General features: G+C 58.0%; 40 protein-coding genes, 1 tRNA gene and 1 other RNA gene (1 of these 42 cut by a window edge). 16 read left to right on the forward strand and 26 right to left on the reverse strand.

Going from position 1 to position 42,618, the window contains the following annotated elements; translation table 11 throughout:
- The 3 genes from rsgA to NWQ23_RS06695 all read right to left on the reverse strand — a co-directional run.
- Positions 1-660 carry the 5' portion of a ribosome small subunit-dependent GTPase A gene (rsgA, locus tag NWQ23_RS06685; RefSeq protein WP_306165522.1) on the reverse strand. The gene continues 363 nt to the left of window position 1, outside the view, so 660 of the gene's 1,023 nt are visible here — the first part of the coding sequence; it begins with the start codon at positions 658-660; its stop codon lies off the left edge, out of view.
- Positions 661-898: 238 nt separating this feature from the next.
- Positions 899-996: signal recognition particle sRNA small type (gene ffs, locus NWQ23_RS06690), an RNA gene on the reverse strand.
- Between the two features lie 39 nt (positions 997-1,035).
- Positions 1,036-2,895: a bifunctional 2',3'-cyclic-nucleotide 2'-phosphodiesterase/3'-nucleotidase gene (locus NWQ23_RS06695; RefSeq protein ID WP_306165481.1), complete on the reverse strand. Its 1,860-nt coding sequence runs from the start codon at positions 2,893-2,895 to the stop codon at positions 1,036-1,038.
- Between the two features lie 90 nt (positions 2,896-2,985).
- Between NWQ23_RS06695 and nudC the strand changes: the two genes are divergently transcribed.
- Both nudC and NWQ23_RS06705 read left to right on the forward strand, forming a co-directional pair.
- Positions 2,986-3,933, forward strand: a complete 948-nt coding sequence (nudC, locus tag NWQ23_RS06700) for an NAD(+) diphosphatase (protein ID WP_306165482.1) — start codon at positions 2,986-2,988, stop codon at positions 3,931-3,933.
- Between the two features lie 24 nt (positions 3,934-3,957).
- Positions 3,958-4,422, forward strand: coding sequence for an SRPBCC family protein (locus NWQ23_RS06705; RefSeq protein WP_306165483.1), 465 nt, complete (start codon positions 3,958-3,960; stop codon positions 4,420-4,422).
- Positions 4,423-4,424: 2 nt separating this feature from the next.
- Here NWQ23_RS06705 and NWQ23_RS06710 read toward each other — a convergent pair whose 3' ends face one another.
- Positions 4,425-5,273, reverse strand: a complete 849-nt coding sequence (locus NWQ23_RS06710) for a prephenate dehydratase (RefSeq protein WP_306165484.1) — start codon at positions 5,271-5,273, stop codon at positions 4,425-4,427.
- Positions 5,274-5,394: 121 nt separating this feature from the next.
- Here NWQ23_RS06710 and NWQ23_RS06715 point away from each other — a divergent pair, with 121 nt between their 5' ends.
- The 5 genes from NWQ23_RS06715 (at position 5,395) to NWQ23_RS06735 (ending at position 11,873) form a co-directional block, all read left to right on the forward strand.
- Positions 5,395-5,913, forward strand: coding sequence for a cytochrome c family protein (locus tag NWQ23_RS06715; protein WP_306165485.1), 519 nt, complete (start codon positions 5,395-5,397; stop codon positions 5,911-5,913).
- A gap of 163 nt (positions 5,914-6,076) precedes the next feature.
- Positions 6,077-7,993 (forward strand): extracellular solute-binding protein, encoded by a 1,917-nt coding sequence (locus tag NWQ23_RS06720; RefSeq protein ID WP_306165486.1) that lies wholly within the window; start codon positions 6,077-6,079, stop codon positions 7,991-7,993.
- 9 nt (positions 7,994-8,002) lie between these two features.
- Positions 8,003-9,082: a microcin C ABC transporter permease YejB gene (locus tag NWQ23_RS06725; protein ID WP_306165487.1), complete on the forward strand. Its 1,080-nt coding sequence runs from the start codon at positions 8,003-8,005 to the stop codon at positions 9,080-9,082.
- Positions 9,082-10,278, forward strand: coding sequence for an ABC transporter permease (locus tag NWQ23_RS06730; protein ID WP_306165488.1), 1,197 nt, complete (start codon positions 9,082-9,084; stop codon positions 10,276-10,278). The genes NWQ23_RS06725 and NWQ23_RS06730 overlap by 1 nt, the downstream gene beginning before the upstream one ends.
- Entirely contained in the window at positions 10,275-11,873 is a 1,599-nt protein-coding gene (locus tag NWQ23_RS06735; RefSeq protein WP_306165490.1) for an ABC transporter ATP-binding protein, read from the forward strand. Before NWQ23_RS06730 ends, NWQ23_RS06735 begins: the two co-directional genes overlap by 4 nt.
- Before the next feature lie 3 nt (positions 11,874-11,876).
- Here the strand turns inward: NWQ23_RS06735 and NWQ23_RS06740 are convergent, their stop codons facing one another.
- A complete protein-coding gene (locus NWQ23_RS06740; RefSeq protein ID WP_306165523.1) occupies positions 11,877-13,244 on the reverse strand; it encodes a D-alanyl-D-alanine carboxypeptidase family protein in 1,368 nt (455 codons plus the stop codon).
- A 388-nt stretch (positions 13,245-13,632) separates the two neighbouring features.
- On the opposite strand from NWQ23_RS06740, the gene clpS reads away from it, so the two are divergent.
- Genes clpS through NWQ23_RS06755 form a run of 3 tightly spaced genes read left to right on the forward strand, consistent with a single transcriptional unit; the run spans position 13,633 to position 15,795 of the window.
- Complete coding sequence (clpS, locus tag NWQ23_RS06745; RefSeq protein ID WP_306165491.1) at positions 13,633-13,974, forward strand: ATP-dependent Clp protease adapter ClpS; 342 nt, start codon at positions 13,633-13,635, stop codon at positions 13,972-13,974.
- Between the two features lie 24 nt (positions 13,975-13,998).
- A complete protein-coding gene (locus tag NWQ23_RS06750) occupies positions 13,999-14,970 on the forward strand; it encodes a class I SAM-dependent methyltransferase (RefSeq protein ID WP_306165492.1) in 972 nt (323 codons plus the stop codon).
- Between the two features lie 21 nt (positions 14,971-14,991).
- A complete protein-coding gene (locus tag NWQ23_RS06755) occupies positions 14,992-15,795 on the forward strand; it encodes an SDR family NAD(P)-dependent oxidoreductase (RefSeq protein ID WP_306165493.1) in 804 nt (267 codons plus the stop codon).
- Here NWQ23_RS06755 and NWQ23_RS06760 read toward each other — a convergent pair whose 3' ends face one another.
- Positions 15,796-16,182, reverse strand: a complete 387-nt coding sequence (locus tag NWQ23_RS06760; protein ID WP_306165494.1) for a hypothetical protein — start codon at positions 16,180-16,182, stop codon at positions 15,796-15,798. It abuts the gene before it with no gap.
- A gap of 100 nt (positions 16,183-16,282) precedes the next feature.
- Between NWQ23_RS06760 and hemF the strand changes: the two genes are divergently transcribed.
- Positions 16,283-17,161, forward strand: coding sequence for an oxygen-dependent coproporphyrinogen oxidase (gene hemF / locus NWQ23_RS06765; protein WP_306165495.1), 879 nt, complete (start codon positions 16,283-16,285; stop codon positions 17,159-17,161).
- A gap of 1 nt (position 17,162) precedes the next feature.
- On the opposite strand, the gene NWQ23_RS06770 is transcribed toward hemF, so the two are convergent.
- Entirely contained in the window at positions 17,163-17,549 is a 387-nt protein-coding gene (locus NWQ23_RS06770; RefSeq protein WP_306165496.1) for a hypothetical protein, read from the reverse strand.
- A 226-nt stretch (positions 17,550-17,775) separates the two neighbouring features.
- Here NWQ23_RS06770 and NWQ23_RS06775 point away from each other — a divergent pair, with 226 nt between their 5' ends.
- The gene (locus NWQ23_RS06775) at positions 17,776-19,251 is read left to right on the forward strand and encodes an MFS transporter (RefSeq protein WP_306165497.1); all 1,476 of its coding nucleotides are present in this window, start codon (positions 17,776-17,778) and stop codon (positions 19,249-19,251) included.
- Here NWQ23_RS06775 and hemE read toward each other — a convergent pair.
- Positions 19,248-20,282: a uroporphyrinogen decarboxylase gene (gene hemE, locus NWQ23_RS06780; protein WP_306165498.1), complete on the reverse strand. Its 1,035-nt coding sequence runs from the start codon at positions 20,280-20,282 to the stop codon at positions 19,248-19,250. The genes NWQ23_RS06775 and hemE overlap by 4 nt on opposite strands.
- Positions 20,283-20,376: 94 nt before the next feature.
- Here hemE and hemC point away from each other — a divergent pair, with 94 nt between their 5' ends.
- Positions 20,377-21,312, forward strand: coding sequence for a hydroxymethylbilane synthase (hemC, locus tag NWQ23_RS06785; RefSeq protein ID WP_306165499.1), 936 nt, complete (start codon positions 20,377-20,379; stop codon positions 21,310-21,312).
- A gap of 67 nt (positions 21,313-21,379) precedes the next feature.
- On the opposite strand, the gene NWQ23_RS06790 is transcribed toward hemC, so the two are convergent.
- From NWQ23_RS06790 to NWQ23_RS06810, 5 genes are all read right to left on the reverse strand, one after another.
- Positions 21,380-22,792: an FAD-binding oxidoreductase gene (locus tag NWQ23_RS06790; protein WP_306165500.1), complete on the reverse strand. Its 1,413-nt coding sequence runs from the start codon at positions 22,790-22,792 to the stop codon at positions 21,380-21,382.
- 28 nt (positions 22,793-22,820) lie between these two features.
- Positions 22,821-23,390, reverse strand: coding sequence for a GNAT family N-acetyltransferase (locus NWQ23_RS06795; RefSeq protein WP_306165501.1), 570 nt, complete (start codon positions 23,388-23,390; stop codon positions 22,821-22,823).
- A 321-nt stretch (positions 23,391-23,711) separates the two neighbouring features.
- Positions 23,712-23,788 (reverse strand) — tRNA-Met (locus NWQ23_RS06800).
- Between the two features lie 129 nt (positions 23,789-23,917).
- Positions 23,918-24,928 (reverse strand): cytochrome d ubiquinol oxidase subunit II, encoded by a 1,011-nt coding sequence (locus NWQ23_RS06805; protein ID WP_306165502.1) that lies wholly within the window; start codon positions 24,926-24,928, stop codon positions 23,918-23,920.
- A 5-nt stretch (positions 24,929-24,933) separates the two neighbouring features.
- A complete protein-coding gene (locus tag NWQ23_RS06810) occupies positions 24,934-26,328 on the reverse strand; it encodes a cytochrome ubiquinol oxidase subunit I (protein WP_306165503.1) in 1,395 nt (464 codons plus the stop codon).
- Positions 26,329-26,524: 196 nt separating this feature from the next.
- Between NWQ23_RS06810 and uraH the strand changes: the two genes are divergently transcribed.
- Positions 26,525-26,869, forward strand: coding sequence for a hydroxyisourate hydrolase (gene uraH, locus NWQ23_RS06815; protein ID WP_306165504.1), 345 nt, complete (start codon positions 26,525-26,527; stop codon positions 26,867-26,869).
- Here uraH and NWQ23_RS06820 read toward each other — a convergent pair.
- From NWQ23_RS06820 to NWQ23_RS06865, 10 genes are all read right to left on the reverse strand, one after another.
- Positions 26,866-27,831, reverse strand: a complete 966-nt coding sequence (locus NWQ23_RS06820) for an aldose epimerase family protein (RefSeq protein WP_306165505.1) — start codon at positions 27,829-27,831, stop codon at positions 26,866-26,868. The genes uraH and NWQ23_RS06820 overlap by 4 nt on opposite strands.
- Positions 27,828-29,732, reverse strand: a complete 1,905-nt coding sequence (locus NWQ23_RS06825) for a beta-galactosidase (RefSeq protein WP_306165506.1) — start codon at positions 29,730-29,732, stop codon at positions 27,828-27,830. Before NWQ23_RS06825 ends, NWQ23_RS06820 begins: the two co-directional genes overlap by 4 nt.
- 13 nt (positions 29,733-29,745) lie before the next feature.
- Positions 29,746-30,579, reverse strand: coding sequence for an SMP-30/gluconolactonase/LRE family protein (locus NWQ23_RS06830; protein ID WP_306165507.1), 834 nt, complete (start codon positions 30,577-30,579; stop codon positions 29,746-29,748).
- On the reverse strand, positions 30,576-31,181 hold the full coding sequence (locus tag NWQ23_RS06835; protein ID WP_306165508.1) for a 2-dehydro-3-deoxy-6-phosphogalactonate aldolase: 606 nt from the start codon (positions 31,179-31,181) through the stop codon (positions 30,576-30,578). The genes NWQ23_RS06830 and NWQ23_RS06835 overlap by 4 nt, the downstream gene beginning before the upstream one ends.
- Before the next feature lie 3 nt (positions 31,182-31,184).
- Positions 31,185-32,090, reverse strand: a complete 906-nt coding sequence (locus NWQ23_RS06840) for a 2-dehydro-3-deoxygalactonokinase (RefSeq protein ID WP_306165509.1) — start codon at positions 32,088-32,090, stop codon at positions 31,185-31,187.
- Entirely contained in the window at positions 32,087-32,845 is a 759-nt protein-coding gene (locus NWQ23_RS06845) for an SDR family NAD(P)-dependent oxidoreductase (RefSeq protein WP_306165510.1), read from the reverse strand. The genes NWQ23_RS06840 and NWQ23_RS06845 overlap by 4 nt, the downstream gene beginning before the upstream one ends.
- On the reverse strand, positions 32,842-34,926 hold the full coding sequence (locus NWQ23_RS06850) for an alpha-galactosidase (RefSeq protein WP_306165511.1): 2,085 nt from the start codon (positions 34,924-34,926) through the stop codon (positions 32,842-32,844). Before NWQ23_RS06850 ends, NWQ23_RS06845 begins: the two co-directional genes overlap by 4 nt.
- 6 nt (positions 34,927-34,932) lie before the next feature.
- A complete protein-coding gene (locus NWQ23_RS06855) occupies positions 34,933-35,781 on the reverse strand; it encodes a carbohydrate ABC transporter permease (protein ID WP_306165512.1) in 849 nt (282 codons plus the stop codon).
- A 1-nt stretch (position 35,782) separates the two neighbouring features.
- A complete protein-coding gene (locus NWQ23_RS06860; RefSeq protein WP_306165513.1) occupies positions 35,783-36,739 on the reverse strand; it encodes a carbohydrate ABC transporter permease in 957 nt (318 codons plus the stop codon).
- A 108-nt stretch (positions 36,740-36,847) separates the two neighbouring features.
- A complete protein-coding gene (locus tag NWQ23_RS06865) occupies positions 36,848-38,107 on the reverse strand; it encodes an ABC transporter substrate-binding protein (protein ID WP_306165514.1) in 1,260 nt (419 codons plus the stop codon).
- A 186-nt stretch (positions 38,108-38,293) separates the two neighbouring features.
- Between NWQ23_RS06865 and NWQ23_RS06870 the strand changes: the two genes are divergently transcribed.
- Together NWQ23_RS06870 and NWQ23_RS06875 are read left to right on the forward strand one after the other, a co-directional pair.
- Positions 38,294-39,097, forward strand: a complete 804-nt coding sequence (locus NWQ23_RS06870; protein WP_306165515.1) for an IclR family transcriptional regulator — start codon at positions 38,294-38,296, stop codon at positions 39,095-39,097.
- Positions 39,098-39,100: 3 nt separating this feature from the next.
- The gene (locus NWQ23_RS06875; RefSeq protein WP_306165516.1) at positions 39,101-40,171 is read left to right on the forward strand and encodes an ABC transporter ATP-binding protein; all 1,071 of its coding nucleotides are present in this window, start codon (positions 39,101-39,103) and stop codon (positions 40,169-40,171) included.
- Between the two features lie 12 nt (positions 40,172-40,183).
- Here NWQ23_RS06875 and NWQ23_RS06880 read toward each other — a convergent pair whose 3' ends face one another.
- The 3 genes from NWQ23_RS06880 to NWQ23_RS06890 all read right to left on the reverse strand — a co-directional run bounded on the left by NWQ23_RS06880 (position 40,184) and on the right by NWQ23_RS06890 (position 42,478).
- Positions 40,184-41,059, reverse strand: coding sequence for a DmsC/YnfH family molybdoenzyme membrane anchor subunit (locus tag NWQ23_RS06880; protein ID WP_306165517.1), 876 nt, complete (start codon positions 41,057-41,059; stop codon positions 40,184-40,186).
- Positions 41,059-41,820 carry a 4Fe-4S dicluster domain-containing protein gene (locus NWQ23_RS06885; protein ID WP_306165518.1) on the reverse strand — a complete coding sequence of 254 codons (762 nt, stop codon included), beginning with the start codon at positions 41,818-41,820 and terminating at the stop codon, positions 41,059-41,061. Before NWQ23_RS06885 ends, NWQ23_RS06880 begins: the two co-directional genes overlap by 1 nt.
- 208 nt (positions 41,821-42,028) lie before the next feature.
- Entirely contained in the window at positions 42,029-42,478 is a 450-nt protein-coding gene (locus NWQ23_RS06890; RefSeq protein WP_306165519.1) for a hypothetical protein, read from the reverse strand.
- Between the last annotated feature and the right edge of the window lie 140 nt (positions 42,479-42,618).

Genomic DNA, 42,618 nt, shown 5'->3' on the forward strand with positions numbered 1-42,618 from the left:
GCGTGCATCGTCTTCGCGGATATCGCGTGTCAGCGCATTTCCACCGGTCAGTGCATTTGCGATTGTGGTCTTACCAACGCCCGATGATCCTGCAAGCGCGACGGTCTGCCCCTTGCCGCACCAAGGTTCCAGAAGGCCAGCCACGTCACCGGTCTTGGCATCGAGTGCGACGACTTCAAGATTGCGTCCCAAGACGCGGGCCTGATCGATATAGCTGTCAGGATCATCGCATTGATCGGCCTTGGTCAAAAGAATGACCGGCGTGATTCCCGCGTCATGGGCCAATGCCAGATAGCGTTCCAACCGCGCGGGGTTGAAGTCGTTATTGCAGGACGAGGTGATAAACAGCGTATCAAGGTTCGCCGCAATCAGTTGCTTTTCGCCGGTGTGGTATTCGGTCCCGCGCGTCAGTTCTGTTTGCCTGTCCAAAACACGGATCAACCGGTGTTGTTCAGGCGCGCAAAGCACCCAATCGCCCACGCCAACGGCGGCAGTTGTCAGACCGGGCTCCAGCGTCAGTTCCAGCGGGCCAATTTCGGAAAAGCCCACAACCCGATCGCGGTGGACTGTGGCAATGCGGGCAGGGGTCAGTGTCTCAAGCTCTTCGATTTCAAGCTGGGACATGAAGAAAGGCGACCATCCAAGGTCGGCGCGAGTCATATCTGTCAAGGGTCTGTCCTCGTCAAAGTCATCAAGGGGGCTGACTGTCTGAAACAATCAGCAAGAACCGGACGAGGGGACGGAAATTGCTTCAGCGCACCCGGACCGGGAGGGATGTTCTTGCGACACTCATAAACATCCTCCTTTTCTGGATGTGGCTTCGAATTCACCAGACTCCGCGAGATTGCTGTGCAATTTCACTCTGTCGGGCGTCGCGTTTGCCTGCGGCAAAACGCTTGGGTGAGAGGCTGACAACGACCCAAGCGGGGCTCGTTATGGCTGCTTCCTTCCGGACCTGACCAGGTTGGCGAGGCGCTCGCCCGCGCCAACCTCTCGATGGGTGATATAAGGTGAGTCCGCCGTCATCGCAAGGTGTCAGAAGCTGATCTGATATGTATCAAACCCGTCAGCCCCTGCGCCGATGTATGTGATCGGACCGGCGAGGTGCGCTTGCGCCGCCGGTGCGCTTTGAAAGGTCGCAGCCGTCTGCGGTATCTTGCAGAACGACCATGTGGGCTGGCCGGGTCCCTTGACCTCTGCGCTGTCTCTCAAATGCGCGACAAGCATTTCGCGGATCGGTTGATGCATCACATGCAAGATATCGGAGTGGGGCAGAGCGGGGAAACCGCCGCCGCCTTTGCAGCGATAGCTCGTTGTCGCGATGACAAAGGTGTCAGTGTCTGCAACCGGCTTATCGTGATAAGACAGATTATGGATACGACGGGATCTTGGATTGATTTCGGAACCATCCATGTCAAAGCGCGCAGGCTGGGTCAGGTCGATTTCGTAGGACAGACCGAAGATGGTATCGCAGTTATAGCCGGGGTTCAGCGGGTTGAGCAGCGGTTGATCTCTTTGACCGGCAGTGATCTGGTAGTAGTATGAGGCGGCTCTTTCCAGCCAGGTCGCCAGTTGCGCGCCTGTCCGACGCACGCCGCAAACCGTATCGGCAAAAGGAAAGATCGCGGCGGCATCACGCAAAGTGATCGGTCCGGGGGCGATGTCGATGTAATGCCCCATGCCACCGCGCCCACCCGAACGAAAAGGAGATGTCGCGGCAAGCACAGGCAGGTCCGCCTCTGGCGTGCCGTCAATCGCTGCGGCGAGAGTATCCTGCATTGCCAGCGCAAGCAGTTCTTGGCTCAGATCGGGTTGCACGGTTGCAAAATAGCTGTGGATCGGGACTGCCGTATGCGCAATCGGTGCACTCATCTTTGCCAAGGTGGCGGTATGCGCGGCAGCGATAAGGCTGCGCAATTGCTGCCCAACCGGGCTTTGCGTATTCGGTGTGACGACTGCTGGCTCAAGGCGAACGCGATGACCGCAAACAGCCCATCCTTTTTCATTCCAAGACAAATCGAGATCAATGACACCCAGCGTCTTGCCACTGAACGTGGCCATCACAGCGGGCTTGCCGTGCAATGTGCCTGCCAAGGGGTCGATTTCTTTGGTAGCGGCTTGGGTCAAGTTCGGAAACGCTTCATGGGTGTGCCCCGCCAGAATGACATCAATCCCGTCGACCGAGGCCAAAGGGACAGCGGCATTTTCCATCCGCGGTGTTGGCGCAGCGGCGCCGATCCCCGAATGGCAAAGCGCGATGATCAAATCGGCACCTGCGTCGCGGATCTGCGGCACAATGCGGTTCGCTGCTTCGATAATGTCCCCTGCCAGTATGCCACCCTTGCCCGTCTTGTCGCCCCAATCTTGGGACTGCGGCGGTCCAAAGCCCGTGACCCCGATCCTGATGGGGCGTGATAGGCCATCATCGCAGACAATCTGCCGCTCTATGATTGCATAGGGCAGGCAAAGTGCAGGCCCTTCAACCGCACTGAGATTGGCACTGACGACGGGAAACCTGGCCGTGCGCAGTGCGTTGCGCAGCACATCAAGGCCAAAGTCAAAATCGTGATTGCCAATCGTCATTGCATCATAGCCCAGAAGGTTCAGCGCCTGTAGCATTGGATGCGGCGCACCTGCGCTCAGGTGTTTTGCAAGATAGTCGGCCAGCGGGCTCCCTTGAATCAGGTCGCCGTTGTCACAAAGAATCGTTGTCGTCTTGTCCGATTTCAGCGCCATGATCTGATCAGCCAAGCTGACCAGGCCAGTCGCCGGGTCAATCCGTTGCGAAAAATAGTCGAACGGCAAGAGTTGCATATGAAGGTCGGTCGTTTGCAGAATCCGCAGTTGCCCCGTGACTGGCGCGTCCATTGGTGGGGATTGCGTAAGACTGCTCATGAGGCAACAGTAATGAACTTGGTTCGCGCTTGCCAACACAGACAGTCAGAAGAAATTGAACTTCACCCAGGTCCGTGTCATCTGAGCCGAATGAGAATTGCAGAGACAGTCACATTCGGTGGATCAGGGCTTGATCGTGCAGCAGAGTTGCGCGGCAAGACAGAGGCATTGAAAGCGCAAGATGATGCGCAAACCATCCTTCTTTGGCAGGGCAAGCCGATGATCGCAGGCGATACGCTGGTGCGTGTTGCGATGGATCATCCTGTGATGGCGGATGCGGGCGCTGATCTTGTCTTTCTGGGACGTGAAAACGCCGCACCTGTTTTTGCCGCAGACTTGTCGGGCTGGACCCCGGAAAACCTTGAGACCGCGACGCTCGACAGTTTTCTGGACCCTTCCGAGCAGCGTCACCCAGCCATGCCAGAGGCAGTTTTTGCAGAGTTGCGGGCGATCATGAATCGCCTGACAGCACGTGACGCTGAACTGGCGGCAACGGCCAAGGCCATCATGGGCTGGCACCGTTCGCATCGGTTCTGCGCGCGTTGCGGCACTGAAAGCACAATCGCTATGGGCGGTTGGCAGCGCGACTGCGCGGCTTGCGGCGGGCATCACTTTCCGCGCACTGATCCGGTGGTCATCATGTTGATCACGCATCAGAACGCTGTGCTGTTAGGTCGCTCTCCTGGATGGCCGGAGGGCATGTATTCGTTGCTTGCCGGATTTGTGGAACCCGGAGAGACAATCGAAGCTGCCGTGCGTCGCGAGGTGTTTGAGGAGGCGGGCGTCCGCGTGGGTCAGGTGTCGTACCTGGCAAGCCAGCCTTGGCCGTTTCCGTCATCATTGATGTTCGGGTGTGCGGGCGAGGCCTTGAGCACGGAACTGACCATTGATCCCAATGAAATCGAAGATGCCATTTGGGTGACACGCGAGGAGCTGGCGCTGGCGTTCAGCGGCAATCATCCCAAGCTATTGCCCGCGCGAAAAGGAGCCATAGCGCATTTTTTGCTTGAGGCATGGCTCGCTGATCGGCTTGATTGAACGAAGACTGAAGGACTGAAGTAAATGAAGCTGAGCACGCGCGAGGATATCGAGGCCCCGATCGACTATGTATTCGGCCGGGTCAGTGACTTTGCAGCCTTCGAGCGGCGGGCTTTGCGCCAAGGTATTACCGTCTCGCGCAGGCAAGAAGGCGAGGCCTGTGTGGGGACGCTTTGGGACATCGCCTTTCGGTTTCGTGACCGAGAACGCAGGGTCGTGGCGGAACTGACAAAGCTGGACAGGCCGGAAATGATCGAAATCGTCAGCCAATCTGACGGTCTGTCGGCAAATACGCAGGTCGAACTCGTCGCGCTGTCCCAGTCGCGGACCCGCGTCTTGGTTGCATTCGAGCTGAGCGCAAAGACACTGACGGCGCGCCTTTTGCTGCAATCTTTGAAACTTGCCAAATCCAAACTGACCAAACGCTTCAAGGCGCGTGTTTCGGACTATGCCGAAGCGCTCGAGGACGATTTCCGCCGCGGGCAATAGGCCTATTCGATCTTGCCTTCATGTCTGCGTGCTGCTGACGGGTAGACACCCATCACCAGCAAATGGTCTGTGAAATAGCCCAGCTCTTCCAGCGCTAGTTGCACGTTGGCGTCGTCCGGGTGGCCTTCGATCTCGGCGTAGAACTGGGTGGCGGTAAAATCGCCGCCAACCATGTAGCTTTCCAGTTTCGTCATGTTCACGCCATTGGTCGCGAAACCGCCCATCGCTTTGTAAAGCGCTGCAGGAATGTTGCGCACGCGGAAGACGAAACTGGTCATCATCCCGTAATCGCCCCTGCGCGTATAATCCGGCTCTCGGGACATGATCAAAAAGCGGGTCGTGTTCCGCGCATTGTCTTCGATGTGGCGCGCCAGAACCTTGAGACCATAAATGCCCGCGGCCAATTCCGATGCGAGTGCGGCAACGGTCACATCTCCGCCGGCCGCCACTTCGCGGGCTGCACGGGCATTGTCGGAACTTGTCACGCCGGTGATGCTGTTTGTGCGCAGGAACTGGCTGCATTGGGGCAAGATGACCGGATGGCCGTGGGCCTCCTTGATGTCTGCCAGTTGCGCCTCGGGCTTACCCAGCAGGTTGATATGCACACGCACAAAGGTTTCATCCACAATATGCAGCCCGCTTTGTGGCAAGAGCGAATGCACATCGGCGACCCTTCCGTAGGTCGAGTTTTCGACAGCGATCATTCCAAGCTCGGCCTTGCCGGTCCTCACAGCCTCGATCGCGGCCTCAAAAGTACTGCATGGCAGCGGGTCAAAGTCAGGGCGGGCGGTCACACAGGCCTCGTGACCATAGGCGCCCAATTCCCCTTGAAAGGCGATTCTTGGTGACATGAATGTGACCTCCTTGCTCTGCCCCGCGAAAAATGGGCATTTCGTCGCGCCAGTATACCTTGCAACCCGGTGTTGGAAGCGGTTAGACACCGACAAAACTTTGAACGAAATGGAACGCGACATGTTCGACACAATGACAATGACCAAATTGATTGGTGGTCTTTGCAGCACCTTCCTTGTTTTCTTGCTCGGCGCTTGGCTCGCAGAAGAGATATACCACGGTGGCGGACACGGTGATGGCGAGCAAGCCTACGTGATCGAAGTTGCCGGGGCCGAAGTTGCGGATGCAGAAGTCGTCGAAGAAGTGCCATTCTCTGTCGTCTTTGCATCAGCAAGTGCGACAGACGGCGAGGCGTTGTGGCGCGGTTGCCGGTCTTGTCACGCACTTGAGTCGGGCAATCACGGCACAGGTCCAGCACTTTATGGCATCGTGAACCGCCCTGTGCAGTTCTACGGCGATTTCAACTATTCGGGTGCTTTGGCCGAGGTGGTCGACGTCTGGACGCCTGAACACTTGAATTCTTTCCTTGAGAACCCGCGCGGCTATGCGCCGGGAACGGCGATGAGCTATAATGGTATGCGTAGCGTCGAGGATCGTGCAAACCTGATTGCTTATCTTGCGACGATCGGCGGTCAGTAAGGATCGCCTCGAAAAGCTGCAAGGCCGTCCATTTGGGCGGCCTTTTTTGTTGATTGTTACGCTTTGCTCACTGGAAGTTCACGTAAACTCAACTTGAAAGTTTGCCAAACTGTCCTTTTACTTCATTTAGTCATGCGTAGACGTCTTTATCCAGGAGAGAATGATGCAAAATCGCCCCCAGTCTGGTGCTCTTGCTGCCAAACGTGACCGCCGCGAAATGGCTCTCAAACAATGGGTTGTCGGTTCGGTGATTGGTGTTGCTGCACTCTGGGCCGGGTCAGAGGTTTTTGCTGACAGTCATGAGGTCGTCATCGAAAGCCACGGCTACAACGACTATGGCGATCTGAAGTACGGCCCCGATGCGCCGTATCTTGACTATGTGAACCCCAATGCGCCCCTTGGCGGAGAGATCAGCCTTTCTGCGGATGGCACCTTTGACAGCATGAATCCCTTTGCCACCCTTTCCGGTACACCGGGGGCATTGTCGTCGTCCATTTTCGAGCGGCTCATGGTTACAACCTCGGATGAGGTGGGGTCTTATTATTGTCTGCTCTGCACGACGATCGAATATCCAGAAGACCGGTCTTGGGTGATCTTCAATCTGCGTGACGATATCACCTTCTCTGACGGTACACCGATGACGGCGCAGGATGTGGTCTTCACCCATGAACTGTTGCGCGAGCAAGCCACACCTTCCTACGCGTCCTATATCAAGGAACTTGTTCCTTCTTACGAGGCCATCGACGACTACACCGTTCGCTTTGATTTCGCAGAAGATTTTCCTACCCGTGGTCGTGTTACGCAGATGGGAAGCTCGCTTGTCATGTCAAAGGCATGGTTTGAAGAGACCGGGGCGCGTCTTGATGAAGCACGCATCGAGACATCACCGGGGACAGCGGAATACGTGATTTCCTCGGTCGATCCGGGCCGCCAGATCATCTACACGCGCAACCCCGACTACTGGGGCGTGGATCATCCGATGCAGATCGGGCGCGGCAACTATGATTCGATCCGGATCGAATATTTCGCCGATTCATCTGCCGCCTTTGAGGGTTTCAAAGCAGGCGAATTTACATTCCGGCGCGAGACCAGTTCGATCAACTGGGCGACCTCTTATGATTTTCCCGCGATCGAGGCCGGTTGGGTCAAGAAGGAAGAACTGGAAGACGGCACATTGCCCGCCGCGTCAGGCTTTGTTTTCAACCTGCGACGTGAAAAGTTTCAAGACCGCAATGTGCGCCGTGCCTTGGGCCTGATGTATAACTTCACTTGGACCAACGAAACCTTGCAGTACGGCCTGTTCCAGCAACGCGAAAGCTTCTGGGAAAACGATCGCCTCAAGGCGGCGGGTCTGCCCGAAGGCCGCGAATTGGAAATGCTGGAAACGGTGCGCGACATGCTGCCGCCGGAAATCTTTACCGAAGAGGCATTGCTGCCGCATCAAAGCGGCGACCGCCCGCTTGATCGCGCCAACCTGCGCGCCGCGCTTGCGCTGATGGAAGAGGCCGGTTTCACATCTGGCGAAGATGGTCTTCTGCGCGACGCGGATGGCAATACACTTGATGTCGAGTTTCTTGAGACCCGCCAAAGCTTTGACCGGATCATCAACCCCTACATCGAGAACCTCGAGCGTTTGGGCGTGAATATTACCTACAACCGCGTTGATCCGTCACAATTTCAGGCGCGCACCCAGTCGAACGACTTTGATATGATTTTCGACAGCTACAACAACGGCCTGCAAGAAGGGTCCGGCCTTGGCCAAAAATATGGCTGCGAAGACCGCGATGATGTCTTCAACCCTGCCGGTTTTTGTTCAGAAGCCGTTGATGCGTTGACCGATCTGGTGCGTGATGCCGCTGATTATGATGAAATGGCAGCGGGTGTGCGCGCTATCGACCGGATCATGCGGTATGAATACTACATGGTGCCGACATGGTACGCTGGTCGTAACTGGGTCGCCTATTACGACTTCTACGAATACCCTGAAAACCTGCCAGAGTTTGGTTTGGGCCACCTTGATTACTGGTGGTTCAATCAAGAGAAATTCGACACGCTCGCCGCGGCAGGCGCGTTCCAGTAAGCACAGAAAATGGGCGCCTATATCCTCCGACGCTTGTTGCTTGTGATTCCTACTTTGTTGGGGATCATGATCATCAACTTTAGTCTGACCCAATTCGTTCCGGGTGGCCCGATCGAACAGATTCTGGCCAATCTTGAAGGTCAGGGGAATGTGTTCGAAGGAATCTCCGGCGGGGCAGGGGATGCGGACATCGGTCAACAAACAGAAAGCGACTATATCGGGGCACGTGGTCTGCCACCTGAGTTTATCGCCCAGCTCGAACGCGAATTCGGCTTTGACAAGCCACCGCTTGAACGGTTCCTGAATATGATGTGGAATTACATGCGGTTCGATTTCGGGGAAAGTTACTTCCGCTCGATCAGCGTCTTTGATCTGGTGATTGAAAAGATGCCGGTGTCCATCACGCTGGGGCTCTGGTCCACTTTGATCGCCTATCTGATCTCCATTCCGCTGGGCATCAAAAAGGCCGTGCGCGATGGCACTCCTTTTGACACATGGACATCGGGTGCGATTATCGTGGGCTACGCGATCCCGGGGTTCTTGTTCGCGATCCTGCTGATCGTGCTTTTCGCGGGCGGGTCCTATTGGCGGATTTTCCCGTTGCGGGGCCTGACATCATCCAACTTCGAGGACTTGACCCTGATCGGCAAGATCCTCGACTATTTCTGGCACATCACCCTGCCTGTGCTGGCCTCGACCATTTCGGCATTCGCGACCCTGACCCTGCTGACCAAAAACAGTTTTCTGGACGAGATCAAAAAGCAGTATGTGATCACCGCCCGCGCCAAGGGCCTGTCCGAAAGCCGCGTGCTTTATGGCCATGTCTTTCGCAATGGCATGCTGATCGTGATCTCGGGCTTTCCCGCCTTGTTCATCGGCGTGTTTTTTGGGGGCTCGCTGATTATCGAAACACTCTTCTCGCTTGATGGCCTGGGCCGGCTCGGGTTCGAGGCGGCTGTTGCGCGCGATTACCCAGTGGTTTTTGGGACGCTTTTTGCCTTTTCCCTGATCGGCCTTGTCGTGGGTATTCTGACCGATCTGACCTATGTGTTGATCGACCCGCGTATTGATTTCGAGGCGCGGAACTGATGGCCAAAACACCCTTCCTTTCCCCACTGAACCAGCGCCGCTGGCGGAATTTCAAACGAAACCGCCGGGCCACGTGGTCTCTTATCATTTTCGGTGTGCTCTTTGGTCTGTCCCTATTCGCTGAGTTCATCGCAAACGATAAACCCATCGCTGTCAGCTATCGCGGCGAAATCCGTATGCCGATCTTCAGCTTTTATTCCGAGCGTGACTTTGGCGGGGATTTCCCCACCGAGGCAGGCTATGGCGAGGTCGAAGTGGATTGTCTGATCCTCACCGGCGGTCTGGAAGACTGTTTTGACGCGCCAGAGGAGTTGATCGCAGCGGTCAAGGCGGGCGAGGTGCTGGACGGTGATTTCCAGAAAGGCTGGATGATCTGGCCGATCATCCCCTATTCCTACAATACGATTGTCGATGTGGGTGGCGTGGCCCCCGCACCGCCAAGCCCACAAAACTGGCTGGGCACCGATGACACCAAGCGCGATGTTGTGGCCCGCGTAATTTATGGTTTCCGATTGTCGGTGACGTTTGCCCTGACTGTCACTGTCGCAGCGTCGATCATCGGGATCATGGCGGGTGCGGTGCAGGGGTATTTTGGCGGGTGGACCGATTTGATTTTCCAACGCTTCATTGAAATCTGGACAGGAATGCCGTCGCTTTACGTCATCATCATTGTGTTTGCGATATTGGGGCGAAGTTACTGGCTCCTTGTGTTTTTGACAGTGCTGTTCGGCTGGCCTGCCCTTGTCGGGGTGGTCAGGGCTGAATTCCTGCGCGCGCGCAATCTGGAATATGTGCGTGCGGCCAAAGCACTGGGTGTGCGCGACAGGACGATCATGTTCCGCCACATGCTGCCCAATGCGATGGTGGCCACGGTCACGATGCTGCCGTTTCTGGTGACAGGCGCGATTGGCGGTTTGGCTTCGCTTGATTTTCTAGGCTTCGGTCTGCCGTCCTCCGCGCCATCCCTGGGCGAGATGACCTTGCAGGCCAAACAGAACCTGCAAGCGCCGTGGCTTGGCTTTACGGCCTTCATCACCTTTGCGGTTATGCTCTCGCTATTGGTCTTTATCTTTGAAGGGGTCCGCGATGCCTTTGATCCGCGCAAGACTTTTGTGGCGGATGGCAATGTGACCGTTGATGAGGCGACTTTTGGCCAAGAGCCTGACCTTGCCAAGACCGGAACCGACAGCAGATGAATAACACCGTTCTTGAAGTCCAGAACCTGCGCGTGGCTTTCCGGCAGGATGGTGACACCACCCATGCGGTCAGGGGCGTCTCGTTCAAGGTTCACAAGGGTGAAACGGTCGCGATTGTGGGTGAAAGCGGATCGGGGAAATCGGTCACAGCTTTGTCCACCGTGCAGCTTTTGGGCGACAGCGCGGTCATGGCGGGGTCGATCAAATATGATGGCGTCGAAATGGTCGGTGCGGATGAAACCGCGCTGCGCCGCGTGCGCGGCAACGACATCAGTTTCATTTTTCAGGAACCGATGACATCGCTTAACCCGCTGCACACGATTGAAAAGCAATTGGCCGAAAGCATCGAATTGCATCAGGGCCTGCGGGGTGCTGCGGTGCGCAATCGCATCGTGCAACTGCTTCACCGTGTGGGCATCCGCGAGGCTGAAAGCCGCCTTGGGGCCTATCCCCATCAGCTCTCTGGCGGGCAACGCCAGCGGGTGATGATCGCGATGGCGCTGGCCAACGGGCCTGAACTGCTGATTGCGGATGAGCCGACAACGGCGCTGGATGTGACTATTCAGGCGCAAATCCTGGACTTGCTGGCTGATCTGAAGCGCGATGAAGGCATGTCGATGCTGTTCATCACCCATGACCTGACAATCGTGCGCAAGATCGCCGACCGCGTTTGCGTGATGAAAGACGGAGAAATTGTCGAAACAGGGCCGACCGCAGAACTTTTCGCCAACCCGCAGCACCCCTATACGCAAATGCTGTTGGCCGCGGAGTCGACCGGCGTGCCGGCACCAGTGTCCGCCGATGCGCCTGTTGTCTTGCAGACCGAAAAGCTAAAGATCTGGTTTCCGATCCAGCGCGGCCTTCTCAAGCGCACAGTGGGCTACATCAAGGCCGTAAACGAAGCGACACTGACCCTGCGTGCGGGCGAAACATTGGGGATAGTCGGCGAGAGCGGGTCCGGAAAGACGACGTTGGCCTTGGCTGTGATGCGGCTGATCCGGTCGGAAGGGCTGATCTCGTTTCAGGGCACCGATATTCACCACCTGTCGCAACGCCAGATGCGTCCCCTGCGCAGCGAGATGCAGATCGTGTTCCAAGACCCTTACGGGTCACTGTCCCCGCGCATGACCGTGGCCGAGATCATCTCGGAAGGCCTAGGTGTGCATGGGGTCGATCCCGGTCGTGATCGCCGCGACATGGTAGCCGAGATCATGGGCGAGGTCGGTCTCGACCCCGTGTTGATGGATCGCTATCCGCATGAATTTTCCGGCGGGCAACGGCAGCGCATTGCGATTGCGCGCGCAATGATCCTGCGACCCAAATTGCTGATCCTGGACGAGCCGACCAGCGCCCTGGACATGACGGTGCAGGTCCAGATTGTCCAACTTTTGCGCGAGTTGCAGCAAAAGAACGGGCTGGCCTATTTGTTCATCAGCCACGACCTCAAGGTCGTGCGGGCCTTATCGCACAAGGTCATGGTGATGAAGCAGGGCGATGTGGTCGAAGCAGGGGATGCGGACGCGATCTTTGATGCGCCGCAGTCCGCATATACGCGCTCTCTGATGGCGGCAGCCTTCGAGGGTGCGGTGGTCTAAGCCCTAGCCGTCCGAACCGATCATAAAGCAGGTTGTGCCGCGTGCCTGCAGCCGCCGACAGGCCAGATCAGCCCCTTCACGGGTCAACCCCATAAAGTTCGCATCGAACCCCCCAGAGCGTTGTGTGACACGGCGCAAGGACCCATCCAACGTGCTCATCTCGCTTAGCGCAACTTGCAGCAAAACCCGTTCTGCGTCATGGCGCGTGTTATAGCGCCCGACGTTTACACCCCAGTGCCGTCCGCCTGATGTGGAAATGCGGGTGACGACTTCAGGCTCGCTGTTGAAAACCTCCGGCGGCTCAAGTGCGGCAACAACGGTTTCTGCGGGCTCTGCTGGCCGCACTGTCGGGGTGACAACCGCTGCAGACGCTGCCTGAACCACAACCGGTTCAACGGCCACATCTGCCAAGGCTTCGGCAAGGGCGGCATTCACGGAATCGGCAATGACCGCGTTGATGATATCCGCATCAACCGCCGCCATAAGAACCTCTTCTGGTGGGGCCGTTGTGGTCAAAGGTCGTGCGATCGGGCGTATACTTGTCGTCACCACGCCGCTGACTCGGATCGTTTTGCCGGCATTGCCCAGTTGCGGATTGCCGGTCGCGCTCGACAGCATTGCAGCCGGTGCGTTTGGCGGCCGGATCGTTGCCTGCGCCGGCGCACGGTTAAAGCCCATGTCCATGAGTTCTGTAATGCGTGCATTCCGCGCCGCAGTGGATGATCCACCAAAGACTGTCGCGATGATCCGTTCCTGCCCGCGTTGCGCAGAGGCAACAAGGTTGAAGCCAGCAGCGTTTGTATAACCGGTCTTGATGCCATCTGCCCCTTCGTAGCTGTCCAGCCAGCGGCGGTTGGTATGGCGCACTGTTGCGATTCCAGCATCCGCAGAACGGCGTGAAAAGAGATTATAGTATTGGGGGAAATCATAGATCACATGACGCCCAAGCACCGTCATATCGCGGGCCGTAGAAAGGTGACCTGACTGGGTGAGGCCATGCGCATTGCGAAAATTGGTGTTGCGCATACCCATTGCGCGTGCTGTCCGGTTCATGCGGGTTGCAAAGGCGTCCTCTGAACCTGAAATCGCTTCTGCAATCGCTGTTGCTGCGTCATTGGCTGACTTGACCGCCGCTGCGCGCAACAAGAAGCGCAGGCGGATTGTTTGGCCTTCACGCAGACCAAGTCGCGAGGGAGGTTCTGAAGCAGCAAGGCGGCTGATTGTAACAGGCGTATCGAGTGTGATCTCGCCGCGCTCAATGGCCTGGAATGCCACGTAAAGCGTCATCATCTTTGTTAGCGACGCAGGGTGCAGTTGCGTATCTGCGTTGCGGGAATGAAGCACCTCACCTGTGCGGGCGTCCATCACCATTGCCGCATAGGGTGCCGCGACCGCGCGCAAGGGCGCCAGCAGTACACATACCGTCAATACACATAAAAACAGCCCACGGAGGGCCCGCTGTCCCGGACGACTTGTCACGTCGGTTGCCTCATTTACTGCCTCTGGCCCCGAATTTTTCCGGTGGCCTTATTATTATTTTTCGACGCTAGCATAAGTCGCGTTTTCAGAAAATACCCTAATTTCAAAGACTTTTGTGCTGATCATCACGCAGTTTGTCCATATGTAGTAAGGAACGTAGTTGAAACCGCAAGATCAATGATTTTCTGTTGCTCTTCACGGAAAATGCATTGTGAAAAGGATGGGGTTTTCATGTGCACTGTGTGCCTTATATATAACGCCAACCAACCAAGGCGGATCAATGCTGGCAAAGTTTTACATGATGGCAGACAAGAAGGACGGTGACGACAATGATGTCGGCGTCGTGCTTCAGACCAAGCCAAAGACAAAACGCCCGCCAATGTATAAGGTGTTGATCCTGAACGATGATTTTACGCCTATGGAATTCGTGGTACATGTCCTCGAACGCTTTTTTGGTCTATCGCATGCTCAAGCGTTCGAGCTTATGCTGACCGTCCATAAGAAAGGCGTCGCGGTTGTCGGCGTCTTCAGCCACGAGATCGCAGAGACGAAGGTGGCACAGGTCATGGATTTTGCCCAACGTCACCAGCACCCGCTGCAATGCACGATGGAGAAAGAATAGCGGTCCGCCGTTGTTCGCCCGAATATGTCCCAGTCCCGCCTAAGCACCGCCATTGAAGACGGCCTTTTGGTCCTGCCTGCGGGCAAGATTGCCCTGATGCGCCCGTCCGACACCTATGATGTTGCGGCCCTGCCGCGCGATACAGTGCAAATCGTCCACGGTTTTTATCCCGATGTGGCTGCATGGCAATCAGCTGGGTACCCCGTCACACAAGACCTTGGGGTGGTTTCCGTGGCAGTGGTTGTGGTGCCCCGCGCCAAAGCGCTGGCGCGCGCGATGGTCGCCGATGCTTGCGCGCACGCCGATCTGGTCGTTGTGGATGGCCAAAAGACAGACGGCGTGGATAGCCTCTTCAAGGCGTGTCGCGCCAAACTGGACACGCTGCCGTCTATCACCAAGGGACATGGCCGCATTTTCTGGTTTGCCGCGACAGACGCTTTTGCGGATTGGGCCGCACCGCCACCCGCCAAAGGGCCCCATGGGTTCTTTACGACCGCCGGTGTGTTTTCGGATGGCGCTATTGATGCAGGCTCGGCTCTGCTGGCCGAAGCGCTGCCCGCCAAACTGCCTGCGCGCATGGCTGATTTGGGGGCGGGCTGGGGCTATCTAGCAGCACCGGTGCTGGCGCGTGACGGCGTGAAGTCTCTGGACCTGATCGAGGCCGAGGCGCTTTCTCTTGCCTGTGCCAAGCTGAATGTAACCGATCCACGCGTCATCTTTCATTGGGCGGATGCCACCCGTTTCGAGGGTGCAGGCGGATACGACGGTATCGTCATGAACCCGCCCTTCCATGCGGGTCGCGCATCTGATCCCAGCCTTGGCCGCACTTTTATCCAAGCTGCCGCCCGCTTGCTGGCGCCGCATGGCAAGCTTTGGATGGTTGCGAACCGTCATTTGCCGTATGAATCCACTTTGACGGAGTGTTTCCGCAATGTGGACATGATTGGCGGCAATGGTGCATTCAAGATATTCCACGCCAACCGCCCCATGCGCTGATCGGGTCAAGGGAGAGCCATCATGTCATTTTCCATCGCCGGCAAGACTGCGATTGTCACGGGGGCCGCAAACGGTGTTGGCCTTGCGATTGGCCGCCATTTTGTCGAAATGGGCGCGAATGTCGTCTTTGCCGATATGGACGAAAAGGCGTTGAACCACGAGGTCGGGGAGGATGCGGAGGGCGAAGAGAATATCCGGATTTTTGCCGGTGATCTGCGCAAGAAGCTGACGATAGCTAATCTGCTATCCGCGACGATTGATGCCTTCGAGCGGATTGATATCTTGGTCAACGCTTCTCGTCAGGTCATGTTGACAGATCCTCTGGACCCCGATGACAATTCGGTCGAAGAGCTTTTGCAACAGAACACGCTTACCGCGCTGCGGGTCAGTCAAGCGGTGGCGCGCAAGATGATCAAGCAGGCTGATAACGGTGCAAATGGTCCGGTTGGTGCGATTGTAAACATCAGTTCGATTGCCGCCCGTCGCACCCATCCGGATTTGCTGGCCTATTCTGTCAGCTCGGCGGCTTTGGACCAGATGACCCGTTCGCTTGCCGTGTCACTGGCCCCACATGGAATCCGCGTCAATGCCGTGGCTTTTGGCAGTGTCATGAGCGCCAGCCTGAAAGGTTCGCTGAAAGATCACGACACCATCCGCGAAGCGATTGTTGAAAGCACTCCCTTGCACCGGATCGCAAGCGCGGGCGAAGTATCGGATGCCGTGCAGTATCTTGCCTCCGATGCGTCGGCCTTTGTTACGGGGCAGATCATCACCGTTGATGGTGGCCGGACTTTGATCGATCCCGCCGCTGTCTCGGCGCATTAATTATTCAGGATAAACCGCGATGCACTGCGCAACGGCCTGATTGGAGGCCGCCTGGCTTTGCGCGAAACGCTCTTCAAGCGAAGTCAGCTTGGCCTGTTCTACATTCAGATCAATCGCCACAGGCACTCTTGTCGTAAACGTCTGAGTGTCGTTGCAAGGATAGGTGAAAGTCGATCCGTCCTCGTTGGTCCGACGACAGGTGCGGGTCACAGTGCGCACATCCTGCCGTTCCTCCAATGCAAAGCCCCGTGCGAGATTGCCCCGCGTTTCTGCGATCAGACTGCTGAGCACCTGTGTGTTCCGCGTGGCGTTGCTGATGCATTGCTCGCGTGGCGTTGCACAGGCGGCGAGGGCCACAAGAGGAAGAATGATGAAGGCGCGGCGCATGGCTCTCTCCGGTTTTGATCTGGATCATCGGTGTGTGATCGGTATTGTGAAAAAAGACTAACACAGAACGATATACAATAGCAGGGGACAAGGGTCACTCATGTCAGACGAGTTTGAGGCCGAAAAGAACAAAGCATCAGGATGGTTTCGCACACTGCGCGACGAAATCGTAGCCGCATTTGAAGGGTTGGAAGACAGCCAGGAAAGTGATGCGCCAGCAGGCCGCTTTGAAGTGACAGAAACGACGCGACACTCTGATGACGGGACCGACGCAGGCGGTGGTCTGATGTCCGTGATGCGCGGTGGTCGCGTCTTTGAAAAAGTGGGCGTAAATATCTCGACGGTATATGGCGAATTGGGTGCGGCAGCCCAAAAGGCGATGGCTGCGCGCGGCGTGCCGGGGATGGCGGATGATCCGCGTTTTTGGGCTTCGGGTATTTCTTTGGTGGCCCACATGCAAAACCCGCATGCCCCCGCTGTGCACATGAACACCCGCATGTTCTGGACCCCGCATGCATGGTGGTTCGGCGGCGGGTCTGACCTGAACCCCTGCATTGAATACGAAGAAGACACAGCGCATTTTCATGCGACACAGAAGGCCCATCTTGATCCACATGGCGCGGATCACTATCCCAAGCTGAAGGCTTGGGCGGACGAGTATTTCTATATTCCACACCGCAACCGCGCCCGCGGCGTCGGCGGTATCTTCATGGATGACTATTGCACCGGCGACTGGGAGGCTGATCTGGCCCTGACGCAGGACATCGGGCGCGCCTTCCTGCCCGCCTATGTGCCGCTGATCGAGAAGCGCCGCAACACAGAGTGGACCGATGCGGACAAGGACACCCAACTTATCCACCGCGGCCTCTATGCGGAATATAATCTGGTCTATGATCGGGGAACAAAATTCGGTCTGACCACAGGTCATGACGCAAATGCTGTCCTGATGAGCCTGCCGCCTTTGGCGAAATGGGTCTGATCTAGTCGACCTGGATAAAGCGCGGCCCTTCGATGTCGCGCGATGTCTCGAATTCAGGGGCGATCGGTTCTTGCGACGATGTCGGCGGGACATAACCCGCCGCCAACTGGTTGATGCCGATCTGCACCAGCACAGGCGACATGTTGGGGCCAATCATGGTGGCAATCAGGTCATAGGCGCGCTGTGGCGCGACGGCGACGACAACGCGGGCAGTGCGCATGATCCGCAATCCTTCAGGGTATTGTGTGCCTTCCCGCGCGCCCAGTGCTGTGACTTCGTTGGCATTGGCTGGAATAAAGATGATCCAAGCCAGCATCAACACAAACCCCGCACGGACAATCGCGCGGAACGAGTGGTAGATCAAACGCAATGTGAACGGCATTTGCATGACGCGCCTCGATGCTTTTGATGCAGATATCGCATCAATGCAGCCAATGTTGAACGTCTGCGCTGTCATGAACAAGAGGCAATGTCTTATCTTCGGCACTGTTCAGGCGGCCTTACTCACCTTTGAAAGGTTTCTCGCGTATTTGCGCTCGGGGGGTTGGTCATGTACCCAGTCATGCTATTTGGTAATGCGTGGCTAATTGTCGCCGCTGACAAAGGCAAATCTCATGACCGCAGAACCATCGACTGTCCCGAGCGTCACAGACGCGTCTGCTTTTGCAGGACCCAAGGAACGCTGGATCGCGATGGCAGTTCTTCTGGTTGCGAGCTTTATGAACCTGATGGATGTCACGATCGTCAATGTCGCCCTGCCAAGCATGGAGGCAGCATTTGACGCAACCCCCTCGCAGATCGAATGGGTGGTTGCTGTCTATATTCTGGTCTTTGCCCTGTGCTTACTGCCCGGCGGTCGGTCGGGCGATATCTTGGGGCGCAGACGTGTCTTCATGATCGGTGTTACAATTTTTACGGTCGGATCCGCGCTGTGCGGGCTGGCCCCAAGCATCAATGCGCTGGTGGGGTCGCGGATTGTGCAGGGGATTGGCGGCGCGATGATGATCCCGCAGACGCTGGCGCTGGTGCCCGCGTTGTTCCCGCCCGAGGAACGTGGCGCCGCCTTCGCTTTGTTTGGCCTTTCGGCAGGCCTTGCCTCGGTCGCGGGGCCACTTTTGGGTGGCGTGCTCATCGGGGCCGATATCTGGGGCTTGGGCTGGCGTCCGATTTTTCTGGTCAATATCCCGGTCGGGCTGGGCGCGCTTTTTCTGGCGATGCGCTTTCTGCCAAAGGTGCCACGGCGTGAAGGCATGGGAATTGATCTGATCGGGGTTGGCTTGGCCGGACTGGCGCTCTTGCTGGTGATTTTCCCACTGATCGAAGGACGGCAACTTGGCTGGCCGCTTTGGACCTTTGCGATGATGGTCTCCGCAGCCCCTGCGGCTTGGCTGTTCGTACTTTGGCAGCGCAGGCAAGCGGCTGCGAGCGCGCCGCAATTGCTGCCGGCCGAGTTGCTGTCCAATCGTAGTTATGTGCTCGGTGTGTTTCTGACTGCGATCCTGTTTTCCGGTATTCCCGGATTCTTTCTGATCATGGCGTTATTTCTTCAAAACGGGTTTGGGCTGACGCCACTCCAGTCGGGTTTGACAACACTCCCTTTTTCCGTCGGTGTCCTGATCGCATCGGCCATGGCCGGACGGCTGGGCAATCGGCTGCTGCGGCAGCGGATCACTGCCGGTGCGGGGATGCTGTCACTTGGCATGATGTCACTCTGGTTCGTGGTCGGGTCGTTGGGCGATACGCTGGTCAGCTGGTATTTCATCCCGTCACTGCTTGTCTGCGGCATTGGACTGGGGACGGCCATTTCGCCGCTGTTCAATACCGTACTTGCCTCTGTTAAGGGTGCGGACTCCGGCTCTGCTTCGGGTGCGCTTCAGGCCTTTCAGCAAGTTGGCGGTGCGCTTGGTGTGGCGATTGTCGGGCAGATTTTCTTTTCAAGGCTCTTGGGCGTCGAACAACAGGCCAGCTCGGTGGCACATGATGCCTACGTCCGTGCATTCACTTTGGGGACAGCCTATCCGGCAGCGGCATTTGCGGCACTGGCCTGTCTTGTGTGGTTCCTGCCAAAGCCCGAGACAGCGGCCCGCTAGCCGCCGCGCACCGTGTCAATCATCAGTTGCACGTTTGCGGGGTCCGCATCGGGCGTGATGCCGTGGCCCAGATTGAAAATATGGGGGCCGCCCGAGAGAGCATCGCAGATGCGGCGGGTTTCGTTGACCAGTGTCTCGCCCCCCGTCACCATATGACTTGATTTCAGGTTGCCCTGAACGCAGCCGTCGATCTGGACGTGCTTTGCCACCCAAGCCGCATCAACACCATCATCGACAGCCACGCAATCCGCACCGGTCGCCGCATGGACGCCAGCATATTTCGTCCCTGCGCCACGCGGGAAGGCGATAACCGGAATACCGGGGTGTTTTTCTTTGAGTGCAGCCGTGATTCGCTGCATCGGTTTGATCGAATAGTTGGTAAAGTCATCCCCTTCGAGCGAGCCTGCCCAGCTATCGAACAGCTTGACGCATTCGGCACCTGCTTCGATCTGCTTGGACAAATAGGCGATCGTCCCTTCGGTCAACCGGTCGATGATCCCTTCGAACACGGGTTTGTTCTCGGCTTTCAGCGCATGCGCGGGCCCTTGATCCGGCGTGCCTTGGCCTGCAATCATATAGGTGGCGACGGTCCATGGTGCGCCCGCAAAGCCGATCAGCGTGGTTTCCTTGGGCAGTTCGCGCGACAGGATTTTCACGGTCTCATAAACCGGGTTCAACGTGTCATGAATCGCCTCGGTCGGGAGCAGCTTTGCCAGTTCATCCGCAGTTGTGATCGTCGAAAGGCGTGGCCCTTCGCCGGTCACAAACCACAGGTCCGCGCCCAGAGCTTGCGGCAAAAGCAGGATATCGGCAAAAAGAATCGCCGCATCAAAGCCGTAGCGGCGGATTGGTTGCAGCGTGACCTCGGCGGCCAGTTCGGGGTTATAGCAAAGCGATAAAAAGTCACCGGCCTGTGCGCGCGTGGCCTTATATTCAGGCAGATAGCGCCCCGCTTGGCGCATCATCCAGATCGGAGGCGTGGGAAGAGTTTCGCCCGCGAGGGCCCGGAGGATGGTTTTTTGCTGCGCCATGAGATGTCCTTTTTCGTCTTCCCTGTGGTCCCAATTGCAGAAGATGTTGTCAAGGGAGTTGTCAGGCTAGGTTGACACGTCTAACAATCCAAACATGACACTGAAATTGCCCACACCCGCCTCGCCCTTCAACATCGGAACCCGTGGTTCACCGCTTGCTTTGGCGCAGGCGCATGAGACGCGGTCGCGCCTGATGGCGGCCTTTGATCTGCCGGAAGACGCTTTCGCGATCTGCATCATCAAAGTGATGGGCGACGCGATTCAGGACCGCCCGCTCAAAGAGATCGGCGGGAAGGGCCTGTTCACACGTGAGATCGAAGAGGCGCTGCTGGACGGGTCCATCGATATCGCGGTACATTCGATGAAGGATATGCCGGTGGAACAACCTGGCGGGCTGTTGCTGGATACCTATCTGCCGCGCGAAGATGTGCGTGACGCATTTGTCTCGCTGCACGCCAAAGGGCTGGATGATCTGGCGAAAGGGGCGACCGTGGGCACATCATCGCTGCGGCGTCGGTCGCAATTGTTGGCCAAGCGCCCTGACCTGAACATTGTGGAATTCCGTGGCAATGTGCAGACCCGCCTGAAAAAGCTGGGTGATGGCGTGGCGGAGGCGACTTTTCTGGCGATGGCCGGGCTGAACCGCCTGAATATGACCGATGTGCCACGCACGGCGGTACCGACAGAGGACATGCTGCCCGCTGTCGCCCAAGGAGCAATCGGGATCGAGCGGCGCGGCGATGATGGCCGAGCGGCCGAAATGCTGGCGGCCATCCATGACGGCCCGACAGGGCAGCGCCTGGCCGCAGAGCGGACATTCCTCGCGCATCTGGATGGGTCCTGCGAAACGCCTATCGGCGGTTTGGCTGAGTTGGATGGCGGTACCCTCCGGCTGCGTGGAGAAATCCTGCGCACCGATGGCACCGAGGTCTACGCGGACGATATGAGCGGTGCGATCGAAGATGGCGCAGAGATGGGCCGTGCGATGGCGCTGAAGCTGTTACAGCAAGCTGGCCCCGACTTCTTTTGAGGCGCAAAGGAATTTCGCGAAATTCCTTTTTTCATCACAAGAAAATTCGGCGAATTTTCTTGTGTCCTCACCGATCCGGAATCACCTTGCCCGGATTGAGGATGCCGTTGGGATCAAGGGCGGCCTTGATCGCGCGCATTGCATCCAGCGCGACAGGGTCCTTGCGCCGCTTCATGGTATCAAGCTTCGATACCCCGATCCCGTGTTCGGCGCTAAACGACCCACCCAATTCCTGCACGACGTCTTCGACCGCTTCGACCAAGGCATGCATCACGGCGGGGTCATTGCGGCTGACATAGCTGGTGTGGTGAATATTGCCGTCCCCAAGGTGGGCGACGATCACCTCGCTCGCGTCAGGATCAATCGCCTTGATACGTGGCGTGAGTAGCCTTTCAAAAGTGGCGATCTTGTCCAAGGGCAGGGCCACATCCGTATTGACGAAAATACCCCCGAAGAAGGCCACTTCGCCCGCATCTTCACGCCGTTTCCAGATCGCGCGCCGCTGGGTTTCGTTCTGTGCGATCACGGCATCCAAGACCGTGCCGGCCTCGAGCATCTGGCCCAATATGTTTTCCAACGTGCTGACAACGGGCAGGCTGCCGTCGGCATTGGGCAGCGCATCACGGGCCATGGTGGCTGCGACTTCGATCATTATGTTGATGTCATAGTCCGTTTCGAACGGTGCAGGCGCATCCGGAAACAGGGCGCGGTGCTTTTCGATATAGCTGCGTGGCATATACTCGAAAGCTTCAACGCCCTCGCCGGTTTCGGCTTGTAGCTGGTAGAGCAGTTTGAGAGCGTCATCGAGGGTGGCGACAGCGACCATGGCGGTCGCATAGGCGCGCGGCTTAGGGCGCAGTTTGAGAACAGCAGCCGTGATAATCCCCAGCGTGCCCTCTGCCCCGATGACCAGGTTGCGCAGATCAAGGCCGGAGTTGTCTTTATGCAGCGCGCTCATCAGGTTCATGATCCGACCGTCGGCCATCACAACCTCAAGCCCGAGACAGAGCCCGCGCGTGCTGCCATAACGCACGACATTGGAGCCGCCCGCATTGGTGGACAAGAGCCCGCCGATCATCGCCGACCCCCGCGCCCCGAGGGTGAGCGGGAAAATCAGATCGTGCGCGGCTGCGGCGTCGTGAAGATGCGACAGGATCACACCTGCGCCGACGGTTGCCGTCCGGCCCGCGACGTTGATTTCGGAGATCGTATTGAGCCGTTCGACCGAGAGCATCAAAGCATCTTGGGCAAGGGTTGCGCCGGTCAGCCCTGTGCGCCCGGAGGCTGGAACAACGGGTGTTCCGGTCGCATTGGCGATCTTGAGGATGGCAGAGACTTCGGCAGTATTTGCTGGACGCAAAACCGCGAGCGGCGTCGATGTATAGGCTCCGGTCCAGTCTGTCCCGTAGGGCGCTGCGTCTTTGCCAGTCAGGATGCGGTCTGCGCCGATCGCAGCGGCGATTTGGTCGAGCACAGACATGGTTCCCTCCTTGGTCTTTGCGCGCACGCTAGCGGGAAAGAAGTTCGGGTGGAAGATGTGATGAGGCCAGATCACCCCCATGCAGAACGTAGGTGGTGCAACTATGATCGTAGTGTGTTTCGATCCCCCGATACTGCATGCCGATGCGTTGCATGACGCGCAGCGATGCTGTGTTTTCGGGAAGTGCCATCGCAATGACATGATCGATGCCGACAGCATCAAACGCAAAGCGCGCGGCAGCCTTGCCTGCCTCGGTTGCGTAGCCTTTGCCTGTCGATGCCGTAGCAAGGCGCCATGCAATTTCGATCTCGTTTGAAGGATCGCGTGCGACGTGCTGTACACAAGTAGAACCGACGATCTTCCCGGTCGCCTGTTCGATGATGCTCCACCAGCTATAGCCGCGCGTTTCCCACGCCAGACGAGTCCGCTCTATTGCGGCGTTTGTTTCTGCGATGGTTGGCGGTACCGTGTAGGCAAGGAACCGCATCACGGCAGGTTCAGTGTCGATGGCGTTCAAGGCCATCGCGTGCTCAGGCGCGAATGGGACCAGCCGAAGGCGCGACGTTGTGATGACAAAACTGGAAAAGATATCAGACATGGGAATAATCTTTGCATCCGCGAAGGTAAGTCAAAAGCACAAATTGCGGGCTATCAGCTTGGACAACTCATCAAGTTGTCTGGGGTAATGGTGGTGGCGTGGGGGAGATTTGAACTCCCGTACTCAGGGTGGCTTGCGCAGCAAACGCCCGTCAGTCGGGCTATCGACTTTAGAAAGACCATCTGACTGGCGTTACGGGGTAATGGTGGTGGCGTGGGGGAGATTTGAACTCCCGTACTCAGGGTGGCTTGCGCAGCAAACGCCCGTCAGTCGGGCTATCGACTTTAGAAAGACCATCTGACTGGCGTTACGGGGTAATGGTGGTGGCGTGGGGGAGATTTGAACTCCCGACCTAACGATTATGAGTCGTTCGCTCTAACCAACTGAGCTACCGCGCCTCACCACGACCGTCCGATTACGCAATGGGGGCAGGGGTGTCAAACCGTTTCTGGGGGTAAGGTGGGTTAAACCCCACCTTACTTGCGGCACCGGTTCATTGCGTCAGGTGGGTCTTGACCCACCAACCCCTAATCGTAGCGCAGTTCCGTCGCTTTCCCGCGGAAAATGGTATAGGAAAGGACCGTATAGGCCATGATTGTCGGTAGGACGATGCATGTCCCGATCAGGATAATAAACAGGCTTTCCGGGGCACTCGCGGCTTCATAGATCGTAATCTGATCCGGCACGACAAAGGGGTAGAAGCTATAGGCCATCCCGGCGAATGCCATCACCCACAATGCCGTGGCGGCAGCAAAGGGGAGCCAGGACCGTTTGTCGCCTGCAAATGGCATCTTGCGCAGCATCGACCAGAGCCAAAACACCAGCAATGCCGACAAAATCGGCAACGGTGAAAGATAAAGCGCCTCTGGCCAGCTGAACCATTTGTCAAAGATGCGCGTGCTGACGAAGGGTGTGGCCAGTGAAATCGCCCCAATCCCCAGAACCAGCCCCCAGATTCCGCCTTTGGCCCAATCGACCGCTTTGCGCTGAAGCCCCTCGTCTGTTTTATGGATCACCCATGTGGCCCCGATAAAGCTATAGCCGACCGTCAGGAACACTGCTGTCAGCATACCGAAGGCGGCATGGGCCAAGGTCCATTCCAGGCCCATCACATACATGCCCAGCATGAACCCTTGGCTCAGCGAGGTCATCAGAGAGCCCGCAAAGAACGCATTGTTCCAAAGGTGTTTATGCGGCGCAGGGGCCTTGGCCCGAAATTCAAAGGCGACACCGCGCAGGATCAAGCCGATCAGCATGATCGCAACGGGCAGATAAAGGGCGGTCAGGATCGCCCCATGCGCCGAAGGAAAGGCCACAAGCAGCAGACCCACCGCCAGCACCAGCCAGGTTTCGTTGGCGTCCCAGAACGGGCCGATCGATGCAATCATCCGGTCTTTTTCTTCATCATCAGCGAAGGGAAACAGCACACCTACACCCAGATCAAACCCGTCCAACACGACGTAGATCAGGATCGACACCCCCATCAATCCGGCAAAGACGAATGGCAGCCAGATTGTCGGATCACCAAAATAGTTCATGACTGTTACTCCGCCGGTACGGCCTTGGGGCCGGCATTCGGTGTGGGTGCGATCCGAGTTCCGATCTCTTCGCCGCGGGATACCTTGCGCGCCAGATAGAAGATCACGTAGATATAGGCCCCGAGCAATAGCGCATAGACCACAAGGTACGCGATCAGGGTCGACAACACCATTGGTGCGGGCACATCGGCCACGGCTTGTTTGGTGGTCATCACACCTTGTACCAGCCAAGGCTGACGCCCGATTTCGGTGGTGTACCAGCCGGCAAGTGTCGCCAGCCAGCCGCTAAAGCTCATGCCTACCAGCGCATAAAGCATCGGCTTGGGTAGTCCCTCGACCCCACGCTTGCGGCGCAGGATCATATAGGACGCGGTCCAACTGATCAGCAGCATCAACAGGCCAGTTCCCACCATCACGCGGAAGGACCAGAAAACAGGAGCAACGCGGGGGTGCAAGACTTCCCCGTCTTCGGTCACAAATTCGTTCAGCCCTTTGATCTCGCCATCCCATGTATGGGTCAGGATGAAAGAGGCCAGGTTCGGAATCCCGATCTCAAAGCGGTTCTCACGGGCCTCGTCGTCAGGCAGCGCAAAAAGGATCAGGGGCACATTGCCGCTGGTTTCCCAATGTCCTTCCATGGCGGCGACTTTCGCGGGCTGATATTCCTTTGTATTCAGACCGTGCATATCCCCCAGAACGATTTGCACAGGGATGAGCACCGCAGCCGCGAAGACCGCAGTCCGCAAAGCGACCCGTACCCCTTCGGTGCGTCCTCCGATCAACCAGCGGAATGCGCTGACCCCCGCAATCAGGAAGCTGACCGTCAAGAAGCTGGCCAGAACCATATGCGCAAAGCGGTATGGCATGGACGGGTTAAAGATGATCGCTGACCAATCTGTGGCATAGGCCACACCGTCGATCATTTCGAACCCTTGGGGCGTGTGCATCCACGAGTTCAGGACAATGATCCAGAAGGCCGACATCATCGTGCCAAAGGCGACAAGAAACGTCGCCATCGTATGCACCCAGTTCGGCACGCGGCTGAAGCCAAAGAGCATGATTCCAAGGAATACGGCCTCGAGGAAGAAGGCTGTCATGATCTCGTAGGCCAGAAGCGGCCCTGCGATATTACCCACCGTCTCCATAAAGCCAGGCCAGTTGGTCCCGAACTGGAACGACATGGTAATCCCAGAGACAACGCCCATCGCAAAGGATAGCGCGAAAATCTTGACCCAGAACCGATAGGCTTCCATCCACCGTTCTTCGCCCGTGCGGTTGTAACGCAGTTTGAAGAACAAAAGGACCCAGCCCAAGGCGATGGTGATCGTTGGGAACAGGATGTGGAATGAAATATTCGCAGCAAACTGGATCCGCGAGAGGAGGAGAGTTTCCAATTCCATGATATAAACTGCCTTTCCGGGCACTAATTTCGCTATGATGCTCATATAGCCGCATTGCAGCAATGGTCATGGGGGGTGCGACAGCAAAGCGCGGTCGTTCAGGCAAACTGTCAGTCACACGACATGATCGAAAACCTGCGTGACATCAGGCGCAATTTCCGGAATGTTTGCGAAGAAAAAATTAAAGGGCGATACGATGAGCGGGTTTCTGACCACACATGTCTTGGATACGGGGTCAGGTGTGCCCGCCGCTGGCATGCAGATCGACCTTTACAGGCTGGAGGGCGTCGCCCGTACCCACATCGTTGGTATGGTCACAAATGCAGACGGGCGGACGAACAGCCCGATCCTGCCCGCGACGGATTTTGCCGTTGGCCGCTACGAACTGGTCTTTCAGGCAGGTGCCTACTTTGGCCGCGCGGAAACGCCCAGCTTTCTCGATGAGATCCCCTTGCGGTTTGGCATCAATGACGCCAGCGCACACTATCACGTCCCGCTTTTGGTCTCGCCTTTCAGCTATTCGACCTATCGGGGCAGCTAGGCTTCAAACGTCCAGCGTGTCGTTTGATGATAGGTCGCATCCGGCAGAACACGGATGGATGGGAAATGGGGGTTGTTGGGCGCATCGGGCCATCTTTGCGGCTCGATCACCACCCCTTCATAAAAGCCACGGCCCGGTCTGCCTGAACCGCTGGCGTCATGGACTTGAACGCCGGGTTCGGTCGTGGCCATGGACATTGACACGCCTGACTGCCCCCTGAGCCACAAGACATCGCGCAGCGCCGTCGGCGCATCTGACAGGCAAAAGTTGTGATCAAGGGCAGGGTCCCCGATTTTCATGGCACGCTCTTGCCGGAAATCCATCGGCGTGCCCGTCACATTGGCGACCTCTCCGGTCGGACAGACTGTCTCATCTACAGGAGTATAGTGGTCGGCGGCCAAGCGCAGGCTGTGCCCTTCCCAAGTCGGCGTCCCGTCAAGGTTCCAATAGATGTGACTGGCAAAGTTCATCACGGTTGTGGCGTCGGTCGTGCCGCTGATCTCTAGGGTCAAGGTCGCTGGTGCAGTCACTTGATAGGTCACGCTGATCTGGCGGTGGCCAGGCAGGCCAGCCATGCCGTCAGGCATCGTCAGCGTCAGCGTGACGCTGCTTTGTGTTTGTGCGACGATCGTCCAGATTTGCGCGTGACTGCCTTCAGCGCCCGAATGCAGGTGGGTGCGCCCTTTTTCATTGCGCTCAAGTTCGTACATCATACCGTCAAGCCGCACGCGGGAATTGCTGATCCGGTTCGCGATTGGGCCGACGATGGCACCGAAGTACTTCATCCCCGCTTCATAGTCCGCCACCTTGTCTGACCCCAAGGCCAGACCGTATGCGACACCTGCAAGCCGGACGTCCTGTACGATGGCCCCCAAGGTCAGGATTTTGACTGCAATATCACCTGCGGACAGAGTAACGCAGTCGATGTCTTTGCCGCCTTTCGTGGTGCCGAAATGCGTCATGCCAGTGGCTCCCAATAGACGCCCGCCGCAGGGATGACGGTGCCATTCCACTTTTGTGGTTTCGGGGCATAGTTAAAGATGAAACGATGCGTGGCCGTGTCGCGCAGGCGCAACCCTTCGGGCAGGCGGTAGCTGGGCAGGTCCAGCACATCACACAAGCCCCCGATGATGCTGTCGAATGTCGCATCATCCGGCCAGCCCGCAAGATAGCGCAGGCTATCGCCGCCCATGATGGCAGGCTGTCCGGCCTTCGTGCTCAGGTGGACGGGGGCCGTGCCTTCCAGATGCTCGAACCAATGCACAAAGCGGCCACCGCCTTGCAGTTTGATCTTGTCGTTGGGCGGCATGCTTTCGGTCAGCGCGATGGTCACATCCGTATCGGGCAGATGCGGACCCAACGGGTTCGGAATGGCCAGCTCATCGGTTTTGGTATCGGTCCGTGGCCCGATCAGGGCGATACCGTCAAAGCGCGCCAATGCCGCGCGCAGAGGGTCCGAAAGGGTCATCAGGCCGGGTGCGAGCACAAGCTTGTAGGCAGAAAGGTCTGCCGTGTCGGGGGGCAGAATATCGATATTCAGCCCCGCCCGCCGCAACGCGCGGTAAGCGGCGAAAGCCAGACGGAACATCTCGAAATCTGCGCCCTGTGGCTGGACATCCCAGGCCCAGGCGCTTTCGTAGTCAAAGACCAGCGCGGCTTGGGCTTGGGCGGTGCCGACCTCGCCCAGACCTTCGATCTCGTCCGCGACCTGACGGGCCTCGGCCAAACCCGGTGCAGGAGCGCTGTCAGGACGCAAAAGCCCCGCATGCATCTGTTCCTGCGCAAAAGGGGCCTGCCGCCAACGGAAATAGCAGACGGTCTCGGCCCCATGGGCAAAAGCCTCCCACGCCCAAAGCCGCGCCATGCCGGGTAGCGGGGCGGGGTTATAGGGCGCCCAGTTCACCGGACCGGGCTGTTGTTCCATCACCCAAAGACGCCCCTTGCCGACAGCGCGGTAAAGATCGTGGTGAAAGGCTTGGTTGTCGGGATGGCCCTGACGCAGGAAGGTTTGTTTGAACTTCGGCGTGCCTTCCAGTCGATCCGATAGAAAGCCGATAGGGTAACTGTCCCAGGATGCGATATCGAGATCAGCGCCGACCTTCCAATGGTCGAAGGTTGTGATCCGGCCCATATAGTTATGGATCAAGGGCGCGGTGGTATGCTTGCGCAGCTCGTCCGCCTGCACCTTGTTGAAGGCCGCGACCTGATCGGAACTATAGCGCCGAAAGGCAAGTTGATGCGGATGGTTGGGTTCTGTGACAGTCAGATTGGGCAGGTCGATCTGGTCGAATGTGTCATAATCCATCGACCAGAACACATTGCCCCATGCGCGGTTGAGCGCATCAGGCGATTGGTATTTCTGCGCCAGCCAATCCTGAAAACCTTTGCGGGCAGCGTCCGAATAGCTCAGCGTGGTGTCGTGGCAGTCATACTCGTTGTCGATCTGCCATGCCGCGATATGCGGGTTCTGCCCATAGCGTTCACCCATCAGGCGCGCGATCCGGCGGCATTCATCTCGGTAAGCGAGATGGCTGAAATCATAGTGCCTGCGCGAGCCGAATTTGCGCGGATGGCCCTGCGCATCGACAGCCAGCATGTCGGGATGCTTGTCGATCATCCAGCGTGGCGGGGTTGCGGTGGGCGTGCCCAGCACGACCTTGAGCCCCGCGTCCCCCAGAACTGCAATCGCGCGGTCGAGCCAGTCCCAAGTCAGAACGCCCGGAACGGCCTCCATCCGGCTCCAGCCGAATTCACCGATCCGCACCCATGTCAGGCCGGTGGCGACCATCTGTGCGGCGTCCTTGGCCCATTGATCTTCGGGCCAGTGTTCGGGGTAATAGCAAACGCCAAGGGTGCGTTTCATGTTGGGGGTTCTTTCAATCGTTGCGCGACAGGATCACGCGATGTTCTGCTTGGCCTGTGTAGCGTGTTTGGACGCAAAATGTCTTGCCCTGATCCCCACCACTGAGGCCGACCGCCGCACTGGTACAAAAGAGCGTACTGAAATCATCGCCGCCAAAAGCCGGGCAGGACGTTTGACGGCCCGCAAAACTGAAACTTTCAATGAACTGCCCCTCAGGGTCGTAACCGGCCACGCGGCCCATGCCCCATTGAGCATTCCAAAGGTTGCCACTGGCATCCACGACAGCGCCGTCAGGGCGGAAATCGGTTCCTGCCAGGTCGATATGCAAGACAGGATCACCCACGGGCCAGCCCTGAGCATCCAGTGCCACACGCATGATCTTTTGGGTCGGGGTGTCGGTGAAATAGGCGGTCCGCCCATCGGGTGCAAAACAGATCGCATTGGATATGGTGATTGGCGCGAAAAGCCGACGCAATTCGCCTTTGTAGTAGCGATAAATCGCGCCTGCACCTACTTCGGCATTGATACCCATCGTGCCGATCCAGAACCCGCCCTGCGGATCGGCCCGCCCGTCGTTCGAACGGGTGACGGGGTTATCCGCCTCTAGCGGCACAATGACTTGGTGATCGCCTGTCGTAATGTCGAAATGGCGCAAAGCATTGCTGGTTGCGATCAAAAGGGTGTTCTGGTCCAGCCAACCTGCTGCGCTCACATAGTCCTCGAACTGCCAAAGCTGGCCTTTCCTGTGGAGCCGCTTTCCAAGAATATCGAACCAGAAGAGTTCCTTGCGGGTCGGATGCCACAGCGGGCCTTCGCCCAGTTCGCATTGGGTATCGTCGTAAATCATTGCGCGGCTTCATCATAGGCCGCGACCATATCGCGGGCGCGGGCTGTGACCTCCGCCACGGTAAAGCCGGGCTTGTAAAGTGCTGATCCGATGCCGAATCCGTCTGCTGTCGCGGCCATCCATTCCGCAAAATTATCCGCGCCAGCACCGCCGACGGCATAGACAAGCGTGCCTTTGGGCAGCACTGCGCGGATCGCCTTGATCCCTTCGGGGCCAATCAGGCTGGCGGGAAAAATCTTCAGTCCGTCCGCTCCGGCTTTCAGCGCGGTGAAACATTCGGTCGGGGTCATGACACCGGGCCAGCTTTGCAGCCCCGCTGTCTTGGTGGCGACGATGACGCGCTGATCACAGTTGGGCGAGACGATCAACTTGCCGCCCGCATTGGCAACCCGGCCCACATCATCGGTGGACAAGACCGTGCCTGCGCCGATCAGCGCATCTTGTCCGTGCGCATCGGCCATCGCCTTGATGCTGTCAAAGGGATCGGGTGAATTCAGCGGCACTTCGATCTTGGTGATGCCGGCGGCGATCAGGGCGGCAGCGATAGGGGCGGCCTCGGGCGGGGTCACACCGCGCAGGATGGCGATCAACGGGCGGTCCATATATTATCCTTTCAAACGCTTGTAGGCGGTAGTGAGGCCCGCAAGCGTTATCGCCTTGGCGTTCACTTGGGTTGCAGGGGCGGCTTGCGTGGCAAGGGCATCGACGTAGAGTTTCGCCAATCCGCTGTCGCCGATCACCGCGATTTGCTGGCCCAGCCAATAGGGTTTGGCCGCAGCAAGTTCCGCCCCGATCAAGAGCCCCGACAATTGTGCACGCGCCGTCGTTCCTGCCATATCATGCAACAGACCATTGGCGCGCAACGAAAACAGACGCGCCGCCAACCGTTCGGGACGTGCAATCGCCTGCTCCAGACCGGTCAGAAAGGCGGCATCATCCCAGCCTGCACTTGCCACCGAATGGCGCAGGACTGTGTGTTTGGCGATGGTGTCGAACAGTTCTCCGGTCATGAAGGTCTGAAAGCTGACGACCTCGTCCGCACTGATATGCACCCATTTGGTATGGGTGCCAGGCAAGCAAATCACACCGTCCCAGCGTGGGTTGCGGGCCAGAAAGCCGCTGATCTGGGTTTCTTCGCCGCGCATGACATCGGCGGGGTCCACCTGCTTGATGCCGGGAATGACATGGACTTGCAGGTTAGGGTCTTGGGTCGGCGCGCGCACAAGCCCTTCGGGTAAGGTGGGGCAAGGGACTGCGGCATAGGGTGCCTCGACCCAGCCTTGCCGCGATCCGACCATGCCGCAGGCAATGACTGTCGTGGGCTTGCTGATCCACGCGCCTGCAACGGCCAAGAGTGCCGGCTCGAACCCCTCGCGGGCCAGTTTGCCCATGCCCTGATCGGATGAGGCTTCGGCCAGCACATCGCCAGAGGCGGACATCGCCCATGCACGCATATTGCTGGTGCCCCAATCGACGGCAATCCAATCTGCTGTGACCCTGCCGCTTGTCATCCGGTTCCCACCACGCCTGCGTCAATCACCATTGTCTGCCCCGTCATCATTGCCGAAGCATCAGAGGCCAGAAACAAGGTGCCACCTACCATATGCTTGGGTTGAATAAAGGTCTGCAGGCATTGTTTCTGCAAAAAGGCCGCCTTGGCATCGGGCGTGGCCCACATCTTTTCCTGTTTTTCGGTAAAGACCCAGCCGGGTGCGATCGCATTGACCCGGATGCCTTTGGGGCCCCATTCGCGGGCGAGTGCGCGGGTCATGCCCATGATGCCAGCGTTGGCGCTGACATAGGGCACCATACCTGCGGCCCCCATCAGATAGGTGATCGAAGAATAGTTGATGATCGACCCTTTGGGGCCCATCAGGCTGGCGGCCTTTTGGCAGGCAAAGAAATAGGCCTTGAAGTTGATGTCCTGCATCTGGTCCCAGATGTCGGTTGTGATCTGCATCGCGTCATAACGCATGTCGTTGGCGGCATTGTTGACCAGCACGTTCAGCGGGCCATGTGCGGCAACGGCCTGATCCATCGCCGCCTGAAGGGCGGTGGTATCGGTGATGTCGCATTGGATGAAAAGCGGGCGGTTGCCGTGGTCGGCCTCCATCTGGTCCGCGAAAGCCGTAGCATCGGAACGCCCGACAAAGGCGACCCTGGCCCCCTGCGCCAGAAAACCTGCCGTTAGTGCAGCACCGATCCCGTTGCCGCCGCCGGTGATAAACACCGACGCGCCGTTCAGATCATGAAAGGTTGCGTTCATAGCCGCGCCCCTTCCAAGACCCACATCCGTTCCGGGAATGACCAAGGCAAGGTCACGCCGTGGCGCATCAGATAGGCGCCTGAAAGCTCCAGCGCGTCGGTTTTGAGGGCGGTCGTGCCGCGCGACAAATGGTGCAATGTGTTGCGGTTGGTGAGGACGATCCGGTAGGTCGCGGCAGGGTCCAGCCCTGTCAGTCGCAAGGGGCGCGGTGCGATTTGCGCACTTGTCGCGGCCTTGCCTGCAAAGACCACAAAGCGGTCCTTGGCACGGGCCAGTTGCTGTTCGGCGATCACCGCAGGGTCGGGGCTGTCCAGCCGCAGGATATCGGCAGTCTGCATCCAGTGACGGTTGTCTTTCCACCAGCGGGTCACTTCCGTCAGTATGGCCGTCTCGCTTTCGTTCAATTCGCGCGGGTCCATCTCGAACCCCATATGGCGCTGTGCTGCGACCCACGCGCGAAAACTCATATCAAGGGTACGTCCAGAGGTGTGGCATTGCCTTGGGCCCACATGGCTGCCGGTCACCGAAAGCGGCAAGAACAGGGCGGCATCATGCTGGATGCGCAGCCGTTCCAATGCGTCGTTGCTGTCAGAGAGCCAGACCCGCTGGGTGCGCTCCAGAATACCGAAGTCGATGCGCCCGCCGCCCGAAGCACAGGTTTCGATCTCGACCAAAGGGAATGCGGCACGCAGCCGGTCGATCAGTGCGTAAGACCCGCGTGTTTGGGATGCATCGGGCATCGGCAGCACACGGTTGTGGTCCCATTTGATATAGTCGATTTCGTTGTCGCGCAGGATCGCGGACATGCGGTCGTATAGATATTCTCGCACCTCGGGCAGCGCCATGTTCAGCGCCTTTTGCTGACGTCCCAGCGTTTGATCCTCGCTGCCCAAGACCCAATCGGGATGGGCGCGGTGAATGTCGCTGTCCTCGTTGATCATCTCTGGTTCAAACCAGATCCCGAATGTCATGCCGCGACGATGCACATGGTTGATCAGCGGCGTCAGCCCGTCGGGGTATTTGCGCGGGTCCACGGTCCAGTCGGACAGGCTGCGGGTGTCGTCGTCGCGATTGCCGAACCAGCCGTCATCCAGCACAAAGCGTTCCGCCCCCAAGGCCGCAGCCCGATCAGCGATGTCTTGCAACTCGGGGATCCGGTGGTCGAAATAGACGGCTTCCCAGCAGTTGTAATGCACAGGGCGGGGTGCATCGGGTTTCGGCCATGTCACAATGCGGTCGCGCAGATGGCGTTGGAAGGACACCGCGCAACCGTTCAGGCCCGTGTCGGAATAAACGATATAAAGCGGGGCGGTCTTGAACTGTGTCGCCGGTTCAATTTCCATCCGCGCGGCATGGCCCCATTGGATCTGGCGGCGGCCATCCTGCAATTCTTCGGCGATCATCCGGTGGCCACCCGACCAGCCGTAGTGGAAGGCATAAGCCTCGCCCTCGGTATTCGTGGCCCCCCGGCAAGGCACGATCAATCCGGGAAAGTGTTCGTGGCCGGTGCGCCCGGTCCGGTTTTCGCGGTAGCGCATACCAGCGGACCAAGCGGTGCGTGACAGTTGGAATTCACCGCACCAGCGGCCGGAAACGTCAATCATCTCGTCCGATTGCTGCGGAGCGGGCAGAACGGGGGCGGCCAGCCAATGCAGATGCATCGGGCGATCCGCCTCAAACTCGGTCTGACAGGTGATGACGTGGGTTTGCGGGTCTGACCGGAACGCAAACTTCAGACCCAGACGGTTTTGCGGGTCCCAATAGGACAGATAAAGGAAGGTCGCAGTCTGCGTAGCATCCTCAAAGCAGAATTTAGGCAGCAACGGTGTGCCGTCTGTATCCCTGACAATCAGACCGGGCTGGCCGGGAAAACTGCGGCTGGCCTCGGGGGACAACGACAGGTCGGGGTTCTGGTCCAGCATCCCGCCTGTCACATCGATCACATGGGCTGCATGCAGCGTGTTGAGGTCCTCTGCCTCAGGCAGGGATGCGCCCCAATAGACCACCTCGGGGAGCCGGTCGTTGCGGGCCGCCAAGACAAGTGTCTGGCGACCATCATCGATACGATAAGTTCTGTTCATCTGATCTTACTTTACGGCCCCGAGGGTTAGGCCTGCGATGAAGTGTTTCTGCATCAGAAAAAACATCGCCACGGGGGGAAGGGCTGCGACAATCGAACCCGCACTCATCAGGTGATAGGCGGCGCGGTATTGGGCGTTAAAGCTGGTGATGCCAGCGGTGACGGGCTGGCTTTCGGGGCCTTGGGTCAGGACCACCGCCCAGAAATAATCGTTCCAGATGAAGGTAAAGATCAGCACGGCCATGGCGGCGATCGCGGGCTTCATCAGGGGCAGAACGACATAGAGGAAGATGCGCCATTCGGCGACGCCTTCGACGCGGGCGGCCTCGATCAGCGGAAACGGCAGGGCGCGGATGAAGTTGCGCATAAAGAGGGTGGCAAAGCCGGTCTGGAAGGCGATGTGAAACAGAACAAGACCTGTCTTGGTGTTGTAGAGTCCCATGTCTACGGTCAGGTCGCGCACCGGAACCATCAGGATCTGGAAGGGCACAAAGTTACCAGCGATGAACATAAAGAAAATCAGCAGGTTGCCTTTGAATTTATAGACCCCCAGCGCAAAGCCGGTCATGCAGGCCAGCGCCACCGTGCCGATCACGGTGGGCACAGTGATCATCACAGAGTTCAGCAGATAGCGCGGCATGTCGCTTTCGAAAAAGACCCGACCGTAGTTGTTGAACAACTCGAAAGACGAAGGCATCCCCCAATAATTGCCATTGGTGAAATCGACATCGGGCTTGATCGAAAAGATCATCACCGCGATCAGCGGCAGCAACCACAGGATCAAGGCAAACGGCAGCAGGGTCTGATAACTGATCTGGACCGCGCGCGAGGATTTCTGGACAGGGGTCGGGAACATCTCAGCGCGCCTCTTTTTCGTCTTGGTACATCGACCACAGGAAGTAAGAGATAAAGACCAGCATGATCAGGAACAGGACCACCGCTATGGCAGCGGCGTAGCCATATTGCAGCCCCCGTTCGCTCAGCGATTTTTCAAAGACGTAGAACGACAGCACGCGGGTCGAGCCGAAGGGTCCGCCGCCTGTCATGATCGACACAAGGTCAAAGCTGCGCAGCGCCCCGATGATCGTAACGACGAAGGCGATGAAGGTGGCAGGTTTGAGTTGCGGGATGATGACATACCACAGCATCTTGCGGCCTTTGGCGCCATCCAGCCGCGCCGCTTCGACCTGTTCGGGGTCAACGGCGTTCAGGCCCGTGAGGTACAGGATCATGCAATAGGCAGTCTGTGGCCAAAGCCCTGCCGCGATAATCCCGTAGGTCGCCGCTGTCGGATTCCCCAAGACACCGCCGCGAATTTCCAGACCGAACCAGCCCAACATGATGCTGAACAATCCGTCATTGGGCAGGTAGAACCACGAGAAAACAAGGCCCACGACGACTTGGCTGATTACAAAGGGGAAAAAGAACAGCGACTTGTAAATGCGGATGCCGCGCACTGTCTGGTTCAGGAAAAGGGCGATAAAGAGCCCGCCCGGAATGGCCAACAGATAAAGCAGCAGCCATTTGAGGTTATTCCACAGCGAGATGTTGAAATTCCGGTCCGCCCGTTCGCCGTTCAGGCCAAAAAGCTTGTTGTAGTTCTCCATCCCGACATAGGTGCCGTTGGTCTCGATATCCCCCAGCCCGTTCCAGTCGTAAAGCGACAGGCTGAAGCTTTGGTAGATGGGGGCGATCACATAGATGAAAAAGAACAGCACGCCGGGTGCAAGGAACAGCCATGGGGTGATGGCGATCTCGTTGCGCTTGTACCAGCCGCGTGTTGGCAAGGCCGCGCTATCGGAGGAGGTGGACATGAGGATTCCTCTTTCCCTGTGGGCGCATGTGAAAGCGTCAGTAACCGGCGCTTGCAGATAGGCGAGGGGGGAAGGGTGCACAGTTGCCTGCGCACCCCCCTTTTGGTCTTAGTAGATATCTTCGCGGGCTGCTTCCAGACGCTCGAGGATGTCCTCGAGGTTGGCTGGGAACACCATGAATTCCTGGAAACCTTCCATGGCAACGGCGGCCATTTCAGCAGGGGCATCACGGTCAAAGAACTGGGCAATACCGCCCGGTGCTTTGTTGGAAAGCATATCAAAGCCTTCGTTCAGGAACTTGTCGTCATCCACAGAAGACATGGCGTTGACAGGCAACTGGCCAAGGTTCGATCCATTGTTGATCAAGGTCTGGTTCTCGGCCGAGACAACAAACTTCAGGAACTCGCGGGCCGCTTCCTTGTTTGTTGCCCCTGACGGGATGTGGAACGTGTCTGTTGGTGCATCTTCACCCTTTGGAATGCCGGGTGTGATTTCGACGAACTGGTAGAAGTCCAACTGATCGTCGGTCAGGCCAGCTTCGCGCAATGGTGCCACAGCAAAGTTACCCATCAGGTAAGAGGCCGCTTCGCCATTGACCATGAAGGGCAGGGCTTCCTGCCAGCTATAGGTCTGGTGGTCGTCGATAAAGGCGCCCATGTCGATCAGCTGCTGCCAGTTTGCGAATGTCGCGCGGACTTCGTCAGAGGTCCAGCTTTCTTCGCCATTGGTCAGGCGTGCGTGGAAGTCATAGCCGTTGGTGCGCATGTTCAGATAGTCGAACCAGCCGCCTGCGGTCCAAAGGAATTTCGTGCCGATGGTGTAGCACTTTACGCCATTGTCGAGCAGAGTCTGGCAGTTGGCCAGTTCTTCAGCCCAAGTCGTAGGCTCGGACAGGCCGTATTGGTCAAAGATGTCTTTGCGATAGTACACGCCCCACTGGTAATAAGTGTAAGGCACGCCGTACTGGGCGCCGTCGATGGTCAGCGCACCTTTGGTCGATGCGAGCTCTTCGCTCATCTGGCCTTCCCAGATGTCGGACACGTCCTCGAAGAGACCCGCTTCGACATATGGCAGCATGCGGTTGGCGGCATACCAGTTCGCAACGTCTGGCGCATTGGCGGTCAGGAAGTTGCGGATCTGGGTCTTGTAGGCCTCACGGTCAATGACCGTAAGCTCGATGTTCAAGTCTGGGTGCATCGCGCCAAAACGCTCGACCATGCCTTCCATCACTGCGCGTGGCGCAGGGTTGGACATGTCCGAAAAGATGACCAGATCGCCCGAAAGCGATTGTGCATAGGTCTGTGTCGCAGATGTCGCCAGACCAGCAGCAACGAACGCCGCGAGCGACGTTTTAAGAATGGAATGCATAGTGTCCTCCCTGGTGCTTCCATAGTGTAAACCGCGCTTCATAATGGTTTCATTATTTGAAACTTGGTTTTGGATATTGATACTAAACCGCGAACAGGCTAGGTTTGTCAACAGTCGAAGGCGGCACCGAGCGGGAGGTCAGTGTCAAAAGCCGAAATCGACGCCGGAAAAACTGGGGGAGAAACGATGGCAAGGGTGACCGGGGACGGCACAGTCGGCAAGGCACTAGAGGTGCTGGATCAGGTCGCGGCCTTTGGGCGGCCTGTGCGCTTTAGCGAATTGCTGGACAAATCGCCCTTTCCCAAACCAACCCTTTACCGGTTTGTGCAAACTCTCACGAGCCAGCAGATGCTGTCCTATGATCCCGAGCGGCAGACCTATGCGCCCGGTGTCCGTCTTGTACGACTGGCGCACGCAGCCTGGGAGCAATCCACCCTTGCGCCGATCGCACGCCCGCATGTTGATGCGCTGAGCAAAGCTGTCGGCGAAACCGTGCATCTGGCACAACTTGATCATGCGCAGGTGCTTTACATCGACAAGCGTAACGCGGGCAATCCGGTCCAGATGTATAGTCAGGCCGGCAAGGTCGGACCGGCCTATTGCACCGGCGTCGGCAAGGTGATGCTCGCCTTCTGCGACCCCAAAGTGATTGATTCCGTGATCGAACAGCAGTCATTCCACGTCTTTACCCCCCATACAATCGCCACGCCTGCTGCGCTGCGCGATGAACTGGCCGATATCCGCGCCCATGGCTACGGATTTGACCGCGAAGAACACGAGCCGGGAATCATCTGCGTTGCGATGCCGATCCTGTCGGACACCGGCCGCGTGTTGGGCGCCTTGTCGGTGACCAGCACCACCCGCAGAACAAACCTTGCAGGGCTAGAGGCCTATGTGCCGATCCTGCAAGAGACCGCGAACCATATTTCACAGGACGCCCAGAACTGGAGCTTTCCTGACTATGAAACACCAGAAGCAACAAGGATCTAGCCCATGTCAGGTGTCACGCTGAACAAAGTCATCAAGCGCTACGGCGATGTCCAAGTCATTCACGGCATTGACCTCGAGATTGCAGATGGCGAGTTCTGCGTCTTTGTCGGTCCTTCGGGCTGCGGAAAATCGACCTTGCTGCGCATGGTGGCGGGGTTGGAGGAAACGACCGAAGGCGCAATGCATATCGGCAGTCGCGAAGTGACCCGCATGGACCCGTCAGAGCGGGGCGTGGCGATGGTGTTCCAGACCTACGCGCTTTATCCGCATATGACGGTGCGCGACAATATGGGCTTTGGTCTCAAGATGAACGGCCACCCCAAGGCCGAGATCGTCGAAAAAGTGGCCGAGGCTACACGCATTCTGAAACTTGAGCCCTACCTTGATCGCAAACCTGCCGCCCTGTCTGGTGGCCAGCGTCAGCGCGTGTCGATTGGCCGTGCCATCGTGCGCGGGCCAGAGGTGTTCTTGTTCGACGAACCGCTGTCAAACCTCGATGCCGAATTGCGGGTCGAGATGCGGGTGGAGATCGCGCGCCTGCACAAGGAAATCGGCGCGACGATGATCTATGTGACCCATGATCAGGTTGAAGCGATGACCTTGGCGGACAAAATTGTCGTGCTCCGCTTGGGCCGGATCGAACAGGTAGGAGCGCCGATGGACCTGTATCGCGACCCCGACAACAAGTTTGTCGCCGGTTTTATCGGCTCGCCTGCGATGAATTTTGTGAATGGTACGGCGATGGCGGGCGGCGTCGATGCGCCGGGCCTGGGCGCACGATACGAGGGGTTGGTGAGCACCGCCTTTGATGGCAAAGCGGTCACGGTCGGTGTACGGCCCGAGCATATTGCAATTGACCCCGCGGGTGACACGCATCTGGTTGAACTGACGGAAAGCCTTGGCGGTGTGTCCTTTGCCTATCTCACAGGTCCGACGGGCGAGCGGATCGTCGTGGAAGAACGCGGTGACCATCGCACCGCCGAAGGTGCGACAGTCGGGATCAACATCGAAGCCAGCCGTATCTATCTGTTTGATGCCGAAACCGAGGCACGGATTCGGCACGAGCAGGCGTAGGTCTCGCCCACTTTACCGTTTGCCGTAGTAAAGCCCGACCACATGTTCCGCCTGCGCAAAGAACAGCCAGCGCAGGCACAGCACGCCTGCGATATGGCTAAGGACCGCGATCGCAGCAACGACGTGGTTGTTGAAAAAGAACAGCAACAAAAGCACAGGAAGGGCAAAACCCAGAACCAGCGTGATGACACGCAATTGCTGCGCATGCTTGCGCCCCACTTGATGGATGAATTCGCGCATCAGATAGTTGGTGCCCGTGTGCGGCGGTTCAAAGGCGCGGACTTTGCCGATGTGACCAAGCCCGGTGGCGGTGGCCATCGTGGTGCCAGACTGGGCGAGCCGCACATCCCCGCCCATCCAAGCGTAGACTTGCAGGAGACCCGCGATGCCAAGCAGAACAGCCGCCATCGTCTTCTGATTGGACAATAAGGCCCCGCCTCCGACAGACAGCAGCAGATACATCGCAGGTGTGGTCCAGTGCCGCCAGCGCGGAACAGTCTTCATCTGCGTGTAGATCATCGAGGTCGTGAAGACGACGCCGAGCGAGGCCAGGCCGCCGATGATGCCCACAAAGGCCAGCCGCGTTTCCGCAAAGACCAACCCCGCCCCGTAAATTGCCATGACGAGCAACGCGAAAACCGCGCAGACACCTTCACGGCTGAGCCAGCTTGTTTTCCACTGGCTGAAGGCTTTGAGCGCACGCTCGGGGTGCCCAAGGTGGAACGTCGAGGCGATCAACCCGCCGACCGCCAGAAGATAGGCGATGGTGAACCAGATAAAGGCGCCCAGACCTGTCGGGACAAGCGCGCCAAGTCCGAGCCAGAACAGCAGGCCAAAGCCCAGACCCGAAAACGTATTGAAGAGGATAACTGAGGTTGCGGGATGCATTATTTGGCACCTCCGGGCAGGGCAGACAGGGCTTTGTCCAGCCAGCCCACAAAGCCTTTGCCGTCGCTGGCGATGGGTTCAAGGTAAGGGGCCAGAACGTCGAATTCGGGCATCACGTCCTTTGGGCGGGGTGGCAGGTATTTGTTCACGGGCTTGGTGCCTTGTTCCGGCATCAGATCAAAGCCGCCGCGTTCGGCAACAAGGATGCTGACATCGCTGGTTTCGTCCCCCAGATCGCCGAAGTGCCGCGCACCTGCAGGACAGGTCCGCACGCAAGCGGGCTGGCGGTCTTCTTCGGGCAGGTTTTCATTATAGATCCGGTCCACGCAGAGGGTGCATTTCTTCATCACCCCTTCTTTGGCGTCCAACTCGCGTGCCCCGTAAGGGCAGGCCCATGCGCATAAACCACAGCCGATGCAATCGCTTTCGTTGACCAGCACGATCCCGTCTTCAGACCGTTTGTAGCTTGCCCCCGTCGGACAGACCGTCACGCAAGGCGCGTCTTCGCAATGCAGGCAGGATTTGGGGAAGTGGATCAACTGCGCGGCACCCTGTTCCGGCTGCACCTCATAGGAATGCACACGATTGAGGAATGTGCCTGACGGGTCAGCCCCATAGGGGTCCTGGTCGGACAGCGGCGCGCCATAGTTTTCGGTGTTCCAGCCTTTGCAGGAAATCACACAGGCATGACAGCCCACGCAAGTATCCAGATCAATGACAAGGCCGAGTTTCTTGGTGGAGGGTGGTGGCAGTTGGGTCATACTGGTGCCCTTTCGTTTCGGGGTGACACGCATTTTTGGCAAAATGCGTGGCCTCCGGCGGGGATATTTAGGCTCGGAAGAAGGGAGGGTGTGTGCATCCCAACAGGCTGTTCTTTCTCTGGGTCCCATGTGACGATGAACCAGATGAAACTGCCCAGAGTAAGTGCCAGGAAAGCGGCGATCAGGAGAAGGACGCGCGCGTTGCTCATCATAGGTCTCCTGCGTGAATGAAGCCGGTGCCGTCCGCTGCGACAAAGAGCGTGAGGATCGCTGTGGGGCCGGCTGTTTCGCTGATGGCAACGCCGATGACATCAGTCGCGACATGAGCGGTCGGGAAAGTTGATGCGATCCGCATGAGGGTGTTTCGTGCGGCAGGATCTATGTCCGCTAACGTAACATGATCGGGCAAATCAACGTGATCAAGCGGGATCAGGTATTCGCCATCCGGCGCCATCACGGAACGGCGTTGCAATCCCGCATGCAGTGGCGCATCGGCGAAAGCGCCGTCAAACGCCTTTGCCAGCAAGCTGCGCGCGTAGCTTTCCGACACAGGCGCGACCTTGTACCCCTGTGCATTCAGCACGAGTGATCCACCGACTCCCAGAACCGCAAGCAAGGCCAAGCCCGCCAAAGCCCCTATCCGCGTTGCGCGCCGCATCACTTTCCCACCTTCCATTCCAGATGGTCGGGTGCTTGCGGCACGGGCGATTTGAGCGCAGGCAGGACTGGTTGCGCCTCGTTGGGGACGGCTGATTTCTCGATTTTGACACGCAGGTCGAACCACGCCGCCTGTCCGGT

This window comes from Yoonia sp. (genome assembly GCF_030731595.1).
Taxonomy (GTDB): Bacteria; Pseudomonadota; Alphaproteobacteria; order Rhodobacterales; family Rhodobacteraceae; genus Yoonia.

Coding starts and splice junctions, on each gene's coding strand:
- NWQ23_RS06695 (WP_306165481.1), bottom strand. CDS start 2,895: ATGAGCAGTCTTACGCAATCCCCACCAATGGACGCGCCAGTCACGGGG.
- nudC (WP_306165482.1), top strand. CDS start 2,986: ATGAGAATTGCAGAGACAGTCACATTCGGTGGATCAGGGCTTGATCGT.
- NWQ23_RS06705 (WP_306165483.1), top strand. CDS start 3,958: ATGAAGCTGAGCACGCGCGAGGATATCGAGGCCCCGATCGACTATGTA.
- NWQ23_RS06710 (WP_306165484.1), bottom strand. CDS start 5,273: ATGTCACCAAGAATCGCCTTTCAAGGGGAATTGGGCGCCTATGGTCAC.
- NWQ23_RS06715 (WP_306165485.1), top strand. CDS start 5,395: ATGTTCGACACAATGACAATGACCAAATTGATTGGTGGTCTTTGCAGC.
- NWQ23_RS06720 (WP_306165486.1), top strand. CDS start 6,077: ATGCAAAATCGCCCCCAGTCTGGTGCTCTTGCTGCCAAACGTGACCGC.
- NWQ23_RS06725 (WP_306165487.1), top strand. CDS start 8,003: ATGGGCGCCTATATCCTCCGACGCTTGTTGCTTGTGATTCCTACTTTG.
- NWQ23_RS06730 (WP_306165488.1), top strand. CDS start 9,082: ATGGCCAAAACACCCTTCCTTTCCCCACTGAACCAGCGCCGCTGGCGG.
- NWQ23_RS06735 (WP_306165490.1), top strand. CDS start 10,275: ATGAATAACACCGTTCTTGAAGTCCAGAACCTGCGCGTGGCTTTCCGG.
- NWQ23_RS06740 (WP_306165523.1), bottom strand. CDS start 13,244: ATGGTGATGGACGCCCGCACAGGTGAGGTGCTTCATTCCCGCAACGCA.
- clpS (WP_306165491.1), top strand. CDS start 13,633: ATGCTGGCAAAGTTTTACATGATGGCAGACAAGAAGGACGGTGACGAC.
- NWQ23_RS06750 (WP_306165492.1), top strand. CDS start 13,999: ATGTCCCAGTCCCGCCTAAGCACCGCCATTGAAGACGGCCTTTTGGTC.
- NWQ23_RS06755 (WP_306165493.1), top strand. CDS start 14,992: ATGTCATTTTCCATCGCCGGCAAGACTGCGATTGTCACGGGGGCCGCA.
- NWQ23_RS06760 (WP_306165494.1), bottom strand. CDS start 16,182: ATGCGCCGCGCCTTCATCATTCTTCCTCTTGTGGCCCTCGCCGCCTGT.
- hemF (WP_306165495.1), top strand. CDS start 16,283: ATGTCAGACGAGTTTGAGGCCGAAAAGAACAAAGCATCAGGATGGTTT.
- NWQ23_RS06770 (WP_306165496.1), bottom strand. CDS start 17,549: ATGCAAATGCCGTTCACATTGCGTTTGATCTACCACTCGTTCCGCGCG.
- NWQ23_RS06775 (WP_306165497.1), top strand. CDS start 17,776: ATGACCGCAGAACCATCGACTGTCCCGAGCGTCACAGACGCGTCTGCT.
- hemE (WP_306165498.1), bottom strand. CDS start 20,282: ATGGCGCAGCAAAAAACCATCCTCCGGGCCCTCGCGGGCGAAACTCTT.
- hemC (WP_306165499.1), top strand. CDS start 20,377: ATGACACTGAAATTGCCCACACCCGCCTCGCCCTTCAACATCGGAACC.
- NWQ23_RS06790 (WP_306165500.1), bottom strand. CDS start 22,792: ATGTCTGTGCTCGACCAAATCGCCGCTGCGATCGGCGCAGACCGCATC.
- NWQ23_RS06795 (WP_306165501.1), bottom strand. CDS start 23,390: ATGTCTGATATCTTTTCCAGTTTTGTCATCACAACGTCGCGCCTTCGG.
- NWQ23_RS06805 (WP_306165502.1), bottom strand. CDS start 24,928: ATGAACTATTTTGGTGATCCGACAATCTGGCTGCCATTCGTCTTTGCC.
- NWQ23_RS06810 (WP_306165503.1), bottom strand. CDS start 26,328: ATGGAATTGGAAACTCTCCTCCTCTCGCGGATCCAGTTTGCTGCGAAT.
- uraH (WP_306165504.1), top strand. CDS start 26,525: ATGAGCGGGTTTCTGACCACACATGTCTTGGATACGGGGTCAGGTGTG.
- NWQ23_RS06820 (WP_306165505.1), bottom strand. CDS start 27,831: ATGACGCATTTCGGCACCACGAAAGGCGGCAAAGACATCGACTGCGTT.
- NWQ23_RS06825 (WP_306165506.1), bottom strand. CDS start 29,732: ATGAAACGCACCCTTGGCGTTTGCTATTACCCCGAACACTGGCCCGAA.
- NWQ23_RS06830 (WP_306165507.1), bottom strand. CDS start 30,579: ATGATTTACGACGATACCCAATGCGAACTGGGCGAAGGCCCGCTGTGG.
- NWQ23_RS06835 (WP_306165508.1), bottom strand. CDS start 31,181: ATGGACCGCCCGTTGATCGCCATCCTGCGCGGTGTGACCCCGCCCGAG.
- NWQ23_RS06840 (WP_306165509.1), bottom strand. CDS start 32,090: ATGACAAGCGGCAGGGTCACAGCAGATTGGATTGCCGTCGATTGGGGC.
- NWQ23_RS06845 (WP_306165510.1), bottom strand. CDS start 32,845: ATGAACGCAACCTTTCATGATCTGAACGGCGCGTCGGTGTTTATCACC.
- NWQ23_RS06850 (WP_306165511.1), bottom strand. CDS start 34,926: ATGAACAGAACTTATCGTATCGATGATGGTCGCCAGACACTTGTCTTG.
- NWQ23_RS06855 (WP_306165512.1), bottom strand. CDS start 35,781: ATGTTCCCGACCCCTGTCCAGAAATCCTCGCGCGCGGTCCAGATCAGT.
- NWQ23_RS06860 (WP_306165513.1), bottom strand. CDS start 36,739: ATGTCCACCTCCTCCGATAGCGCGGCCTTGCCAACACGCGGCTGGTAC.
- NWQ23_RS06865 (WP_306165514.1), bottom strand. CDS start 38,107: ATGCATTCCATTCTTAAAACGTCGCTCGCGGCGTTCGTTGCTGCTGGT.
- NWQ23_RS06870 (WP_306165515.1), top strand. CDS start 38,294: ATGGCAAGGGTGACCGGGGACGGCACAGTCGGCAAGGCACTAGAGGTG.
- NWQ23_RS06875 (WP_306165516.1), top strand. CDS start 39,101: ATGTCAGGTGTCACGCTGAACAAAGTCATCAAGCGCTACGGCGATGTC.
- NWQ23_RS06880 (WP_306165517.1), bottom strand. CDS start 41,059: ATGCATCCCGCAACCTCAGTTATCCTCTTCAATACGTTTTCGGGTCTG.
- NWQ23_RS06885 (WP_306165518.1), bottom strand. CDS start 41,820: ATGACCCAACTGCCACCACCCTCCACCAAGAAACTCGGCCTTGTCATT.
- NWQ23_RS06890 (WP_306165519.1), bottom strand. CDS start 42,478: ATGCGGCGCGCAACGCGGATAGGGGCTTTGGCGGGCTTGGCCTTGCTT.